Source organism: Pseudomonas sp. lyk4-TYG-107 (genome assembly GCF_030209055.1).
GTDB lineage: Bacteria > Pseudomonadota > Gammaproteobacteria > Pseudomonadales > Pseudomonadaceae > Aquipseudomonas > Aquipseudomonas putida_A.
Genome location: NZ_JARVST010000010.1, coordinates 1 through 56,429, shown reverse-complemented (window position 1 = coordinate 56,429; position 56,429 = coordinate 1). Strand labels below are relative to the sequence as shown.

General features: G+C 60.1%; 56 protein-coding genes and 1 tRNA gene (1 of these 57 running past the window's edge). 26 read left to right on the top strand and 31 right to left on the bottom strand.

Features of this window, described 5'->3' with window-relative positions; genetic code table 11:
- The 4 genes from QRN61_RS10770 to QRN61_RS10755 all read left to right on the top strand — a co-directional run.
- Positions 1–330, top strand: the 3' end of a protein-coding gene (locus QRN61_RS10770; protein WP_166497760.1) for a response regulator. 1,575 nt of this gene lie to the left of the window's left edge; only the last 330 of its 1,905 coding nucleotides appear in the window; the start codon falls outside the window, past its left edge; it ends in the stop codon at positions 328–330.
- Between the two features lie 247 nt (positions 331–577).
- Positions 578–1,093: a 3-hydroxyacyl-[acyl-carrier-protein] dehydratase FabA gene (fabA, locus tag QRN61_RS10765; RefSeq protein ID WP_003227150.1), complete on the top strand. Its 516-nt coding sequence runs from the start codon at positions 578–580 to the stop codon at positions 1,091–1,093.
- 11 nt (positions 1,094–1,104) lie between these two features.
- On the top strand, positions 1,105–2,325 hold the full coding sequence (fabB, locus tag QRN61_RS10760; RefSeq protein WP_007968959.1) for a beta-ketoacyl-ACP synthase I: 1,221 nt from the start codon (positions 1,105–1,107) through the stop codon (positions 2,323–2,325).
- 303 nt (positions 2,326–2,628) lie between these two features.
- Positions 2,629–2,817 (top strand): hypothetical protein, encoded by a 189-nt coding sequence (locus tag QRN61_RS10755; RefSeq protein ID WP_095137166.1) that lies wholly within the window; start codon positions 2,629–2,631, stop codon positions 2,815–2,817.
- Between the two features lie 70 nt (positions 2,818–2,887).
- Here QRN61_RS10755 and QRN61_RS10750 read toward each other — a convergent pair whose 3' ends face one another.
- The 8 genes from QRN61_RS10750 to QRN61_RS10715 all read right to left on the bottom strand — a co-directional run bounded on the left by QRN61_RS10750 (position 2,888) and on the right by QRN61_RS10715 (position 12,489).
- Complete coding sequence (locus tag QRN61_RS10750; RefSeq protein WP_007968960.1) at positions 2,888–3,430, bottom strand: DUF2058 domain-containing protein; 543 nt, start codon at positions 3,428–3,430, stop codon at positions 2,888–2,890.
- Between the two features lie 26 nt (positions 3,431–3,456).
- A complete protein-coding gene (gene mazG / locus QRN61_RS10745; RefSeq protein ID WP_096796789.1) occupies positions 3,457–4,290 on the bottom strand; it encodes a nucleoside triphosphate pyrophosphohydrolase in 834 nt (277 codons plus the stop codon).
- A 127-nt stretch (positions 4,291–4,417) separates the two neighbouring features.
- Positions 4,418–6,661 (bottom strand): GTP diphosphokinase, encoded by a 2,244-nt coding sequence (gene relA / locus QRN61_RS10740; protein WP_027612305.1) that lies wholly within the window; start codon positions 6,659–6,661, stop codon positions 4,418–4,420.
- A 101-nt stretch (positions 6,662–6,762) separates the two neighbouring features.
- On the bottom strand, positions 6,763–8,139 hold the full coding sequence (gene rlmD / locus QRN61_RS10735; RefSeq protein WP_285373753.1) for a 23S rRNA (uracil(1939)-C(5))-methyltransferase RlmD: 1,377 nt from the start codon (positions 8,137–8,139) through the stop codon (positions 6,763–6,765).
- On the bottom strand, positions 8,139–9,041 hold the full coding sequence (cysM, locus tag QRN61_RS10730; protein WP_041067515.1) for a cysteine synthase CysM: 903 nt from the start codon (positions 9,039–9,041) through the stop codon (positions 8,139–8,141). The genes rlmD and cysM overlap by 1 nt, the downstream gene beginning before the upstream one ends.
- Before the next feature lie 109 nt (positions 9,042–9,150).
- Positions 9,151–10,173 carry a PDDEXK nuclease domain-containing protein gene (locus tag QRN61_RS10725; protein ID WP_285373752.1) on the bottom strand — a complete coding sequence of 341 codons (1,023 nt, stop codon included), beginning with the start codon at positions 10,171–10,173 and terminating at the stop codon, positions 9,151–9,153.
- Positions 10,174–10,355: 182 nt separating this feature from the next.
- The gene (locus QRN61_RS10720) at positions 10,356–11,780 is read right to left on the bottom strand and encodes a sensor histidine kinase (RefSeq protein ID WP_183784380.1); all 1,425 of its coding nucleotides are present in this window, start codon (positions 11,778–11,780) and stop codon (positions 10,356–10,358) included.
- Positions 11,767–12,489 (bottom strand): response regulator transcription factor, encoded by a 723-nt coding sequence (locus QRN61_RS10715; protein WP_285373751.1) that lies wholly within the window; start codon positions 12,487–12,489, stop codon positions 11,767–11,769. Before QRN61_RS10715 ends, QRN61_RS10720 begins: the two co-directional genes overlap by 14 nt.
- Positions 12,490–12,706: 217 nt before the next feature.
- On the opposite strand from QRN61_RS10715, the gene QRN61_RS10710 reads away from it, so the two are divergent.
- Positions 12,707–15,460 carry a response regulator gene (locus QRN61_RS10710; protein ID WP_027612300.1) on the top strand — a complete coding sequence of 918 codons (2,754 nt, stop codon included), beginning with the start codon at positions 12,707–12,709 and terminating at the stop codon, positions 15,458–15,460.
- An 83-nt stretch (positions 15,461–15,543) separates the two neighbouring features.
- On the top strand, positions 15,544–16,533 hold the full coding sequence (locus QRN61_RS10705) for a 2-hydroxyacid dehydrogenase (protein ID WP_096796794.1): 990 nt from the start codon (positions 15,544–15,546) through the stop codon (positions 16,531–16,533).
- A gap of 12 nt (positions 16,534–16,545) precedes the next feature.
- Here QRN61_RS10705 and QRN61_RS10700 read toward each other — a convergent pair whose 3' ends face one another.
- The gene (locus QRN61_RS10700) at positions 16,546–16,986 is read right to left on the bottom strand and encodes a hypothetical protein (RefSeq protein WP_095137159.1); all 441 of its coding nucleotides are present in this window, start codon (positions 16,984–16,986) and stop codon (positions 16,546–16,548) included.
- A gap of 133 nt (positions 16,987–17,119) precedes the next feature.
- Here QRN61_RS10700 and QRN61_RS10695 point away from each other — a divergent pair, with 133 nt between their 5' ends.
- Both QRN61_RS10695 and QRN61_RS10690 read left to right on the top strand, forming a co-directional pair.
- Entirely contained in the window at positions 17,120–17,554 is a 435-nt protein-coding gene (locus tag QRN61_RS10695; protein WP_025112952.1) for a hypothetical protein, read from the top strand.
- On the top strand, positions 17,554–17,958 hold the full coding sequence (locus QRN61_RS10690) for an META domain-containing protein (RefSeq protein ID WP_007968709.1): 405 nt from the start codon (positions 17,554–17,556) through the stop codon (positions 17,956–17,958). The genes QRN61_RS10695 and QRN61_RS10690 overlap by 1 nt, the downstream gene beginning before the upstream one ends.
- 177 nt (positions 17,959–18,135) lie before the next feature.
- Here the strand turns inward: QRN61_RS10690 and QRN61_RS10685 are convergent, their stop codons facing one another.
- Positions 18,136–18,603 (bottom strand): TlpA disulfide reductase family protein, encoded by a 468-nt coding sequence (locus tag QRN61_RS10685; protein WP_027612297.1) that lies wholly within the window; start codon positions 18,601–18,603, stop codon positions 18,136–18,138.
- Between the two features lie 114 nt (positions 18,604–18,717).
- On the opposite strand from QRN61_RS10685, the gene arsC reads away from it, so the two are divergent.
- The 3 genes from arsC to QRN61_RS10670 are packed head-to-tail and all read left to right on the top strand — an operon-like array spanning position 18,718 to position 20,092.
- A complete protein-coding gene (gene arsC / locus QRN61_RS10680) occupies positions 18,718–19,071 on the top strand; it encodes an arsenate reductase (glutaredoxin) (RefSeq protein WP_027612296.1) in 354 nt (117 codons plus the stop codon).
- Positions 19,068–19,664: an NAD(P)H:quinone oxidoreductase gene (gene wrbA / locus QRN61_RS10675; protein ID WP_115989123.1), complete on the top strand. Its 597-nt coding sequence runs from the start codon at positions 19,068–19,070 to the stop codon at positions 19,662–19,664. The genes arsC and wrbA overlap by 4 nt, the downstream gene beginning before the upstream one ends.
- Positions 19,665–19,666: 2 nt before the next feature.
- Positions 19,667–20,092 (top strand): DUF2069 domain-containing protein, encoded by a 426-nt coding sequence (locus QRN61_RS10670; protein ID WP_135296356.1) that lies wholly within the window; start codon positions 19,667–19,669, stop codon positions 20,090–20,092.
- 90 nt (positions 20,093–20,182) lie between these two features.
- On the opposite strand, the gene QRN61_RS10665 is transcribed toward QRN61_RS10670, so the two are convergent.
- Both QRN61_RS10665 and ttcA read right to left on the bottom strand, forming a co-directional pair.
- Entirely contained in the window at positions 20,183–20,857 is a 675-nt protein-coding gene (locus QRN61_RS10665) for a DNA-3-methyladenine glycosylase I (RefSeq protein ID WP_285373750.1), read from the bottom strand.
- 167 nt (positions 20,858–21,024) lie between these two features.
- Entirely contained in the window at positions 21,025–21,849 is an 825-nt protein-coding gene (ttcA, locus tag QRN61_RS10660; protein WP_041067551.1) for a tRNA 2-thiocytidine(32) synthetase TtcA, read from the bottom strand.
- A gap of 444 nt (positions 21,850–22,293) precedes the next feature.
- On the opposite strand from ttcA, the gene QRN61_RS10655 reads away from it, so the two are divergent.
- Entirely contained in the window at positions 22,294–22,896 is a 603-nt protein-coding gene (locus QRN61_RS10655) for a Yip1 family protein (RefSeq protein WP_007917515.1), read from the top strand.
- A 148-nt stretch (positions 22,897–23,044) separates the two neighbouring features.
- Positions 23,045–23,539 (top strand): SprT family zinc-dependent metalloprotease, encoded by a 495-nt coding sequence (locus tag QRN61_RS10650; protein WP_003227192.1) that lies wholly within the window; start codon positions 23,045–23,047, stop codon positions 23,537–23,539.
- A gap of 110 nt (positions 23,540–23,649) precedes the next feature.
- Here QRN61_RS10650 and QRN61_RS10645 read toward each other — a convergent pair whose 3' ends face one another.
- Both QRN61_RS10645 and QRN61_RS10640 read right to left on the bottom strand, forming a co-directional pair.
- Entirely contained in the window at positions 23,650–24,831 is a 1,182-nt protein-coding gene (locus QRN61_RS10645; RefSeq protein WP_285373749.1) for a CaiB/BaiF CoA transferase family protein, read from the bottom strand.
- 256 nt (positions 24,832–25,087) lie between these two features.
- On the bottom strand, positions 25,088–26,422 hold the full coding sequence (locus tag QRN61_RS10640) for a dicarboxylate/amino acid:cation symporter (RefSeq protein ID WP_027612291.1): 1,335 nt from the start codon (positions 26,420–26,422) through the stop codon (positions 25,088–25,090).
- 350 nt (positions 26,423–26,772) lie between these two features.
- Here QRN61_RS10640 and QRN61_RS10635 point away from each other — a divergent pair, with 350 nt between their 5' ends.
- Positions 26,773–27,771, top strand: a complete 999-nt coding sequence (locus QRN61_RS10635; RefSeq protein ID WP_285373748.1) for an AraC family transcriptional regulator — start codon at positions 26,773–26,775, stop codon at positions 27,769–27,771.
- A 103-nt stretch (positions 27,772–27,874) separates the two neighbouring features.
- On the opposite strand, the gene QRN61_RS10630 is transcribed toward QRN61_RS10635, so the two are convergent.
- The 3 genes from QRN61_RS10630 to QRN61_RS10620 all read right to left on the bottom strand — a co-directional run bounded on the left by QRN61_RS10630 (position 27,875) and on the right by QRN61_RS10620 (position 30,652).
- Positions 27,875–29,221 (bottom strand): ATP-binding protein, encoded by a 1,347-nt coding sequence (locus QRN61_RS10630; protein ID WP_027612289.1) that lies wholly within the window; start codon positions 29,219–29,221, stop codon positions 27,875–27,877.
- A complete protein-coding gene (locus tag QRN61_RS10625; RefSeq protein WP_027612288.1) occupies positions 29,218–29,895 on the bottom strand; it encodes a response regulator transcription factor in 678 nt (225 codons plus the stop codon). Before QRN61_RS10625 ends, QRN61_RS10630 begins: the two co-directional genes overlap by 4 nt.
- Positions 29,896–30,046: 151 nt before the next feature.
- Complete coding sequence (locus QRN61_RS10620) at positions 30,047–30,652, bottom strand: membrane protein (RefSeq protein ID WP_027612287.1); 606 nt, start codon at positions 30,650–30,652, stop codon at positions 30,047–30,049.
- A 141-nt stretch (positions 30,653–30,793) separates the two neighbouring features.
- Here QRN61_RS10620 and QRN61_RS10615 point away from each other — a divergent pair, with 141 nt between their 5' ends.
- Positions 30,794–31,585: a dienelactone hydrolase family protein gene (locus QRN61_RS10615; protein WP_285373747.1), complete on the top strand. Its 792-nt coding sequence runs from the start codon at positions 30,794–30,796 to the stop codon at positions 31,583–31,585.
- Positions 31,586–31,724: 139 nt separating this feature from the next.
- Positions 31,725–32,450: a 4'-phosphopantetheinyl transferase family protein gene (locus QRN61_RS10610; protein WP_285373746.1), complete on the top strand. Its 726-nt coding sequence runs from the start codon at positions 31,725–31,727 to the stop codon at positions 32,448–32,450.
- A 74-nt stretch (positions 32,451–32,524) separates the two neighbouring features.
- On the opposite strand, the gene QRN61_RS10605 is transcribed toward QRN61_RS10610, so the two are convergent.
- Both QRN61_RS10605 and QRN61_RS10600 read right to left on the bottom strand, forming a co-directional pair.
- Positions 32,525–34,135, bottom strand: a complete 1,611-nt coding sequence (locus tag QRN61_RS10605; protein ID WP_115989117.1) for an ATP-binding protein — start codon at positions 34,133–34,135, stop codon at positions 32,525–32,527.
- On the bottom strand, positions 34,132–34,854 hold the full coding sequence (locus QRN61_RS10600) for a response regulator (protein ID WP_064588756.1): 723 nt from the start codon (positions 34,852–34,854) through the stop codon (positions 34,132–34,134). Before QRN61_RS10600 ends, QRN61_RS10605 begins: the two co-directional genes overlap by 4 nt.
- A gap of 856 nt (positions 34,855–35,710) precedes the next feature.
- Here QRN61_RS10600 and QRN61_RS10595 point away from each other — a divergent pair.
- Both QRN61_RS10595 and QRN61_RS10590 read left to right on the top strand, forming a co-directional pair.
- Positions 35,711–38,605 carry a ribonucleoside-diphosphate reductase subunit alpha gene (locus QRN61_RS10595; RefSeq protein ID WP_096796807.1) on the top strand — a complete coding sequence of 965 codons (2,895 nt, stop codon included), beginning with the start codon at positions 35,711–35,713 and terminating at the stop codon, positions 38,603–38,605.
- Positions 38,606–38,725: 120 nt separating this feature from the next.
- Entirely contained in the window at positions 38,726–38,944 is a 219-nt protein-coding gene (locus tag QRN61_RS10590) for a hypothetical protein (protein WP_096796808.1), read from the top strand.
- Positions 38,945–39,307: 363 nt separating this feature from the next.
- Here the strand turns inward: QRN61_RS10590 and flgE are convergent, their stop codons facing one another.
- From flgE to QRN61_RS10560, 6 genes are all read right to left on the bottom strand, one after another.
- Complete coding sequence (gene flgE, locus QRN61_RS10585; RefSeq protein WP_097085783.1) at positions 39,308–40,639, bottom strand: flagellar hook protein FlgE; 1,332 nt, start codon at positions 40,637–40,639, stop codon at positions 39,308–39,310.
- A 30-nt stretch (positions 40,640–40,669) separates the two neighbouring features.
- Positions 40,670–41,395, bottom strand: coding sequence for a flagellar hook assembly protein FlgD (gene flgD, locus QRN61_RS10580; protein WP_285373745.1), 726 nt, complete (start codon positions 41,393–41,395; stop codon positions 40,670–40,672).
- 15 nt (positions 41,396–41,410) lie between these two features.
- Positions 41,411–41,854 (bottom strand): flagellar basal body rod protein FlgC, encoded by a 444-nt coding sequence (gene flgC / locus QRN61_RS10575; RefSeq protein WP_007963049.1) that lies wholly within the window; start codon positions 41,852–41,854, stop codon positions 41,411–41,413.
- 3 nt (positions 41,855–41,857) lie between these two features.
- Positions 41,858–42,265, bottom strand: coding sequence for a flagellar basal body rod protein FlgB (gene flgB, locus QRN61_RS10570; protein ID WP_007917581.1), 408 nt, complete (start codon positions 42,263–42,265; stop codon positions 41,858–41,860).
- Between the two features lie 367 nt (positions 42,266–42,632).
- A complete protein-coding gene (gene cheR / locus QRN61_RS10565) occupies positions 42,633–43,460 on the bottom strand; it encodes a protein-glutamate O-methyltransferase CheR (RefSeq protein WP_007963053.1) in 828 nt (275 codons plus the stop codon).
- Between the two features lie 46 nt (positions 43,461–43,506).
- Positions 43,507–44,439 carry a chemotaxis protein CheV gene (locus QRN61_RS10560; protein WP_041074300.1) on the bottom strand — a complete coding sequence of 311 codons (933 nt, stop codon included), beginning with the start codon at positions 44,437–44,439 and terminating at the stop codon, positions 43,507–43,509.
- An 82-nt stretch (positions 44,440–44,521) separates the two neighbouring features.
- Between QRN61_RS10560 and flgA the strand changes: the two genes are divergently transcribed.
- From flgA to QRN61_RS10540, 4 genes are all read left to right on the top strand, one after another.
- Positions 44,522–45,283 carry a flagellar basal body P-ring formation chaperone FlgA gene (gene flgA / locus QRN61_RS10555; protein WP_027612276.1) on the top strand — a complete coding sequence of 254 codons (762 nt, stop codon included), beginning with the start codon at positions 44,522–44,524 and terminating at the stop codon, positions 45,281–45,283.
- A 160-nt stretch (positions 45,284–45,443) separates the two neighbouring features.
- Positions 45,444–45,770, top strand: coding sequence for a flagellar biosynthesis anti-sigma factor FlgM (gene flgM, locus QRN61_RS10550; protein WP_007917589.1), 327 nt, complete (start codon positions 45,444–45,446; stop codon positions 45,768–45,770).
- A gap of 48 nt (positions 45,771–45,818) precedes the next feature.
- On the top strand, positions 45,819–46,286 hold the full coding sequence (locus tag QRN61_RS10545; RefSeq protein ID WP_007963060.1) for a flagella synthesis protein FlgN: 468 nt from the start codon (positions 45,819–45,821) through the stop codon (positions 46,284–46,286).
- A 92-nt stretch (positions 46,287–46,378) separates the two neighbouring features.
- Entirely contained in the window at positions 46,379–47,125 is a 747-nt protein-coding gene (locus tag QRN61_RS10540) for a flagellar brake protein (RefSeq protein WP_139054861.1), read from the top strand.
- Between the two features lie 255 nt (positions 47,126–47,380).
- On the opposite strand, the gene QRN61_RS10535 is transcribed toward QRN61_RS10540, so the two are convergent.
- From QRN61_RS10535 to QRN61_RS10520, 4 genes are all read right to left on the bottom strand, one after another.
- Positions 47,381–48,763 (bottom strand): MFS transporter, encoded by a 1,383-nt coding sequence (locus tag QRN61_RS10535; protein WP_285373744.1) that lies wholly within the window; start codon positions 48,761–48,763, stop codon positions 47,381–47,383.
- Between the two features lie 69 nt (positions 48,764–48,832).
- Positions 48,833–50,074, bottom strand: a complete 1,242-nt coding sequence (locus tag QRN61_RS10530; RefSeq protein WP_285373760.1) for a glutamine synthetase family protein — start codon at positions 50,072–50,074, stop codon at positions 48,833–48,835.
- A gap of 200 nt (positions 50,075–50,274) precedes the next feature.
- On the bottom strand, positions 50,275–50,967 hold the full coding sequence (locus tag QRN61_RS10525; RefSeq protein WP_097085806.1) for a sensor histidine kinase: 693 nt from the start codon (positions 50,965–50,967) through the stop codon (positions 50,275–50,277).
- Positions 50,964–52,568, bottom strand: coding sequence for a tetratricopeptide repeat-containing response regulator (locus QRN61_RS10520; protein WP_047295822.1), 1,605 nt, complete (start codon positions 52,566–52,568; stop codon positions 50,964–50,966). The genes QRN61_RS10525 and QRN61_RS10520 overlap by 4 nt, the downstream gene beginning before the upstream one ends.
- 236 nt (positions 52,569–52,804) lie before the next feature.
- On the opposite strand from QRN61_RS10520, the gene QRN61_RS10515 reads away from it, so the two are divergent.
- Positions 52,805–54,148: a lysozyme inhibitor LprI family protein gene (locus tag QRN61_RS10515; protein WP_285373743.1), complete on the top strand. Its 1,344-nt coding sequence runs from the start codon at positions 52,805–52,807 to the stop codon at positions 54,146–54,148.
- Positions 54,149–54,232: 84 nt separating this feature from the next.
- On the opposite strand, the gene QRN61_RS10510 is transcribed toward QRN61_RS10515, so the two are convergent.
- Positions 54,233–54,309: transfer RNA gene (locus tag QRN61_RS10510), tRNA-Arg, on the bottom strand.
- 294 nt (positions 54,310–54,603) lie between these two features.
- On the opposite strand from QRN61_RS10510, the gene QRN61_RS10505 reads away from it, so the two are divergent.
- Positions 54,604–54,834 carry a hypothetical protein gene (locus QRN61_RS10505; RefSeq protein WP_027612268.1) on the top strand — a complete coding sequence of 77 codons (231 nt, stop codon included), beginning with the start codon at positions 54,604–54,606 and terminating at the stop codon, positions 54,832–54,834.
- Positions 54,835–54,854: 20 nt separating this feature from the next.
- Positions 54,855–55,034, top strand: coding sequence for a PA3371 family protein (locus tag QRN61_RS10500; protein WP_027612267.1), 180 nt, complete (start codon positions 54,855–54,857; stop codon positions 55,032–55,034).
- Here the strand turns inward: QRN61_RS10500 and phnN are convergent.
- Positions 55,009–55,578 (bottom strand): phosphonate metabolism protein/1,5-bisphosphokinase (PRPP-forming) PhnN, encoded by a 570-nt coding sequence (gene phnN / locus QRN61_RS10495; RefSeq protein ID WP_285373742.1) that lies wholly within the window; start codon positions 55,576–55,578, stop codon positions 55,009–55,011. The genes QRN61_RS10500 and phnN overlap by 26 nt on opposite strands.
- 388 nt (positions 55,579–55,966) lie before the next feature.
- Between phnN and QRN61_RS10490 the strand changes: the two genes are divergently transcribed.
- Positions 55,967–56,293 (top strand): Arc family DNA-binding protein, encoded by a 327-nt coding sequence (locus QRN61_RS10490; RefSeq protein WP_003178899.1) that lies wholly within the window; start codon positions 55,967–55,969, stop codon positions 56,291–56,293.
- The last annotated feature ends 136 nt before the right edge of the window (positions 56,294–56,429 follow it).

Below are 56,429 nucleotides of genomic sequence, written 5' to 3'. Positions count from 1 at the left end.
GTCAACCAGACGGTCATCGAAGCCATGCTGCGCAGCCTCGGCTTTACTGTCAGCGTCGCCACCGATGGCGCGCAAGCGGTGCGCAGCGCCGAAGGCAATGATTTCGAAGTGATTCTGATGGACTGCCGCCTGCCGATCATCGACGGTTACGAGGCGACTCGGCAGATCCGTCAACTGCCCGGACGCGGCGAGGTACCGATCATCGCGCTGACCGCCAACGCCTTGCAGGGCGACCGCGAAACCTGCCTGTCGGCGGGCATGAACGATTACCTGGCCAAGCCGTTCAAACGCAATGACCTACAACAGATTCTGCAGCGCTGGGTGCAGTAGTGACGGTTTTTCGACCATCTGCGACTGGCGTGAAAAGCGAAAGTGCGGCAGTCTTAGGCACCCGAACAAGCCTCAAAAGAGGCTTGAATAAAAATTTCAGTGCACAAGTGTACATTCATGTCCTTGGTGCTGTGACTTTCACCACAACGCAATAGTCTATGAGTAGGCTGCCGGTACGAGGCATGAACGCGTCGATCGGCCGGGAAGATTTGCCCCACCTGCCGCATGGGATTATTGAGGAGCTCGCATGACCAAACAAAACGCCTTTACTCGGGAAGACCTGCTGCGCTGCAGTCGCGGTGAGCTGTTCGGCCCAGGTAACGCGCAACTGCCCGCCCCGAACATGCTGATGGTGGATCGCATCACCCTGATCAGCGAAGAAGGCGGCAAGTACGGCAAAGGTGAATTGGTCGCCGAGCTGGATATCAACCCTGACCTGTGGTTCTTCGCGTGCCACTTCGAAGGCGATCCGGTAATGCCGGGCTGCCTGGGTCTGGACGCCATGTGGCAACTGGTCGGCTTCTTCCTGGGCTGGCAAGGCCTGCCGGGCCGTGGCCGTGCGCTGGGTTCGGGCGAAGTGAAATTCTTCGGCCAGGTCCTGCCGACCGCCAAGAAAGTCACCTACAACATTCATATCAAACGCGTCCTCAAGGGCAAGCTGAACCTGGCCATCGCCGACGGTTCGGTGACTGTCGACGGTCGCGAAATCTACACCGCCGAAGGCCTTCGCGTCGGCGTGTTCACCTCCACTGACAACTTCTAAGGGTTATTCGCATGCGCCGCGTCGTTATCACTGGTCTGGGCATTGTTTCGTGCCTGGGCAATGACAAAGAGACCGTCTCCGCTAACCTGCGTGCAAGCCGCCCTGGCATCCGGTTCAACCCGGAATATGCTGAAATGGGTCTGCGTAGCCAGGTTTCCGGCTCCATCGACCTCAACCTTGAAGAACTGATCGATCGCAAGATCTATCGTTTCGTCGGCCACGCAGCGGCTTACGCCTACCTGGCCATGAAAGACGCGATCACTGACTCCGGCCTGACCGAAGAGCAAGTGTCCAACCCGCGTACCGGCCTGATCGCCGGCTCCGGCGGCGCGTCGACCCTGAACCAGATGGAAGCGCTGGACATCCTGCGCGAGAAAGGCGTGAAGCGCGTTGGCCCATACCGTGTAACGCGGACCATGAGCAGCACCGTTTCCGCGTGCCTGGCCACGCCGTTCAAGATCAAGGGCCTGAACTACTCCATCGCTTCTGCCTGCGCCACCAGTGCTCACTGCATCGGTACCGCCATGGAACAGATCCAGATGGGCAAGCAGGACATCGTCTTCGCCGGTGGCGGTGAAGAAGAGCACTGGAGCCAGTCGTTCCTGTTCGACGCGATGGGCGCCCTGTCCAGCAAGCGCAACGACACCCCGGAGCAAGCCTCCCGCGCCTACGACGCCGACCGTGACGGTTTCGTCATCGCTGGTGGTGGCGGCATGGTCGTGGTTGAAGAGCTGGAACACGCTCTGGCCCGTGGTGCCAAGATCTACGCCGAAATCGTTGGCTACGGCGCAACGTCCGACGGCTACGACATGGTTGCCCCAAGTGGCGAAGGCGCGATCCGCTGCATGCAGATGGCAATGTCCACCGTCGACACCCCGATCGACTACCTGAACACCCACGGCACCTCGACTCCGGTCGGCGACGTCGCGGAAATGAAAGGTGTGCGTGAAGTGTTCGGCGACAAGGCTCCAGCGATCAGCTCGACCAAGAGCCTGTCCGGTCACTCCCTGGGCGCCGCCGGCGTTCACGAAGCGATCTACTGCATGCTGATGATGGAAGGCAACTTCATCGCCGGCTCCGCCAACATCGACGAACTGGACCCTGAAGTGGCCGATCTGCCGGTGCTGACCAAGACCCGCGAAAACGCCACCATCAACACCGTGATGAGCAACAGCTTCGGCTTCGGCGGCACTAACGCCACGCTGGTGCTGAAGCGTTGGGAAGGCAAATAAGCCCCCGCTGCTGAGCCACACATGAAAACGCCCCGACTGGTTCGGGGCGTTTTTTTTCGTCTGGAGAAAGTCGCCAGGCACTCCGCTCCCACAGGGGATATCAGTGCGCCTGAAAATGAAACTTCTGTCATGAAACCTTGCACCCTGCGACCGAATGTCGCGGATTACGCGGGCTGCAGCACTGTTGCAAAAACCGCAACAACACCTTGCGCAAATCAAGCGTTTACTTAGCAAGCTAACAAATCATATAAAAGAGTCCTGCACACGCCTTGCTGCAGATAACTTGAGATTTGGAGCTAGCAGATGACTGTAAAAGTAACTGAACGCGACGATTCACACATGTCCCACGAAGGCGTAGCCGCCGGTATCCGCATCTGGGATGTGCATCAACAAGACTTGCTGGTCGGCATGTTCCACAACGAGATCGACGCCCACAACTACAAGGCCGAACTTGAACTGCAGGAACAGCAGCGGGATCTGAAATCCGCCTGAAGCAACCACAGCATTGAAAACGACAAACCCCGCCATGAGCGGGGTTTGTCGTTATTACAGCTTTATCGGTTTACCACATCAGGTCATCCGGGATCTGATAGGCCGCGTACGGATCGTCCTCGGCATTGACCTCTTCGGTCTGCACGTTGAGCTGCACGATACGTTGCGGGTCGCGCTCCTGGATCTTCAGGGCCGCTTCACGAGGGATCACTTCGTAGCCGCCGGCATGGTGCACGATCGCCAGCGAGCCGCTGCTGAGCTTGTTGCGCATCAACGTATTGACCGAGATGCGCTTGACCTTCTTGTCGTCGACGAAGTTGTAGTAGTCCTCGGTGGTCAGCTTCGGCAGACGCGAGACTTCGATCAACTGCTTGACCTGCGCGGCACGGGCCTTGGCCTCGGCTTTCTCCTGCTGCTGACGGTTCAACTCCTGATCGCGCTTGACCTTCTCGGCCATGGCTTCCTGAGCGGCGCGCTGCTGCGAATCATCCAGCTCGGCCTGCCCTTTGTGGGCCAGACGCTGTTGCTTCTGCTTGTCTTTGCTGACCTGCTTGGCCTGCTTTTGGTTGACCAGACCTGCTTTGAGCAACTGGTCGCGAAGGGAAAGGCTCATTAATGCTTACTCACTTGGGCAACGGCTCAGCCGCAGCTGGGCAAATTCTTTTCCTGACGTTTGGCTTCACCCCACAGGGCGTCCAACTCTTCGAGGGTGCAATCTTCCATGGGACGACGGGTGTCGCGCAATGCCTGTTCGATAAAACGGAAACGTCTTTCAAACTTGGCGTTGGCGCCACGCAGCGCGGTTTCCGGATCGACCTTCAGGTGCCGGGCCAGATTGACCACGGAAAACAGCAGATCGCCGATCTCGTCGGCCACCGCTTGCGGATCGTTTTCAGACATGGCTTCGAGCACTTCATCGAGCTCTTCGCGCACTTTGTCCAGCACCGGCAACGCATCCGGCCAGTCGAAACCGACCTGCCCGGCACGCTTTTGCAACTTGGCCGAGCGCGACAGTGCCGGCAGCGCGGCAGGTACATCATCGAGCAGTGACAGCTGCTCGGGCGCGGCGGATTTCTCGGCGCGTTCTTCGGCCTTGATCTCTTCCCAGCGCTGCTTGACCTGCTCTTCGCTCAAGCGTGGTACGTCCAGCGGCGCATACAGATCGCCGGTGGGGAACACGTGCGGATGGCGGCGGATCAGCTTGCGAGTGATGCTGTCGATCACCCCGGCGAATTCGAAGCGCCCTTCTTCCTTGGCCAACTGGCTGTAATAAACCACCTGAAACAGCAGATCACCCAGCTCGCCCTGCAAGTGATCGAAGTCGCCCCGCTCGATGGCGTCGGCCACTTCGTAGGCTTCTTCGAGGGTGTGCGGGACGATGGTCGCGTAGGTTTGCTTGATGTCCCACGGGCAACCGTACTGCGGGTCGCGCAGGCGGTTCATCAGGTGGAGCAGGTCTTCAAGGCTGTGCATCATTTTTCTGTCTCACCACAAAACCATTGTGGGAGCGAGCCTGCTCGCGAAAGCGGTGTGTCTGCAACAACCTTGTCGGCTGACACACCCTCTTCGCGAGCAGGCTCGCTCCCACAGAAAAACGACATCACGGGGTACGGTTACGCCGCGTCTCGATGATGTTCGGCAACTGCGAAATCCGCCCCAGCAAGCGCCCCAGCGCATCCAGCCCGGGAATCTCGATGGTCAGCGACATCAACGCAGTGTTGTCTTCCTTGTTCGAGCGGGTGTTGACCGCCAGCACGTTGATCCGCTCGTTGAGCAGCACCTGCGAGACGTCCCGCAGCAGACCGGAACGGTCGTAGGCGCGGATGACGATGTCCACCGGATAGGTGAGCACCGGCACCGGGCCCCAGCTGACCTGGATGATCCGCTCCGGCTCGCGCCCGGCCAGTTGCAGCACCGAGGCGCAGTCCTGCCGGTGAATGCTCACGCCACGACCCTGAGTGATGTAGCCGACGATCGCGTCGCCCGGCAGCGGCTGGCAGCAGCCAGCCATCTGCGTCATCAGATTGCCGACGCCCTGGATCTGGATGTCGCCGCGCTTGCCCGGCTTGTAACCGGTAGCTTTGCGCGGGATCAACTCCAGCTGTTCGTTGCCACGCTCCGGCTCGACCAATTGCTGCGCCAGGTTGACCAGTTGCGCCAGACGCAGGTCGCCGGCACCGAGGGCGGCGAACATGTCTTCGGCGGTTTTCATGTTGGCCTTTTCGGCCAGCTTGTCGAAATCCACCGCCGGCAGACCGAGGCGATTGAGTTCGCGCTCGATCAGGGTTTTACCGGCCGCGACGTTCTGGTCACGGGCCTGCAACTTGAACCAGTGAACGATTTTCGCCCGCGCCCGCGAGGTGGTGACGTAGCCCAGGTTCGGGTTCAGCCAGTCGCGGCTCGGCGTACCGTGCTTGCTGGTGATGATCTCGACCTGTTCACCGGTCTGCAGGCTGTAGTTGAGCGGCACGATCCGCCCGTTGATCTTCGCGCCACGGCAGTTGTGCCCGATTTCGGTGTGCACGCGATAGGCGAAGTCCAGCGGCGTCGCGCCCTTCGGCAAGTCGATGGCATGACCGTCCGGGGTGAAGATGTAGACCCGGTCCGGTTCGATATCGACCCGCAGCTGTTCGGCCAGACCACCGATGTCGCCCAGCTCTTCGTGCCATTCGAGCACCTGCCGCAGCCAGGAGATTTTCTCTTCGTAGTGGTTCGAGCCGGATTTGACGTCGGTGCCCTTGTAGCGCCAGTGCGCGCAGACGCCGAGCTCGGCCTCTTCGTGCATCGAGTGCGTACGAATCTGCACTTCGAGAACCTTGCCTTCCGGGCCGATTACCGCGGTGTGCAGCGAGCGGTAGCCGTTCTCTTTCGGGTTGGCGATGTAGTCGTCGAATTCCTTCGGGATGTGCCGCCACAGGGTGTGGACGATGCCGAGCGCGGTGTAGCAGTCGCGCATTTCCGGCACCAGCACGCGCACGGCGCGCACGTCGTAGATCTGGCTGAATTCCAGACCCTTGCGCTGCATTTTGCGCCAGATCGAATAGATGTGTTTGGCCCGGCCGCTGATATCGGCGTCGACGCCGGTGGCCTGCAATTCGTCCTTGAGCTGGGTCATCACATCGCTGATGAACCGCTCACGGTCCAGCCGTCGCTCGTGGAGCAGCTTGGCGATCTGTTTGTATTGATCGGGTTCCAGGTACCGGAAGGACAAGTCCTCCAGTTCCCACTTGATATGACCGATGCCGAGTCGATGCGCGAGCGGCGCATAGATGTCGAAGACTTCCCGGGCGACGCGGTTGCGCTTCTCGTCGTCAGCGGTTTTCACCGCGCGAATGGCGCAGGTACGTTCGGCCAGTTTGATCAGCGCGACACGAACGTCGTCGACCATCGCCACCAGCATCTTGCGCAGGTTTTCCACCTGGCCTTGGGTGCCCATCACCATCGACTGGCGCGGGCTGAGGCTGGCACTGATCGCCGCCATGCGCTGCACGCCGTCGATCAGTTTGGCCACGACGGGACCGAAGCGCTGGCTGACCGCCGCGAGCTCGATCTGGCCCTCGCGAACACCGCGATAAAGCACCGCCGCGACCAGCGAATCCTGATCGAGTTTGAGATCGGCGAGGATCTCGGCGATCTCCAGTCCCGTGCTGAAACTGCCGGAGCCTTCGGCCCACAGATTCTTCTTGGCATTGGACTGCTGTTCGGCCTCGCGAGCGAACTCGCAGGCTTCTTTCAAGGCTTCGCGATCCAGTGCCATGTCGACACTGACCGCGTGATCGAGCCAAGCCTCGAGATTGATACTGCCGTCAGTGTTGATCGGCTGGTGTGCTCTCACCTGTACCATGCTGCTTTACCTTCCCTACGACGCAGATTCAATGCGTCAAATCGCTGACCCTCAACGCCCGTATGCGCTCGCAGGGCTAAAGCGAGCGCCGCCCGGACAGGTCAGACGGATTCAGACGAGCCATCCTGGCTCGCTTCAAATAACGCCATGGCCTCGACATGTGCCGTCTGAGGAAACATATCGAGAATCCCGGCACGTTTTAACCGGTAGCCCTGCTTGATCAATTCGACCGTATCGCGCGCCAGAGTTGCAGGGTTGCACGATACATACACCAACCGTTTGGCACCCAGGGTCGCGAGCTTGCGCACCACCTCGAAAGCACCGTCACGCGGTGGGTCCAAGAGTACCGCAGAAAAGCCGTTTCCGATCCACTGAGCATCGGTCAAAGGCTGGGATAAATCGGCTTGAAAAAACTTTGTGTTATGCAAATTGTTGCTAGCAGCGTTCGCAGCGGCACGGTCGACCATGGTCTGCACGCCCTCCACCGCCACCACTTCACGCACGCTTTTGGCCAGCGGCAAGGCGAAGTTGCCCAGACCGCAGAACAGGTCGAGTACGCGCTCGTCACCGGTCGGCTTCAGCCAGTCCAGCGCCTGCGCGACCATGGCCTCATTGACCCCGGCGTTGACCTGAATGAAATCCCCCGGGCGCCAGGCCAGATCCAGATCCCACTGCTCCAGGCGATAACCCAGCGACTGCGTGGCATCCACCGGTTGCGGCTCGCCGTCGCCATGCAGCCACAGTTGCGCTTCATGGAACTGGCAGAATTCCTTGAGGATCGTCAGGTCGGCTTCAGACAACGGCGCCATGTGTCGCAACAACACCGCCAGCGAAGAACCACTGAACAACTCGACGTGCCCCAGCGCTTGCGGTTTGCTCAAACGACGGAGCATCTCCGGCAAACGGGTCATGATCGGTTGCAAGGGCTGTACCAGCACCGGGCATTCGTTGATGGCGACGATGTCCTGACTGCCGGCAGCGCGGAAACCGACTTCAAGCTGCTTGGCTTTCATGTCCCAGCGCACGGCGATCCGCGCGCGGCGGCGATAGCCGAATTCCGGGCCAGTCAACGGCGCAGCCCATTCGTCAGGCGCGACCCCGGCAACCTTCGACAGCTGCTCGGCGAGCATGCGCTGTTTCAGGGCAAGCTGTTCGGTGTGGGGCAAATGCTGCACGCTGCACCCGCCGCAGCGGCCGGCATGCTGACAGGCTGCCGGGCGACGCAATTCGCTGGCCTTGAACACGCGCTCGGTGCGCGCTTCGACCACTTTGCCGCGGGCGCCAAGCACCCGCGCCTCGACCTCTTCACCGGCGAGGGCGCCGAGGACGAACCAGGTTTTGCCTTCGAAAAACGCGATGCCGCGACCGTCATTGGCCAGGCGCTCGATGTTCAAGCGCTGTTTTTTGCCGGTCGGAATTTGCGCGGCCTTGCTGCCGCCGGTGGGCTGGAAGCGCAGGCCTCTCTCGTGCTTGGCCATCAGTTGGCCGCGTCGAAAATGCCGGTCGACAGATAACGGTCGCCACGGTCGCAAATGATCGCGACGATCACCGCGTTTTCAACTTCTTTGGACAGGCGCAGCATCGCTGCCACCGCACCGCCCGAGGACACGCCACAGAAGATGCCTTCTTCGCGGGCCAGACGCCGGGTGACGTCCTCGGCTTCGCTTTGCGCCATGTCGACAATACGGTCGACGCGGTCGGCCTGATAGATCTTCGGCAGGTATTCCTGCGGCCAGCGACGGATGCCGGGAATGGCCGAGCCTTCCATCGGTTGCAGCCCGATGATCTGCACGCTGTCGCTCTGCTCTTTCAAGTAGCGCGAGACGCCCATGATGGTGCCGGTGGTGCCCATCGAACTGACGAAATGGGTGATGGTGCCCTGGGTCTGACGCCAGATTTCCGGGCCGGTGGTGGTGTAATGCGCTTCCGGATTATCGCCGTTGGCGAACTGATCGAGCACCTTGCCACGGCCTTCGGCTTCCATCCGCTGGGCGAGATCGCGAGCGCCTTCCATGCCCTCTTCCTGACTGACCAGAATCAGCTCGGCACCGTAAGCGGTCATCGCCGCTTTACGTTCGGCACTGGAGTTGTCCGGCATGATCAGGATCATCTTGTAACCCTTGATCGCGGCGGCCATGGCCAGCGCAATCCCGGTGTTGCCCGAGGTCGCTTCGATCAGCGTGTCACCGGCGTGGATCTGCCCGCGCAGTTCGGCACGGGTGATCATCGACAGCGCCGGACGGTCCTTGACCGAGCCCGCCGGGTTGTTCCCTTCGAGCTTGAGCAATAGGGTGTTGCTGGTGGCACCGGGCAGGCGCTGCAAACGCACCAGCGGAGTGTTGCCGACGCAATCGGCGATGGTTGGGTACTGCAGGGTCATGGCGTATTCGCAATCCAGACGTGCGGGGGCGCCTATCATACCGGCAAACGTTCGCAGGCCATATCACGCAAAGTGCGGTGCTTATGGTTTCTGGGAATAAGCAGATGGCTCAGCCTTCCTCTTCTCCTGCGACATTCATGGCATAGAACTCGTGCAATTTGGCTTGCAGCAATTGTTTGTCTGGCAACTGCACCTGATATTCCGCGATCAGTGCCGCAGACAAACTGCGATTGAGGGCATATTCGACTACCTCGTCCTCCTTGCTGGCGCAAAGCAATACGCCGATGGCCGGATTCTCGTGAGGCTTGCGAACGCCGCGATCCAGCGCTTCAAGATAGAAATTCAGCTTGCCCAGATATTCAGGTTCAAAACGTCCGACCTTGAGCTCGATGGCGACAAGACAGTTGAGCCCACGATGGAAGAACAGCAGATCAAGGGCGAAATCACGACCGCCAACTTGTACCGGATACTTCGAGCCGACGAAGCAGAAATCGCGCCCCAACTCGATCAGAAACTCCTTCAGTCGCCCCAGCAAACCTTGGTGCAGATCGGTCTCGGCGTGTACGCCGGGCAGGTCGAGAAATTCGACCATGTAGGCGTCACGGAAGATCTCGAGTGCGGCGGGATGAGTCTGTTTGAGGACAGCAGAAGCCTTTGCGGGCTGGGTGATGCTGCGTTCGAAGAGCGCAGCCTTGAGTTGGCGTTCGAGTTCGCGCTTTGACCACTTTTCCTGAATCGCCATGCGCAGATAGAACTCGCGTTCCTCCGGGTGTCTGCTTTGACTTAAAATGATCATGTTATGAGTCCAAGGCAATTGTCTCACCAGTGGTGAGACAATTGAGTCGCCCCGGTATGTATCGTAGAACTGGCGCATGCGAAACAGGTTTGGCCGGGTAAACCCGCGCAAACCCGGCTGTGTCTCAGCCAGATGTTTAGCTAACTGACTGATAACCGAATCGCCCCACTCAGCCATCTCCATCTTGCGGCTGATGTACCCCCCCACCTGCCAGTACAACTCGATCAACTGCGTATTTACTGCCTGCACGGCTTGCTGTCTGGCGTTCTGAATCAGCGCCAGTACTTCATTGAAACGGTTATCGGAGGCATTGCCGGGGATGTCGGTTGCAGTCATGACCAGTTCCTTGAGGACGAGCGGAGCCCCGAGAGTAAACGGTCAAGGACGGGTTAAAACGTCGATAAACTCCTTTAGGAAAGGTCGTACAAAAATACGCGAACCCTCCCGCACGGGCTGACAGCGGTGAAGCGAAATTCCCCATCGCGAGCAGGCTCACTCCTACAGGAGATCTGCGTTGTTCACACGTTCGGTGGCGAAACGAGTTCCAGTGTAGGAGCGAGCCTGCTCGCGATAGCATCAGTCGATGCGACATCATCGTCAGCCACCAGGCGCAAATTCAAGCGCAACCCCGCCCCACCATTCTCCGCCCACACCATCCCACCCTGACGCTGCACCGCATTCCTCGCAATGCTCAGCCCCAGCCCAAAACCGCCGTCCCCCGGGCGCGAGCCGTCGAGGCGGGTGAAGGGTGAGAAGATCCGTTGCAGATCGCCCTCGGCCACCCCGCCGCCCTGATCCTCCAGCCACAAATGCCAGTAATCGCCGTCACGCCGTCCATCGAGGCGCACGATGCCGCCCTCGGGCGAATGCCGAATAGCGTTGCGCAGAATGTTCTCCAGCGCCTGCGCCAAAGTATTGAGGTTGCCGCGCACCCAGCACGACGCCGGCACCGCGCACTGCAATTGCAGGCTCGGCCAGCCGCTTTCATAACAGGCATTGTCGGTGAGCATTTCCCACAAGGCCTGAATCTGGATCGCCTCGTCCGGCAGCGGCGCACGCTCGGTGTCGAGCCACGCCAGTTGCAGGGTGTCTTCGACCAGTCGTTGCATGCCGTCGACTTCACGGCTGATGCGCTCGCGCAGTTGCCGTAGATCCTGCTCGCTTTCACTGGCCACCCGCAGCCGGCTCAGCGGCGTGCGCAGTTCATGGGACAGGTCGCGCAGCAATTGCTGTTGCAGGGCGACGGTGGATTGCAGGCGTTCGGACATTGAATCGAAGGCCCGCGCCAGTTCACCGAGTTCGTCCGGGCGCTGGGTAATGCCGCTCGACAGACGCACATTCAATTGGTCGGCACGCCACGCATTGGCCTGCTTGCGTAGATTGTTCAGCGGCACCACCAGCAAGCGATACAGACCGACACACAGCAGCAAGGTGAACAATCCCGGAATCACCCCGTTGGTGATCACCCGCCAGAACACCCGGTATTTCCCCGGCAGGAAGCGCTCGGGCAACTCAATCACCAGACTGCCGGCGGACGGATTCTGCGGAAACGGTACGCGCAGCCATGGCCGGCCTTGTTTGTGGATCGGCCAGTCGAGGCCGCGTAAAAAGGTCAGGTGCTGGATTTCCTGTTCATTCAGCGGATCGCTGCTCAACGACTGCAGATTGCGGTCGATCACCCCGACCCAGGCGGCCTCACGCAGCTCCATGCTCTGCAACCAGTTATCGACCCCGTCGCGCTCACCACGCTGCCACGCCCGCTCGGCTTCGCTGGCATAACGGCTCAGAGTGCCGCGCGCCTCGTCGGAGAGATACTGGTTGCGCTCTTCCATGTAGCGGCCCCAGGACCAGCTCAGCCAGATCATCAACAGACAGAACGCTACCAGCAGACACGCCAGTTTCCAGAACAGCGAATGCCGCCCCGGCAGGTCAGAGATTTTCATCGGTGGCACTCAGCACATAACCCTTGCCCCACACCGTGCGCACTTCCCGTTCGGCGTAACCGATGGCCTTGAGTTTGCGGCGGATCTGGCTGATGTGCATGTCGAGGCTGCGGTCGTGGGCCGCGTAGCCGCGTTGCAGCACATGCTGATAAAGGAAGGCCTTGCTCAGCACTTCTTCGTCGTTGCGATTGAGGGTTTCCAGCAGACGGTATTCGCTGCGGGTCAGGCCGGCAGCATGCTGGTTATAGAAGACTTCGCACTGTTCGTCGTCGAAACGCAGCGCGCCGTGGATCGTAGCCGGGGCAATCGCTGCCGGACGTCGATCCAGCGCCACCCGGCGCAGGATCGCTTCGATCCGCACATGCAGCTCGGCCATGCTGAACGGCTTGGGCAGATAATCATCGGCGCCCAGGCGAAAACCGCTGATGCGATCGGCCTCGGCGCCCAGCGCCGACATCAGCAGCACCGGCGTCGAATGGCTCTGGCGCAACTGCGTCAGCACCTTCAGGCCGTCGAGCCCCGGCAGCAGAATGTCCATCAGCACCACGTCGAACGGCTGGTGACGCGCAATGTTCAGCCCTTCCTGACCGTTCTGGCACCAGGTCACCGCAAAGCCGCTGCGGCCCAGATGCTCGTGAACATAGGCGCCCAGCACCGGGTCGTCCTCAATGGCGAGAATGCGTGGCAGGTCGGTGGAAACAGGAGTCATGAGTATCTGCTAATAATTCTCAGTTGGCCGATTATTCAAGATTGCCCGCCATCGGGCAACCCAAGCTTGACCGGCCGGACAAACGCGCCAGGCCGCGCCGACCAATGGCGACATGATTTTTCCGAAGATTGCCCGCCTGCAAATCGCTACACTGCGCCAATGTCGCGTGCCGGACGCACGTGCGAGTCAACAGTTCAGCGGGATGCAGGAGATGGGTGTGCTCAAGAAACTGGGAATCAAAGGTCGCGTGTTGTTGCTGACCCTGTTGCCCACCAGCCTGATGGCGTTGGTGCTCGGTGGCTATTTCACCTGGATGCAACAGTCCGATTTGCAGACCCAATTGATGCAGCGCGGTGAAATGATCGCCGAACAACTGGCGCCGCTGGTGGCGCCCGCCATGGGCCATGGCAACACCGATCTGCTCGAACGCATCGCCACCCAGTCCCTCGAACAGCCTGACGTGCGCGCCGTCACCTTCCTCGCCCCCGACCGCACACCGCTGGCGCACGCCGGCCCGACCATGCTCAATCAGGCGCCCAGCGGTGACAGTGCACAACTGCAACGGCGCAGCGGCAATGACGCCACCCGTTACCTGATGCCGGTGTTCGGCAAGCATCGCAACCTCGCTGGTGATCTGATCCCCGAAGAATCCGACCGTCTGCTCGGCTGGGTCGAACTGGAGCTGTCGCACAACGGCATGCTGCTGCGCGGTTATCGCAGCCTGTTTGCCAGCCTGCTGCTGATTGCCGCCGGTCTGGCGGGCGCGGCCCTGCTCGCGTTGCGCATGGGCCGCACCATCAACCGCCCGCTGAGCCAGATCAAACAGGCAGTTGCCCAGCTCAAGGACGGTCATCTGGAAACCCGCCTGCCACCGCTCGGCAGTCAGGAACTGGACGAGCTCGCCTCGGGCATCAACCGCATGGCCGGCACCTTGCAGAACGCTCGCGAAGAACTGCAGCACAGCGTCGATCAGGCCACCGAAGACGTGCGGCAGAATCTGGAAACCATCGAGATCCAGAACATCGAACTGGACCTGGCGCGCAAAGAAGCACTGGAGGCGAGCCGGATCAAATCCGAGTTCCTCGCCAACATGAGCCATGAGATCCGCACGCCGCTCAACGGCATTCTCGGTTTCACGCATCTGTTGCAGAAAAGCGAACTGACCCCGCGCCAGCTCGACTATCTGGGCACCATCGAAAAGTCCGCTGACAGCCTGCTGGGGATCATCAACGAGATTCTCGATTTCTCGAAGATCGAGGCCGGCAAACTGGTGCTCGACCATATCCCGTTCAACCTTCGCGACCTGTTGCAGGACACCCTGACCATCCTGGCGCCGGCAGCCCACGCCAAGCAATTGGAGCTGGTGAGTCTGGTTTATCGCGACACGCCGCTGTCGCTGGTCGGCGACCCGCTGCGCCTCAAGCAGATCCTCACCAACCTGGTCAGCAACGCGATCAAGTTCACCCGCGAAGGCACCATCGTCGCCCGCGCCATGCTTGAAGAAGAACACGAAGACAGCGTGCAGTTGCGCATCAGCATTCAGGACACCGGCATCGGCCTGTCGAGTCAGGACGTGCGCGCGTTGTTCCAGGCCTTCAGTCAGGCCGACAACTCGCTGTCGCGCCAACCCGGCGGTACCGGTCTGGGTCTGGTGATCTCCAAGCGTCTGATCGAACAGATGGGTGGCGAAATCGGCGTCGACAGCACCCCGGGCGAAGGCTCGGAATTCTGGATCAGCCTGAGCCTGCCGAAAACCCGCGACGACAGCGAAGACCTGCCGGGCCCGCCACTGCTCGGGCGTCGCGTGGCGGTGCTGGAAAATCACGAACTGGCGCGTCAGGCCCTGCAGCATCAACTGGAAGACTGCGGCCTCGACGTCACGCCGTTCAATACGCTGGAGAGCCTGACCAACGGCGTCACTGGCGCGCACCAGACCGATCAGGCGATCGACCTTGCGGTGCTCGGCATCACCAGCAACGACATGCTCCCGGAGCGCTTGAACCAGCACATCTGGGATCTCGAACACCTCGGTTGCAAAGTGCTGGTGCTGTGCCCGACCACCGAACAGACGCTGTTCCATCTCTCGGTGCCCAACCCGCACAGCCAGCTGCAGGCCAAACCAGCCTGCACGCGCAAACTGCGTCGGGCGTTGGCCGATCTGGCCAATCCACGCCAGCCGCGTAACGAGCCGGGTGAGCCGCTGTCGAGCCGTGCACCGAAAGTGCTGTGCGTCGACGACAACCCGGCCAACCTGTTGCTGGTGCAGACTCTGCTCGAAGACATGGGCGCCAAGGTTCTGGCCGTGGAAAGCGGCTACGCAGCAGTCAAAGCGGTGCAGAGCGAGTCCTTCGATCTGGTGCTGATGGACGTACAGATGCCGGGTATGGACGGACGCCAGACCACCGAAACCATTCGCCAGTGGGAAAGCGAACGGCATAGCACACCGCTGCCGATCGTCGCCCTCACCGCCCACGCCATGGCCAACGAAAAACGCGCCTTGCTGCAAAGCGGCATGGATGACTATCTGACCAAGCCGATCAGCGAGCGGCAACTGGCGCAAGTGGTGCTGAAGTGGACCGGTCTGGCCTTGCGCAATCAAGGAACGGAACGGGCCAGCGACAGCGCGGCGGGTGGCAATGAGTTGCCGGTGCTCGACCACGAAGAAGGCTTGCGTCTGGCCGCCGGCAAGGCCGATCTGGCAGCCGACATGCTGGCCATGTTGCTCGCCTCGCTGGAGGCTGACCGCGAAGCCATTCGTGCCGCCAGTGAAGCCCGGGATCAGAACGCACTGATCGAGCGCGTGCATCGCCTGCACGGTGCGACCCGATATTGTGGCGTGCCGCAGTTACGCGCGGCCTGTCAGCGCAGTGAAACCCTGCTCAAACAGGGCGATCCGAAGGCAGTGGTGGCGCTGGAAGAACTGGAGCGGGCGATCAATCGACTCGCGACGCAAGCCAGGATCAGCGCCTGATCCACGGCAATGCCGGCAGCGGCATCCGCCGTTAAAGTGGTGGCCGTCAACGCTGACTCGCCACCCCGTTCCAGGAGGAATTCATGCGCACGCTCGTTTTCAGCAGCCAGACCTATGACCGCGACAGCTTCCTCGGCGCCGAATGCCCGGCCGGGATAGAACTGCACTTTCAGCCGGCCCGGCTCAGTCTCGACACCGCCGCCCTGGCCGAGCAGCACGAGGTGGTCTGCGCCTTCATCAATGACGACCTCAGTGCGCCGGTGCTGGAGCGCCTCGCCGCCGGTGGCACACGGCTGATCGCCCTGCGCTCGGCGGGCTACAACCATGTTGATCTGCTCGCGGCAAAACGCCTCGGGCTGGCGGTGGTGCGGGTCCCGGCCTACTCGCCGCATGCGGTGGCCGAACACGCGGTGGCGCTGATTCTGGCACTCAACCGACGCCTGCACCGCGCCTACAACCGCACCCGCGAAGGCGATTTCACGCTGCACGGCCTGACCGGTTTCGATCTGGTGGGCAAAACCGTGGGGATTGTCGGCACCGGGCAGATCGGCGCGACGTTCGCGAAAATCATGCACGGTTTCGGTTGCCAATTGCTGGCCTACGACCCGTACCCAAACCCTGAGGTCGTGGCGCTGGGCGCACGTTACCTGAGCCTGCCGGAGCTGCTCGCGCAGTCGCGGATCATCAGCCTGCACTGCCCGCTCAATACCCAAAGCAAACACTTGATCAACCGCGAGTCACTGGCACACCTGCAACCGGGGGCGATGTTGATCAACACCGGACGCGGCGGCCTGGTCGACACGCCGGCGCTGATCGACGCCTTGAAGGACGGCCAACTGGGCTATCTGGGACTGGATGTGTATGAAGAAGAGGCGCAGCTGTTTTTCGAGGATCGCAGCGACTTGCCGTTGCAGGACGACGTATTGGCGCGGCTGCTGACCTTCCCGAACGTGATCATCACCGCGCATCAGGCGTTTCTGACCCATGAAGCGCTGGGCGCGATTGCCGCGACCACCCTGCACAACATCGCGACCTGGGCCGCAGGCGCGCCGCAGAACCAGGTCGAAGGTTGAAGGCTTGCCGGTTTACTTCGGCGACAGCGACGAGGCCAGGATCAGCAACGCCAGCCAGCCAAAACCGAAAAAGCGCTGCTTCATCGAATGACCGTTACGCAGCAGGAACCAGACGAAGACCATCGGTAGCAGGAACACCATGATCTTCAACCAGCCTTCCACCGGCCGCGAACCGTCGGCGTTGGGCTGAAGTTGAGGTGCGGGTTCCGGTTGCCGACGGCGGCGACCGACCGCCGCCGGTGAAACGCGCGGCGCGGGCTCAGGGGCTGCTGGCGGGATAAACGCCTCGGGCACGGATTTGTTGCGCGGCAGGCTGCCAAATGAAATCGTCGCGGCGGCGGCTTGCGCCGGTGTGTGCTCGTGCTGCTGCGCCATCGGAGCACCACAATGAATGCACGCCTTTGCTTCCGAGCTGATGCTCCGCTTGCATTCATAACATTCGATCAGCGCCATGTTCCGTTCCCTCAGAGTGAAGGGCGGCAGTTTGCCATGAGCGCCGGACGATTTGAACCGGATCGAAGGTCGCACGTGTACGCCATCCTGCAATCCAGCCCGTGCTAGCATGTCGCGCAGATTTGGAGGACCCATGGTCGAACACGATTTCCGCTACACCCTGATGAACCCGCAACACACCCTCACCGAATGCCGCGCCCTCGTACCGGGCCGCTATCAGGTCACCGGCAACGGTGGCTCGATCCGCAACGGTGACGTCCTGTTGGTCACCCTCAAAGGCAGCAAGGATTTGTCCATGCGCCTGACCGTCGACACCGTGCGCCACCTGATCAATCCGCCGGGCCAATGGACCGCGATGACCACCGGCCCGGTATTCGGCGAACTGGCGATCCACACCTGGCAGGTCAACTGCGACAGCTGCGCCAAAGAGCTGAACTTCGAGTTCGCGGTGGACGCCAAGCTGGGCAAGACCGCCGAGAAACCGGCCGCCACGGCGCGCATCGCCGAGCTGGGCTGGAAAGCCGTCGGCGACAAGCACCTGTGCCCGAAATGCCAGGAGCCTGCGTGATGAAACGCCTTGCCCTGCCGCTGCTGGTCGGTGCCGCTCTGGTGGGCTGCGCCGCAGAGCCTGTGCAATTGCAGCAGAACCGCAGCTACATTCTGGAGTGGATCGGCGAGCGGCCATTGATGGATTACAGCCATCTGACCGTGACCCTTGGTGACGATGGCCGCGCATATGGCAACGGCGGTTGCAACCACTGGTTCGCGCCGTACACCCTCGACGGCGACAAGCTGAGCTTCGGCCCGATCGGCAAGACCCGCAAACTCTGCGCGCCGGCGCTGATGGAGCAGGAACAACGCTTCCTGCAGGCGCTGCAAGGCGTTGAGCGCTGGGACATCTCGCCGATCGAGCAGATGCGCTTCTGGCCGGCCGAAGGCAAGCCGTTGCGTTGGTGGCTGGAAGAGGGTTAACCCCCTCCTGCTGCTGAGACTACCCTGTGGCGAGGGGATTTATCCCCGATGGGTCGCGGAGCGACCCCCTTCGGAGGTTGAGGATAAACCGGGTTTTCGGGTTTCAGGGCTGCTGCGCAGCCCATCGGGGCGGTGCGACGTTTCGCTAAATCCCCTCACCACAAAACCTCACTTGCCCTACTTGGTAGCCTGCAACGCCTCCAGCTTGGCCATCACCCCCGCCGCCGTCTGCTCGCCCATCAACTGCTCACGCACCTTTCCCTTGTTGTCGATGATGTAAGTCACCGGCAAGGCCTCACTGCGCGGCAGGTCGAACAGGTCCGCCGGATCCTGCGCCAGCACGGTGAATTTGATGCCCAGTTTCTCGCTGGCGCTCTTCAGGTCTTCACCCTGGACGTTGTCGAAGTTGACCCCGAACACACCCACGTTCTTGCTCTTGAGTTCGTCAGCCAAATGATTGAGCTCCGGAATTTCCGTGCGGCACGGGCCGCACCATTCGGCCCAGTAATTGATGACTACCCATTGCTTGTCCAGACGTTCGGACGCGACCTTCTGACCATTCTGGTCAATGCCGTAGTCATTGCCGCAGCCCCCCAGCATCAACGCCCCGATTATCGTCAATGCCGCTGCCAATCGCCGTGTCATGTCATGTTCCCTGGTCAAAAATTGAAGGCGCCTGCGACCCATCGCCTCTGAAGGTTCTGGATTGCGCGCTGCACAGTTAGAATAGCCGCCACTTTACGCCAGAAGCGACCCGCCATGACCGATCTGACGCTTTATCACAATCCGCGCTGCTCGAAATCCCGCGGCGCGCTGGAACTACTTGAGGCCCGTGGCCTGACCCCGAACGTGGTGCGTTACCTCGAAACCCCGCTGAATGCGGTGCAAATCAAGGCACTGCTCGGCAAGCTCAGGATCAGCGCGCGTCAGTTGCTGCGCAGCGGAGAAGATGAATACAAAATGCTTCAGCTGGCTGACGAAAGCCTCAGCGAAGCGCAATTGATCGACGCCATCGCCCAGCATCCAAAACTGATGGAACGACCGATTCTCGAAGTCGGCGACAAGGCTGTGATCGGTCGTCCGCCGGAAAATGTGCTGGAGCTGCTGCCGTGAGCGCGCCGTACATTCTGGTTCTGTATTACAGCCGCAACGGCTCGACCAACGAGATGGCCCGGCAGATCGCCCGCGGTGTCGAACAGGCCGGTCTCGAAGCGCGCCTGCGTACCGTACCGGCGATTTCCAGCGAGTGTGAGGCGGTCGCCCCGGACATCCCGGAAGACGGTGCGCTCTACGCCACCCTCGATGACCTGAAGAACTGCGCCGGCCTCGCCCTTGGCAGCCCGACGCGTTTCGGCAACATGGCCGCACCGCTCAAGTACTTCCTCGACGGCACCAGCAACCTGTGGCTGACCGGCGCGCTGGTTGGCAAACCGGCCGGCGTGTTCACCTCCACCGCCAGCCTGCACGGCGGTCAGGAAACCACCCTGCTGTCGATGATGCTGCCGCTGTTGCACCACGGCATGCTGATCACCGGCCTGCCGTACAGCGAGTCGGCGCTGCTGGAAACCCAGGGCGGCGGTACGCCGTATGGCGCCAGTCATCATGCCGGGGCCGATGGCAAGAAAGGTCTGGATCAACACGAAATGGCGCTGTGTCGCGCACTCGGCGCACGCCTGGCCAAGACCGCGCAAAAACTGGAGGGCTAAGGGTGGCGAAGAAGCCGAAAGTCCTGCCCTCCGTCGAATGGCTCGAACCCCGCGTCAAGGCGATGCGGATCGTCAGCCTGTTGTGCTTCTTCGGCCTCGCCGGGCTGCTCGCCGCTTACTACCTGGTGTTCGCCGACCTGCACGGCGCCCGACCGTGGGTGATCCTGCTGGTCGAGCTGATCCCGTGGCTGATCCTTGCGCCGGGGATGCTGATGGGCAACGCGCGTGCGCACTCGTGGATGTGCTTTGTGGTGAATCTGTATTTCATCAAGGGCGCACTGGCAGCGTATGACCCGAACCGGCAACTGTTTGGCGTGCTGGAGATGGCCGCGAGCCTGGCGCTGTTCTGCTCGGCGCTGCTGTATGTGCGGTGGCGGTATCAGTTGAATCGCAAACTCGCGGGCGAAGGCGAGATCAGCGTCGCCTGATCTGACACCTTCGCGAGCAGGCTCGCTCCCACATTTGAAATGTATTCCCTCTGTGGGAGCGGGCTTGCTCGCGAATGGGGCGACGCGGTCTTAATGGTTGACGGTGTACGCGAGCATCATCGAAATCTGGCTCATCGGCCGCCCGCCACTCTGTTCATGCCACTGATTGAACGCGTTCTGCACAATCGCCAGATCGCGCAGACTGGTCGGCGCCTTGTCGACGATCTTCTGTGCATTCAGCGCGGCGACCACGTCATAGCTCGGCACGAAGGTGTCCTTGCCGACCATGCGCAGGAAGCGCGGCGCCGACAGTCCGCCCAACTGACTCCCGTGTTTTTTCAGGTAGGTCCACAGACCGACGATATCGGTCACTGGCCAGTCGGCAATCAGCGCGCCGAAACTGCCCTTGTCTTTCTCTACATCGAGGATGAACTGCGCATTGCGCGGCACGCTCTTGAGCTTGCCCAAGTGGCGGATGATCCGCGCGTCCTGCATCAGGCGTTCGAGGTGTTCGGCGCTCATCAGCACGACTTTTTCCGGGTCGAACTTGAAGAACACTTCTTCGAAGGCCGGCCACTTGGCGTCCACCAGGCTGTGCTTGAGGCCGGCGCGGAACACGCGCAGGGCCATGGTCGAGAGGTAACGATCGTCGCTGATCTTGCGCAATTGCGCGGCAGTTTTGGGAACGGGCAGATGGGCTTCCAGTTCAGCCGCCGAACCGAAGCGGTTCAGACAGTACTCGTGCAGCCACTTGTAATCGCGCATGCCCTCTCCTATTGAATAAAACGAAAAACCAATGTGGGAGCGGCCCCTGTGGTGAGGGGATTCATCCCCGATGGGCTGCGCAGCAGCCCCAGCTTTTCTGGGGGCGCTTCGCGCCCCATCGGGGATAAATCCCCTCACCACAGGGCTCACTCCCACAATGATTGTGCTTACAGATTGACGACGTTAACGAAGCGCGAAGCCGCCGTTTCGTCGATCTTCAGGCTGGTGAAGTCGAACAGGTTGCGGTCGGCCAGTTGCGACGGCACCACGTTCTGCAGACTGCGGAAGATGCTTTCAGTTCGGCCCGGAGTCTTGCGCTCCCAGTCCTGAAGCATTTCCTTGACCACCTGACGCTGCAGGTTTTCCTGCGAACCGCAGAGGTTGCACGGGATGATCGGGAATTCCTTGAAGTCCGAGTAGGCCTGGATGTCTTTCTCGTTGCAGTAGGCCAGCGGACGGATCACCACGTTGCGCCCGTCGTCGGCGCGCAGCTTGGGCGGCATCGCCTTGAGGGTGCCGTTGAAGAACATGTTGAGGAAGAACGTCTCGACGATGTCATCGCGGTGGTGACCGAGGGCCATTTTGGTCGCGCCGATTTCGTCAGCAAAGGTGTACAGCGTGCCGCGACGCAGGCGCGAGCACAGCGAGCAAGTGGTCTTGCCTTCCGGGATCAGTTCCTTGACCACCGAGTAGGTGTCCTTCTCGACGATGTGGTACTCGACGCCCAGCTCTTTCAGGTAGGCCGGCAGTACGTGCTCGGGGAAACCCGGCTGCTTCTGGTCCATGTTCACTGCGACGATCTCGAACTTGATCGGTGCAACCTTCTGCAGGTGCAGCAGCACGTCGAGCATGGTGTAGCTGTCCTTGCCCCCGGACAGGCAGACCATGACCTTGTCGCCGTCTTCGATCATGTTGAAATCGGCGACCGCTTCGCCGGCCAGGCGGCGCAGGCGCTTTTGCAGTTTGTTCTGGTTGACCGTAAGAGTGCCCATGACGCGAAATCCGTGAGGTGTGACGAAAGGCGGGCATTTTACGCAAAAACCCGGGGAGCGCGAAGGGCCGTGGGTCTGTCCCTTTCAACCGATCCCCTGTGGCGAGGGAGCTTGCTCCCGCTGAGGTGCGAAGCGCCTCCAAACCCGCAGCCGCTATTTTCCTGACACACCAAACTGGAAGGATTGGCGACTGCTGCGCAGCCGAGCGGGAGCAAGCTCCCTCGCCACAGAGGTGATCCGGCCTCAAATGTGCAAGACCCTGCCGCGATTACGCTCCGTGTTTACAGCGCAATTTGCTCTAAGCCCCTAGTCCCTGTGCGGTTAAGTCCTTTCTATACTGCGACATAAGGTCGCACACATCTGAAGACCTGAATTTGCTCGGCCACCTTTGGCCCTTAGGCGCTCCGTTGGGGGGCGATGGCAATAACAAGAGGAGTGACTGGCATGATCCATCACGTAGTGGGACTTTTTACCCACCCCGATCAGGAATGGAAGGAAATCCGTGGCGACCAAGAGGAAAGCATCAGCCACATGTACCTGACGCACACGCTGATCCTGGCGGCGATTCCGGCGGTTTCGGCGTTTATCGGCACCACTCAGGTCGGCTGGGTGATCGGCAATCGCGCACCGGTGATGCTCACCGTCGAAAGTGCGATCTGGATGACCGTGATGTCGTACCTGGCGATGCTCGGCGGGGTCGCGGTGATGGGCGCGTTCGTGCACTGGATGGCCCGCACCTATGACGCCAACCCGAGTCTGGCCCGTTGCGTGGCATTCGCCACCTACACCGCGACACCGTTGTTCGTCGGCGGGCTGGCGGCGCTGTATCCGCACATGTGGCTGGGGATGATCGTCGGCACGGCGGCTATCTGTTACACGGTTTATTTGCTTTACGTGGGGCTGCCGACGTTCATGAACATTCCGTCGGACGAAGGCTTCCTGTTTTCCAGCTCGGTGCTGGCGGTGGGTCTGGTGGTGCTGGTGGCCATCATGGCGTTCACCGTGATTGTCTGGGGCCTCGGCGTGGGGCCGGTGTATACCAACTGACAAGCTTCACCCCAGAGAAAAACAAGATCTGCCAATACAGGCCGCCGCAAGGCGGCCTTCTCGTTTGGCGGATGACCATTCGGCAGGTCAGCGATTCGCAAGTCAGGAACGTTGCGGCATACTCGACGCCTCTGGAGATCCATCAAGCATGCCCGAGCAACTCAATACCCGCGTCGAAGACTGTTACCAACTCGCTGAAGCCTTTTTCAAACGTCATTTCCAACGCCCCGTCGTCAGCCTCAAGCTGCGCGGGCAAAAAGCCGGTGTCGCGCATCTGCACGAGAACCTGCTGCGCTTCAATCCGCAGCTGTACCGGGAAAACACCGAACACTTCCTCAAGCAGACCGTGGCCCACGAAGTCGCGCACCTGATCGCCCATCAACTGTTCGGCGACCGTATCCAGCCGCACGGCGAGGAGTGGCAACTGATCATGCGCGGGGTTTACGAGCTGCCGCCGGATCGCTGCCACACCTACGCAATCAAACGCCGCAGCGTGACCCGCTACATCTACAAATGCCCGTGCGCCGACAGTGATTTTCCGTTTTCGGCGCAGCGTCATAGCCTGGTGCGCCAAGGGCGACGGTATTTATGCCGTAGATGCCGCAACACTTTGGTGTTCAGTGGTGAGATGCGGGTGGAATAGTCGTTTTTTGTATTGTCCCGACTGGCCCCATCGCGAGCAGGCTCACTCCTACAATTGAAAGCGTTCCACCTGTAGGAGTGAGCCTGCTCGCGATGAGGCCCAGCCAGACGCTAGAGAATTACCTTGGCCGCCCGCAATTGAGCAATCCGCTCAGCATCAAAGCCCAACTCCCCCAACACCTGCTCCGTATGCTGCCCCAACCCTGCGCCGACATGCCGCGGCGCCGGCAGCGCTTCGGAGAATTTCAGCGGACAGGCAATCTGCGCCTGGGTTGTACCGTCGCCACGCGGCACCTGGGTCACCAGCTCCCGCGCCTGCAACTGCGGATGTTGCACCGCCTCGCTCAGGTTCAAGACCGGTTCGACGCAGGCATCGACTCCGGCGAACAATTCACACAACTCGGCAAAGTCGTGCTTCTCGAATTCAACTTTCAGCGCATCCTTCAATAACCGCTGCTGCTCGGGCTTGGGTGACAAGCCCTGCGCCGCCAGCTCCGGCCGGCCCAGCGCTTGACACAGTTGCTGCATGAACCCCGGTTCAAGACTGCCCACCGACAACCAGCGCCCGTCGCGAGTGCGGTAGTAGTCGTAAAAGCTGCCGCCATTGAGCATCTGCTCTTCCCAGTGCGGCTCCTCGCCACAGGCCAGATAGCCAGCGCCAGCCATGGCGTTCAGGCTGAAGGCGCAATCAGTCATGCTCACATCCAGATGCGTGCCCTGCCCGGTCTGCTGCCGGGCGATGACCGCCGCCAGCAAGCCGATCACGCCATGCAGTGACCCGCCGGCCACATCCGCCACCTGCATGCCCAGCGGCAACGGCCCGCTGTCGGCGCGGCCGGTGTAACTGGAAAGACCGGCCAGGGCGAGGTAGTTGATGTCATGCCCGGCGCGATCCTTGTACGGCCCGGTCTGGCCATAGCCGGTGATCGACACGTAAATCAGCTTCGGGTTGATCGCTTTCAGCGCCTCATAACCCAGGCCCAGACGCTCCATCACACCGGGGCGGAACTGCTCGAGGACAATGTCGTATTCGCCCAGCAACTGCCTGACCACCTCCAGCGCTTCCGGCTGTTTGAGATCCAGCGCCAGGCTGCGCTTGTTGCGATTGAGGTAAGCGTGGCTGGCTGACACACCTTGATCATGCGGCGGCAGCACCCGCAGCAGATCCATGCGCGTCGGTGATTCAATGCGCAGCACTTCGGCGCCCATGTCCGCCAGCAACAGCGAGGCAAATGGCCCCGGCAGCAGGGTCGAGAAATCCAGAATCTTCAGTGAGGCCAGCGGCGCGGACATGGGCGAACTCCTTGGGCGATGCACTCAGCCTAGGCAGCGCTGCCGCGCACGGCAATCACCGGATGCATCAGCGGCAGTGACCGTAATGCTCAAATCGCAGGCAATAAAAAACCCCTGTAGCGAGGGGATTCATCCCCGATGGACTGCGCAGCAGTCCCCTTCTATCTAAGAAGGGGCCGCTTCGCGACCCATCGGGGATGAATCCCCTCACCACAAGGGCTCTCAGACTCCAGCATTACACTGGAGCCAATTCAGATTACTTGACGTTGCTCGGAGTAGCACCTTCAGCCACACCCAGGTCATCTTCCGGACGGGTATCCGCGATACCGCGACCACCCGACGCCAGCTCGGATTGCAGCACGTCGGTGTCCAGCTCTTTCACCCACTTGGCAACCACGATGGTCGCCACGGCGTTGCCGACCAGGTTGGTCAGGGCGCGGGCTTCGGACATGAAGCGGTCGATACCGAGGATCAGCGCCAGACCGGCCACCGGCAAGTGACCGACTGCCGACAGGGTGGCGGCCAGCACGATGAAGCCCGAACCGGTCACACCGGCGGCGCCTTTGGAGGACAGCAGCAACACCACCAGCAGGGTGATCTGATGGGTGATGTCCATGTGCGTGTCGGTGGCCTGAGCAATGAACACTGCAGCCATGGTCAGGTAGATCGCGGTACCGTCGAGGTTGAACGAATAACCGGTCGGGATCACCAGACCCACGACGGATTTCTTCGCGCCCAGACGCTCCATCTTGATCAGCATGCGTGGCAGTACCGATTCCGAAGACGAGGTACCGAGTACGATCAGCAGTTCTTCACGGATGTAGCGGATCATCTTCAGCACGCTGAAGCCGTGCATGCGGGCGATGGCACCCAGCACGATCAGGATGAAGGCCAGGCAGGTGATGTAGAAGCAGGCCATCAGTTGACCCAACTGCACCAGCGAACCGACACCGTAGGCACCGATGGTGAACGCCATCGCACCGAAGGCACCGATTGGCGCGAGCTTCATGATCATGTTGATGATGTTGAACATCACGTGGGCGAAGCGATCGATGAAGTCGAGGATCGGACGGCCATAGTCACCCAGGCGATGCAGGGCGAAACCGAAGATCACCGAGAACATCAGCACTTGCAGGATGTCACCGGTAGCGAACGCGCCGACGATGGTGGTCGGGATCACGTTGAGCAGGAAGCCGACTACGCTCTGGTCTGCACCTTGCTGCACGTAGGTCGCGACTTTCGAGGCGTCCAGGGTGCTGACGTCGATGTGCATGCCGTTGCCCGGCTGCACGATGTTGACCACGATCAGGCCCACCAGCAGGGCGATGGTAGAAACGATTTCGAAGTACAGGAGTGCATAACCGCCGGTCTTGCCGACCGACTTCATGCTTTGCATGCCAGCGATGCCGCTGACCACGGTGCAGAAGATGATCGGGGCGATGATCATTTTGATCAGCTTGATGAATCCGTCACCCAGTGGCTTTACCGCCACACCGAACTGCGGGTAGTAGTGACCAAGGGCAATACCGATGATGATCGCGACGATCACCTGGAAATACAGGGATTTGTACAGTGGCTGACGAGTCGTCATTGCAAGTGTCCTCAAGCGTCCCGCGGGCAACATCCATCTGTTGGGCGCAGAACCTGAATTGCGAACCCTCCTGCACTGGAGGGATTTGTTGTTGGAGCGGCGCTATTCCAGCGGAATAGACGCACACTTCTGTCGCTCTTATCGCAAACGCCGTGCCACTTTGGTGCAATTCGCTGCAAGCCTTTTGATATCAGGGGATGCAGGCTAATTTTTGTCACTGCCCGGTGACGCCAGTGTGGCGGATTTCCGCCAAGTCAGCGGATCTCGTCCTACAATTTGGCGGAAATCCGCCTTGTTGCCCTGCGCATGCCCCGGCTACCATCCGGCGCTTGAGGAAGGATCTGCCGCTTATGCGCGAACGTACCATCGCCAGTCATTTCGCCCGTGCCGCCCTCGGTGGCGCACGCCGTTCGGGGTTCGACTATGCGCCGCTGCTGCAGCAACTGGGGATCAGCCCCGAGTTGCTCGATGAACCTCGGGCGCGCATCGCCCCGGAGCAATTCACCCAGTTGATCCAGAGTCTGTGGCTGGCGCTGGATGACGAATACCTGGGTTTCGGCAATGCGCCAAGCAAGCCCGGCAGCTTCGCGATGATGTGCCACGCGCTGATCCACTGCCGCAATCTGGAGAAGGCACTGCAACGCGGTTTATTGTTTTATAGCCTATTCCCCGAGGCTCCGCGTCTGAGCCTGAGCCGCGAAGACGAATGGGTGCGCCTGAGCCTTGATGACTCGCAGTTATGGGACCCGGATCACTTTCTCAGCGAGAGCCTGCTGGTGATCTGGCATCGCCTCGGCAGTTGGCTGATCGGCCAGCGGATTCGTCTGGAGCAGGCCACCTTCAGTTATCCGAAACCGGCGCACGGTGCCGAGTACGACCTGCTGTTCCCTTGCCCGCTGGTGTTTTGCGCCCAGCAAAGCAGCCTGTTGTTCCACAGTCGCTATCTGTCGATGCCGCTGTTGCAGGACGAACGCACCCTCAAGCACTTTCTCGAACGCTCACCCGCCGACCTGCTATCGCGCCCGGACGACGGCGACAGCCTCAGCAGTCGCCTGCGCCGCTTGCTCAGCCGCGACAGTGCGCACTGGCCGGACCTCGAAGCGGTGGCCGCGCAGCTGCACATCAGCCCGCAAACCCTGCGTCGGCATCTGCGTGAGGAAGGCAGCAGTTTTCAGGAATTGAAGGATCAGTTGCGCCGCGACATCGCGATCTATCATCTGGGACGGGCGGATCTGTCGTTGCAACAGATTGCCGAGCAGTTGGGGTTTTCCGAACCGTCGGCGTTTCACCGGGCGTTCAAGAAATGGACCGGGCTGACGCCGGGGGCGTATCGGGCGCAGGAGCAGTAAGACCTGCGGTGAACTGACTGGCGCCTTCGCGAGCAGGCTCGCTCCCACATTGAACCCTCTGTGGGAGCGAGCCTGCTCGCGAAGAGGCCGGCAAGGCCTGCGACTAAACCGCAGGAAACTGAATCCTGAACGCCGCCCCGCCCATCGGCGAATCCCCGAGCATCAGCTTGGCGTTGTAGCTCTCGATGATGTCCTTGACCACCGCCAGGCCGATGCCCTGCCCCGGGTGCTGACGATCCAGACGCTCACCACGCTCGAGAATCCGCGCGCGCTGATTCGGCGGCACACCGGGGCCGTCGTCTTCGATGCACAACTCGATGCCGGCGAGGGTCTCGCGCACGCTGATGCGCACTTCGCCCAGGCACAGGCGATAGGCGTTCTCCAGCAGGTTGCCCATCATCTCCAACAGCGCGCCCTGCTCGATCGGCACGTAGCAGTGCTCCGGCAGATCGAAGGCCACCCGCACGTGTTTGTCGCGGTAGACCTTGTCGAGGGTGTCGCACAGGCTTTTGAGCACCGGTTGCAGACGCACCTGGTGGCGCACCAGGCCGCTTTTGCGCAGGCTGGCCCGTTGCAGTTGATAGCTGATCTGCTGACTCATGCGTTCGATCTGGGTTTGCAACACCCAGGCCTGATCGCGATCTTCCGGGCGTTGGGCCATGTCTTCACTGACCCCTTGCAGCACCGCCAACGGGGTTTTCAGGCTGTGCGCCAGGTCATCGAGGGAGTCGCGGTAGCGGCTGCGTTGCTGGCGTTCGCTGTGCAGCAGACGGTTGAGCGAGCCGGTCAGGCGCAGCAGTTCGCGCGGGTGCTGTTCGGTGAGACTTTCGCGGGTGCCGCTTTCGATCTCGTCGAGTTCCTGACTGAGCCGACGCAACGCCTTGAGGCCCCAGGTCAGGCCGATCCACAACAGCGCCAGCAGCACCAGCAATGCGGCGCCGAAGCCCAGGTAGAGATTTTCACGCAGGCCTTCGAGGGTATTTTCGTATTCGCGCACCGGTTGCAGAGCGACGATGCTGAACGCGGCACTTTTACCGCCGAGCAGTTTGACTTCGACGTCGTAGACGAAGAACTCCTGGCCATTGCTCTCGCGGATCCGCGCGAACTCGTTGCCCATGCCGTCGTAACGCGGCTTGTAGTTGATCTGCTCTTCCTGCGTGCCTTTCGAGCGCCAGACCAGTTTGCCTTCGCGGTCGTAGATGTAGCCGAGCAGGCGGTTGTCGGTGAGGTTGAAGCGCTCATCCGGCAGCTGCGCCGGCATCACCAGATGGCCGCTGTCGACGCGTGCCGCCGAGATCAGCGTGGTGACGTCCGAGGCCAGGCGCTGCTCGATCGAGTCCTGCAACGCCAGGCTGAACGCGCCCTGCATGGCCGGCAGCAAGCCGAGCATGAACAACACCGCCAACGTGGTGGCGGCGAGCATCAAGCGAACGCGAAGAGAACGAATCAAGTGCAGCGCTCATTGAACAAGTAGCCAAGACCGCGCACGGTGTCGATCGGCTTGAACCCGCCCGGTCCTTCGAGCTTGCGGCGCAGACGGCCGACCAGCACTTCGATCACGTTCGGATCACGCTCGTCGTCATCCGGATAGAGCTGCTCCATCAGGCGATCCTTGGGCACCACTTGCTGGTGGTGGCGCATCAGGTATTCGAGGATGCGGTATTCGTAGGCGGTCAGTGCCAGCGGTTCTTCATCCAGCGACGCCTGCTTGCGATTGAGGTCCAGCAACAGCGGCCCGGCGACGATGGTCGACTGCGTGAAGCCGCTGGAGCGGCGCAGCAAGGCATTCAGGCGCGCGTCGAGTTCCTCGAACTGGAACGGCTTGACCACGTAGTCGTCGGCACCGGCGGCGAGGCCTTCGACCTTGTCCTGCCAATTGCCGCGCGCGGTGAGGATCAGGATCGGAAACGTCTTGCCGCTCGAGCGCAACTGCCGGATCAGGTCCAGACCGCCCATGCCCGGCAGCCCGAGGTCAATCACCGCCAGATCGAAGTTGAACTGCCCGGTCTGGTACAGCGCCTCTTCGGCATTGGCCACGGACTCGACCACGTGACCGCTCTCCGTCAGGCGGGTTTGCAGGTGATGGCGCAACAGCGCTTCATCTTCGACGACCAACAGTTTCATAACGCTCTCCCGGGTAAATCAAAAACTCCAACAACGCATGTGTGGGAGCGGGCTTGCTCGCGAAGACGATGTATCAGCCAACATTGTTGTCGACTGATAGACCGCTTTCGCGAGCAAGCTCGCTCCCACAGGGTCTAGAACGAACCGCGCTTTAGAAAGCGTAGTTCGCCGACAGGTAAGTCTGGGCGCTGCTGGTCAAGTCCAGCGAGCCTTGCTTGCTGCCACCGCTTTCTTTCATTTCGGTGCTGGCGTTGCTCATCAGGTAACGGTAACCGAGTTCCACCGAAACGTTCTGCGCCACTTGTTGCAGCACACCGAACTGGCCACCGACGGCGTAACCGATGTCGCTGTCACGGCTATAGCCCGGCGAGTCCTGAGTCAGCTTGGTCAAACCGGCCGTTGCACCACCGAACAGTTTGGTGCTGCCGCCCACTGGATAGAACAGATCGTAGCTGCCCAGCAGGTTTTCCTGGCGCAGTTTAATGCCATTGTGCGAACCGGACACGTTGTCGTAGGTCGCGTAGTAACGACCTTGCGAGTTTTGCTGACCGAGGCGCACGCCGTAGGTGTTGTTGCCGTCGATTGCGCCGCTGGCGTCAGGGTGGCCAAGGTTGTCGTTCAGCGCGTGGGATTTTTTAACCTTGTCACTGGTCTGGCCAAAGGTCAGGCCGGCGAAGTTGCTGGTGTCATCGGCATGTGCCGCAAGGCTGGAGCCCAACAAGGTAAAAGCCAGCAGCAGTTTGTTTAGACGATTCATCGCGTTTCCTCTTTCACAGTGCTGTTTGGGTATGGCGCAAGGTTACTGACCCGCCCCTGTACCTGCCCTGAACACTCTCTGAACCTGCGCTGAATCAAATCGACTAGGCTGTCCTGACCACTTTCGATAAGGAGACCGACCATGCGCCTGTTCCTCGCCCTCACCTTGCTCGCGGCCAGCAGCCTGGCCAACGCCGCGATCAAGACTCAGGAGATTCCCTACCAGAGTGCCGACGGCACCAAGCTGATCGGCTACTACGCCTATGACGACGCGATCAAGGGCAAACGCCCGGGAGTCGTCGTGGTGCATGAATGGTGGGGCCTTAACGATTACGCCAAACGTCGCGCCCGCGACCTCGCCGAACTGGGCTACAGCGCGCTGGCGATCGACATGTATGGCGAAGGCAAGAACACCGAACATCCCAAGGATGCGATGGCGTTCATGCAGGCCGCGACCCAGGATGCTGCGGCCTCCAGCAAACGTTTCGAGGCCGGGTTGAACCTGCTGAAAAAGCAGCCGCAGACCGACGTCAATAAAATCGCCGCCATCGGTTACTGCTTCGGCGGTGGCGTGGTGCTCAACGCCGCGCGTCAGGGCGAGCCGCTGGCGGGCGTGGTGAGTTTCCACGGTGCGCTGGCGACCACCACCCCGGCGACGCCCGGCAGTGTGAAGGCGAAGATTCTGGTCGAGCACGGTGCGCTGGATAGCATGGTCACCCCGGACAACGTCACCGCGTTCAAATCTGAAATGGACAAGGCCGGCGCCGACTATAAGTTCGTCAGCCTCGACGGCGCCAAACATGGCTTCACCAATCCGGATGCCGATCGCTTGAGCCATGGTGAACACGGTGGCCCGGATATCGGTTACAACAAGGCGGCCGATGAAAAATCCTGGGCGGACATGAAGGCGTTCTTCCAGAAAATCTTTGGCTGATCAGATAGATTGCAGCGCGGCCTTCGCGAGCAGGCTCGCTCCCACATGGGAATGCGTTCCAAATGTGGGAGCGAGCCTGCTCGCGAAAGCCGCACCGCCGATCTCGACCTTGCCCCTGCGAATCGGCAAAATGCCCGCCATGAATTCCAGCCCGCCCCTCCCCGCCTGCTGCACCCCACTCGACGCCCACTGGCCGTTGCCTAACGTGTTGCCCGACACCGTCTTGCTCAGCACCTGTTTCGACCCGAAACAACTGCTCGGTGACGACTTCCAGCGCAGCGCCATCGAGCCGCCGCCGAGCATTCAGCGTTCTGTTGCCAAGCGCCAGGCGGAGTTTCTCGCCGGGCGGGTTTGTGCCCGGGCCGCGCTGCAGCAACTGGAAGGCTCAAGCGTGATTCCGGCGATTGGCGAAGACCGCGCACCGGTGTGGCCGGCGCACATCTGCGGCTCGATCACCCACAGCACCGGGCGTGCGGCGGCGATTGTCGCTAACAAGCAGCACTGGCGCGGCTTGGGCATGGATCTGGAAAACCTGCTCGAGACCGAGCGCGCCGAACGCCTGGCCGGGGAGATTCTGACGCCGCCGGAGCTGCAGCGCATGGCCGCCGGTGCGCGGGAACAACTGGCGCTGTGCGTGACCCTGACGTTTTCGGTGAAAGAGAGCCTGTTCAAGGCGCTGTACCCGATTGTGCAGAAGCGTTTCTACTTCGAGCACGCCGAGGTGCTGGAGTGGACGGAGCAGGGTCAGGTCCGGTTGCGTTTGCTGACTGACTTGTCTGGCGAATGGCGTCATGGCACCGAGCTGGAGGCGCAATTTGGTGTGCAGGATGGGCAGTTGTTGAGTCTGGTCAGCATTCCGGCCTGAGGATTTTTCGGCGCCGGTGAGAGCCCCATCGCTGGCAAGCCAGCGATTGGGGGCCGGCAAAACCACCACAAAACTCAACGGCGCTCCTGATTCCTCGGCCAACTCAGACTGAAGCAAGCCCCACCCAGACTTTTGCTCTTGTTGATCAGCGCCCGACCGTCATGCCAGTGGATGATCCGCCGCACAATCGACAGCCCCAGCCCGTGCCCACCAGAGGCCCGGGTGCGGCTGTCATCCAGACGCAGGAACGGCGTGAAGATCCGTTCCCACGCCGACTCCGGCACACCCGGCCCGTCATCCTCGACATCGACCCGGCAGCGCAACTGCCCGACCTGATAACTCACCGTGACGTTAGAGCGTGCATGGCGCATCGCGTTGCTCACCAGATTCTGCAACGCCCGATGCAGGAAGCGCGGCTCGGCTTCGACCCAGGCGCCATCGTTGTCCGCCGCTGACAGGCACAACCCGCGCTGCACCGTGACCTCGGCACGCAACGGCGCCAGTTCTGCGATCACCTGATTGACCAGCGCATCGAGGTCAATGCGCTGAAAGGTCAGTGCCGGTGAACCCTGCTCCAGCCGCGCGTAAGTGAGCATTTCGTCCACCAGCTTATCGAGATCCTCGATGTCGTGATCCATGCCCTCGCGGTACTTCTCCAGCGCCTGCGGGGTGGTGGCCGAGCCGATCATCTCCAGCCCGAAACGCAGGCGCGCCACTGGCGTGCGTAGTTCGTGGGACACCGCGCGCACCAGCTCGCGCTGGATCGCCAGCAACTGCTGCAAGTGCTCGGCCATGCCGTTGAACGCTGCTGCCAGTCGCCCGACCGAGTCAGCTCCGCGGGCCGGCACACGGGTTTCCAGGCTGCCCTTGGCGATGCGCGTGGCCGCGGCTTCAAGTCCGCGCAGACGTCGTTCGAGCTGGCGCACCAGCAGATAAACGATCAGACCGATCAGGCTCAGGCCCAAGGCAGCGATCAACACCAGCCATTGCGGCGGATATGGATTCATCTGATACAGCGGGCCGATCTCCAGCACCCACGGCGTACCGACCATGCCGGCAAACACCCGGATCGAATCCCCGCCCTTGCCCAGCGCCATCACCGTGTCGCCTTCGGACACGCGACGGCTCTGGTCTTCATCCATATCAGCCTCGTTGACCGTGACCAGTCGCAGATCGAAACCGAAGCCCTTCTCTTCTTTTAACTGCGCCAGCCGCTTGGGCTGTTCGCTCACCGGGAAGCGCACTAGCTCATCGGCCAGCAGATAAATAGTCGCGCGCGCCAGTTGCTCGCTGATCTGCTGCACGTCGCCGGTGAGCACCAATTGTTCTTTATCACTGACCAGTCGATAGACCCGCGCCGCATGCGGGCCAGTCTGCTCCACCAAGGCCTGACCGCGCTGCACCCGAGTGCGCTGAGACAAGTCCAGACCGGTCTCGGAAAACTTCTTCAGCGCCAGCGGAATCCCCAGCAGACGCTCCCAGACCAACAACGCCCGATGGCGCTCGGTTTCGTTCATCGGTTGCAGGTTGTCGGCCATCAGCGAGAACGTGCCGTGGGCCAGGCGCTCGCGGTATTGCTCGCTGCGCACCTGATTGAGCAGGTGCAGTGCCAGCACACCGAGCACCGCCACCAGAATCAGCGCCGCGCACATGCCGCCATAGATGCGCAGGAAGATCGAGTTCACAGCGCCAGATCCACACACGCTTCAGGGACGAACAGATAGCCTTTGCTGCGGATGGTCTTGATCAGCCGCGGATGGTCGGGGTCATCACCGATTTTCGGGCGGATGCGCGAGATGCGCACATCGATCGAGCGATCCTGGCCGTCATAGCCGATGCCGCGCAGCGCAGTGAAGATTTCTTCGCGAGAGAGGATCCGCCCGGCATTCGACACCAGCAGCCAGAGCAGGTCGAATTCGGCACTGGTCAGTTCGATGCCGCTGTCGCTGAGCCAGGCTTCACGCAAGGCGTTGTCCACCACCAGCGGACCAAATTGCAGGCGACGGCTTTTTTCCGCGATCGGCTCGGCTGTGTCGCTGCGTCGCAGCAAAGCCTGAATGCGAGCGAGCAACAGCCGTGGGCGCACCGGTTTGCATACGTAATCATCAGCGCCGAGGTCGAGGCCTTGAATCTGGTCAGCGTCGTCAGTGCGCGCGGTGAGCATCAGGATCGGGCCGTCGTAACGGTCGCGCACCTTGCGGCAAATGCTCAGGCCGTCTTCGCCGGGCAGCATCAGGTCGAGGATCACCAGGTCCGGCTGCTCCTTGATGATCCGCGCCGCCGCCAGCGCGCCGTTGCCTTCGATCTCCACGCGCAATCCATTGGCTTGCAGGTATTCGCGGGTGAGTTCGGCCAGACGTTGGTCATCCTCGACTATCAATACCTGCCAGGCTTCTTGCTCCACCGGTGACCTCTGCTTGCTGTTTTTATTAATAAAGGAAGAACCGTGCGACGCAGCACAATCCATGTGGGAGCGAGCCTGCTCGCGAATGCGTCGGTAGGTTCAGCATCAATGTTGGCTGATCCAACGCTTTCGCGAGCAGGCTCGCTCCCACAGTTGTAGATCCTCCCGTCTTTTTGTCATCTTTCGGGAGGATAAGAATGGGTAAACACCGCCCGATTGTATAAACGGCGTACAACCAGAACACAAGTCGGCAAATGCGTTCGGACAAGGCGGTTTTTTGTGATAGGGTTCGCGCCCTTAAAAATCCGCTGAAGCGTTTTTCCCAAGTGAAAAGCAGTGACAAACGGTCTAGCTCAGCAGGTTCGCGGCCTACACGGGAATTCCTGGTTTCTTACACAATTTACGCACAGGTTTATCCACAGCTAGTACGTTGCAAGCCCTCTCGAAACGCATTATCTTGTAGCACGGCGCGAGGAGAGACCCTACATATAGGGTTTTACGCTCAGACGACCAACCACATTTCGGACCTGAAACTCAAGCGCTTTATTGCCAGTTTCCGGTTGAACCAAGCAAGTTTTTCAAAGCCCAAACCGCACTTGCGGATGGCGCCGTTTTTCAGGTCGGAAACGACCGGAACGGTACGGGTGTTGCAGTCATTACTGTCATCCGGGAAGGAATCCGGCTCGAGCCCTGGCTCGCAGCCAAAAACTTCGGCAAGGATGCGGCGTCATTAGCCTTTTTCCTACTGGTCCGAAGTTGTTATGCCCGACGCCCGTCGGTTGTAGTGCTTCGGACCAGAACGGTGAGCACCATGATGGTGCCCAAACAAACATAGAGAATGTGGAGATCACCCCCCATGCAAACCGACACAACTCGCGAGAACCCGCAGGGCACCTTGCCGCAGGCCGCCGATTCGAATTCGGATCTGGCCGCCACCGCGCCTGGTCAACTGCGCGTGATCAAGCGTAATGGCACTGTCGTTCCTTACACCGATGACAAGATCACCGTCGCTATCACCAAAGCGTTTCTCGCAGTTGAGGGCGGCACCGCTGCCGCTTCGTCGCGAATCCACGACACCGTTGCCCGCCTGACCGAACAGGTCACCGCGACCTTCAAGCGTCGCATGCCGTCGGGCGGCACCATCCACATCGAAGAAATCCAGGACCAGGTCGAACTGGCCCTGATGCGTGCCGGCGAGCAGAAAGTCGCTCGCGACTACGTGATCTATCGTGACGGCCGTTCGAAAGAACGCGCTGCCCACGCTCCGGTAGAAGCTGCGGTCGACGCGCACCCGTCGATCCGTATCACCCGCGCCGACGGCAGCCTCGCGCCGCTGGACATGGGCCGCTTGAACACCATCGTCACCGAAGCCTGCGAAGGCCTGGCTGAAGTCGATGGCGATCTGATCCAGCGCGAAACCCTGAAAAACCTGTACGACGGCGTGGCCCTTAACGACGTCAACACCGCGCTGGTGATGACCGCGCGTACCCTAGTTGAACGTGAGCCGAACTACTCGTTCGTCACCGCTCGCCTGCTGATGGACACCCTGCGTGCCGAAGGTCTGGGCTTCCTCGAAGTGGCCGAAAGCGCCACTCACCACGAGATGGCCGACCTGTACGCCAAGGCGCTGCCGGCTTACATCGCCAAAGGTATCGAGTTCGAACTGCTGAACCCTGTGCTGGCCACCTTCGACCTGGAAAAACTGGGCAAGGCGATCAACCACGAGCGCGATCAGCAATTCACCTACCTGGGCCTGCAGACCCTGTACGACCGTTACTTCATCCACAAGGATGGCGTGCGTTTCGAACTGCCGCAGATCTTCTTCATGCGTGTGGCCATGGGCCTGGCGATCGAAGAGAAGCAGAAAGAAGACCGTGCGATCGAGTTCTACAACCTGCTGTCCTCGTTCGACTACATGGCTTCGACCCCGACTCTGTTCAACGCCGGCACCCTGCGTCCACAGCTGTCGAGCTGCTACCTGACCACCGTTCCGGACGACCTGTCGGGCATCTACCACGCGATCCACGACAACGCCATGTTGTCCAAATTCGCTGGCGGCCTGGGCAACGACTGGACCCCTGTGCGCGCCCTGGGTTCGTACATCAAAGGCACCAACGGCAAGTCGCAAGGCGTGGTTCCGTTCCTGAAAGTGGTGAACGACACCGCTGTAGCCGTTAACCAGGGTGGCAAGCGCAAAGGCGCTGTGTGTGCCTACCTGGAAACCTGGCACATGGACATCGAAGAGTTCATCGAACTGCGCAAGAACACCGGTGATGATCGTCGTCGTACCCACGACATGAACACCGCCAACTGGATCCCTGACCTGTTCATGAAGCGTGTCTTCGATGACGGCAAGTGGACCCTGTTCTCGCCTTCCGAAGTGCCGGACCTGCACGACCTGACCGGCAAAGCCTTCGAAGAGCGCTACGAGTACTACGAAGCCCTGACCGAGTACCCGGGCAAGGTCAAGCTGTTCAAGACCATCCAGGCCAAAGACCTGTGGCGCAAAATGCTCTCCATGCTGTTCGAAACCGGCCACCCATGGCTGACTTTCAAAGACCCGTGCAACCTGCGTAGCCCGCAGCAGCACGTCGGCGTGGTTCACAGCTCGAACCTGTGCACCGAGATCACCTTGAACACCAACAAGGACGAGATCGCCGTTTGCAACCTGGGCTCGATCAACCTGCCGAACCACATCGTCGACGGCAAGCTGGACACCGCCAAGCTGCAACGCACCGTGAACACCGCCGTGCGCATGCTCGACAACGTGATCGACATCAACTACTACTCGGTGCCGCAAGCGAAGAACTCCAACTTCCGCCACCGTCCGGTCGGTCTGGGCATCATGGGCTTCCAGGACGCGCTGTACCTGCAGCACATCCCTTACGGTTCCGACGCTGCCGTCGAGTTCGCCGACAAGTCGATGGAAGCGGTCAGCTACTACGCGATCCAGGCGTCCTGCGACCTGGCAGACGAGCGCGGCGCGTACGAGACCTTCAACGGTTCGCTGTGGTCCAAAGGCATCCTGCCCCTGGATTCGCAACAGATCCTGATCGAACAACGCGGTCAGAAGTACATCGACGTTGACCTGAACGAAACCCTGGACTGGGCACCGGTTCGCGCCCGTGTACAGAAAGGCATTCGTAACTCCAACATCATGGCCATCGCACCGACCGCGACCATCGCCAACATCACCGGCGTATCGCAGTCGATCGAACCGACCTACCAGAACCTGTATGTGAAATCGAACCTGTCGGGCGAATTCACCGTGATCAACCCGTACCTGGTTCGCGACCTCAAGGCTCGCGGTCTGTGGGACTCGGTCATGATCAACGACCTGAAGTACTACGACGGTTCGGTTCAGCAGATCGAGCGCATCCCGCAAGAACTCAAAGAGCTCTACGCGACCGCGTTCGAAGTGGATACCAAGTGGATCGTTGACGCCGCCAGCCGTCGTCAGAAGTGGATCGACCAGGCCCAGTCGCTGAACCTGTACATCGCCGGCGCCTCGGGCAAGAAACTCGACGTGACCTACCGCATGGCCTGGTACCGTGGCCTGAAAACCACTTACTACCTCCGTGCCCTGGCCGCGACCAGCACCGAGAAGTCGACCATCAACACCGGCAAGCTGAACGCTGTTTCCAGCGGCGGCAACCACGGCGACGATTCGGTTCTGGCAGCTCCGGCCGGCCCAGCGCCAGTGCCAAAGGCTTGCGCGATCGACGAGCCGGATTGCGAAGCTTGCCAATAAGCTGAGCCGGGCCAGGCGTCGCGAGACGCCTGATGCTTCCAGGCAAAAGAAAACCCCCGACAGACTTCTGGTTTGTCGGGGGTTTTCTTTTGTCTGCCATTTATTTGTAGGAGCTGTCGAGTGCAACGAGGCTGCGATCTTTTGATCTTGCCTGCTGGCACCAAAGATCAAAAGATCGCAGCCTTCGGCAGCTCCTACAGTGCTTACGTGAATCTGACGGAGATTAGTTGGCTCGCGGGCCGCCATCGCCAGCAGGCTGGATTCCACAGAAGAGCAAAAGCCAAGCGCATGCTTTTCACCACTCAACAGGATGAGCGCAAGCTCGGCTGCAGCTCTTGATCTTGCCGTACCGGCCCCGTCGGCAGGCTGAGTGGAGGGGTTTATCCGGGGGTGGGAGCGCAGCGACCGTTTGGCGAAGCCAAACACATCGAGAGGAGGTGCAGCGAAGCAAACCGTAGGCGATGTCCCCGGATGAGTCCCGCAGCGAAGGAACCCGAGCCACGGCGAGGGCCGAACGCTGGGGCCAAGCCTTTTGGGTTACCTTTTCGCTGGGCCGGCACTCCGGCGCTTGGAAAAGGTGACTCGCCGTAAGGGCGAAACCCTAAGTAGCCGTTACCGCAGCAACGGATAAGCCCACAAAACAATAGCCCACAAAAAAGCCCCTCAAAAAGAGGGGCTCCCTTGCACAACCAGAAACCGCAATCAGGTCATCTGAATGATGGTCTGCATGATGGTGCTCTGGGTCGAAATGGTCTTGGCGTTCGCCTGATAGTTGCTCTGGCCCTTGATCAGGTCCACCAGCTCGTTGGTCAGGTTAACGTTGGACTCTTCCAGCGAGTTGGACGCGATCGAACCCAGCGTACCGGTTTCCGGCGCATCGTAACCCGGGATACCCGAGGCAAAAGTCTCTTTCCAGCTGGTACCGCCGACCGCCTGCAGGCCTTGTTCGTTGGTGAAGCTGGCCAGCGCAACCTGGCCGATGGCCTTGCTCTGGTTGTTGCTGAAGTTGGCGAACAACGTGCCTGTGCCGTCGATGGTCAGGTTGGTGATCTGACCAGTGGCGTAACCATCCTGAGTCGGGATCGAACGGGCGGTGTCAGCGTTGAACTGAGTGGTCTTGGCCATGGATATGGTCACGCCATTGGTGTTGGCAGACGCGCCGTTTGGCGTGAAGGTGCCGTTGGTCACGGTACCCGGTACCCAGCCGGTCAGCTTCAGGTCGCTGCTGATGATCGGCTTGGTCGGATCTGCCGGGTTAGGCGTGCTGACCTGAGTGAGATTGCCCGAACTGTCGAACGTCAGTGTCGAAGCAGTCGGGGCGGTCTTGGTTGGATCGCTGCCGGTTGCATCTGGATTGCGCCCGTCCACCAGGGTGTAGACTTTCCAGGTGTTTTGGCCGGTTTTCACCATGTACTGATCCATGACGTGCGAGTTGCCCTGAGAGTCATAGATAGGCGTGCTGAAGGACTTGGTGTAGGTTTCGAGTTTTGCCGGGTCGAACTTGCCTGCCGCCGCTGTGTCGTCGATCACGGGTGCCGACGAGTTCAGGTTGATGCTCGAAGTCACCAACGAAGTCGACTTCGGCGCCAGGTTCGAGGTGTCGATCTTCAGGTCGGTCAACACGCCGTTGATGATCTTGCCGTTGGCGTCCACACCGTAACCCTGCAGACGCGAGGTGTAGTCGGTGTTGGTGATGAAACCGGCATTGTCGACCTTGAACGTACCGGCACGGGTGTAGGTGATCGAGCCATTGTTGCTCATGGTGAAGAAGCCGGAACCGTTGATGCCCATGTCCAGCACGTTACCGGTGTTGTTGATGTCACCCTGGGTGAACTGCTGGGACACGTTGGCCAGGCGCACGCCGTTGCCGATGACCTTGCTGCCGCTACCCAGGCGAGTGGCCGAATAGACGTCTTCGAATTCTGCACGGGACGATTTGAAACCGGCGGTCGCGACGTTGGCGATGTTGTTGCCGGTCACGTCCAGTTGTTTGTTGGCTGCATAGAGACCGCTAAGGCCGATATTGAAAGACATATTCCACTCCTTTGTGCCGGTTAGTCGGCTCTATATACCAATGGTTTGTACTTTGGACAGGGCGACGGTGCCCTTGCCGGACAGGTTGAGCATCAGCTCGCCACCGGTCTGGCTGATGGTCACGCTGTTGACCGTGGCTGGCAGGTAGGTCGCCATATCGGTCGCGGTGCCATTGATCGAGGCGTTGGCTTTGACGGTATAGGTACCGGTCTTCACCAGATTGCCGTCCTTGTCCTTGCCGTCCCAGGTGAAGCTTGCGCTGCCTGCGGCGCGACTGCCCAGATCGATGGTGCGAACCACCGTGCCGCTGCTGTCGGTAATGCTGACGGTGCCACCGGCAATCGACGACGGCACGGTGACCGAACCGGTCATGCCTTTGCTTGGGTCGTCCAATTGCACGGTGTTGGTCTGCACGATCACGTTACGGCCAACCAGCGACGACGCCTGCAGGGCTTGCGAGGAGTTGTAGTTGCCGGCCAGCGAGCTGACGGTGCTGTTGAGGGTGGTAATGCCCTCAAGGCTGCTGAACTGCGCCAACTGCGCCACGAAGGCACTGTTGTCCTGCGGATCGAGCGGGTTCTGGTTTTTCAGCTGGGTGACCAGCAGTTGCAGGAACGCATCCTTGCCCAGCGCCTGGCCGCCGGTGGCGCTGTTGGTGGCCGAAGCAATGCCACCGGTGGTCGAACTGGTCTTTTTCGACGAGTTCGCCAGGATGTCATTCATGCTCAGGCTGCTGGTGGTATCGGTAACGCTCATGGCAGTCGCCCCTTATTACTGACCGAGGGTCAGTACCTTCTGCATCATGGTTTTGGCGGTGTTCATCATTTCGGCGTTGGTCTGGAACGAACGGCTCGCGGAAATCATGTCAGCCATTTCTTCCACCACGTTGACGTTCGGGTAGTAGACGTAGCCTTTGGCGTCAGCGGCCGGATGGTTCGGCTCGTAACGCGCTTCGAGGTTGCTCTGGTCTTCGACCACGCCAAGTACTTGCACGCCCTGCCCTGCGGCGTCCTGGCTCTGGAACAGCGAGTTGCTGCCAGTGTTCTGGCCGCCCTGGAACATGGTGGCGAACACCGGGTGACGGGCACGGTAGGTCTGGTCGATGCTCGACGAAACGGTTTCGGCGTTGGCGATGTTCGAAGCCACGGTGTTCAGACGCGTGGTTTGTGCGCTCATGCCGCTGCCGGCAATGTTGAAAACGCTGGACAGGGACATGGATTACTCTCCGCGCAGGGCTGACACCAGCCCTTTGAATTTGCTGTTGAGCAGGGTGAAGCTGGCCTGGAAGCCGACCGCGTTTTCCGCGTAGTTCGACTGTTCAAGCTGAGCGTCCACGGTGTTCTGGTCGATCGAAGGCTGCATCGGCGTGCGATACATCAGCGACTCGTCGCCATTGCCCAGGCCTTCAGCTTCGATGTGACGGCTGTTGGTCATGTTCAGGGCGATGGTGCCGTTGGCGTTCTTCTGGGTCTGTGCTTCAAGCACTTTGGAGAAGTCCAGATCCCGAGCCTTGTAGTTCGGGGTATCGGCGTTGGCGATGTTGTTGGCCAGGACTTCGGCACGCTGGGCGCGGAAGCCCAGTGCCTTTTCGTGAATGCCGAGCGCTTTATCGAAGCTGATGCTCATGTCGGGAACCTTCGGGTGACCGGTTTTTCGTACCTGAGCTTTAGCAAGCGCCGTGCCAAACAGAACAACCCCCCGTAAACCGGGGCTTTGCGAGGAGTCGGCAAAGCGGCAATGCCAGAAAAGCGGCAACCGGTTTCCGCTGGCTGCCGCTTTTCTGCCGCTTGTAACTGGCAACGACTATCCAATGTGGGAGCGGGCTTGCTCGCGAAGGCGTCGTGTCAGTCGACATTTGCTTTGACTGGCATACCGCATTCGCGAGCAAGCCCGCTCCCACATTGGATTGTTGTAGGCTCAGGGAAATCATCAGGCATAAAAAAACGGGAGCCCCCTAAGGACTCCCGTTTTTTTTATGCCTGCCGCTTTTGAATCACTTCGCCTGGTAAATGATCCCCGGGCTGCACTGGACCATCTGGTAATGATCCGGCAAACCGTTCAGCGCTTCGGACGCGCCAAGGAACAGGTACCCGCCCGGCTTCAATGTGCTGTGAATGCGCAACAGGATGTCTTTCTTCACCTCGGCGGAGAAGTAGATCAGCACGTTGCGGCAGAACACGATGTCGAACTTGCCCAGACTCGCGTAGCTGTCGAGCAGGTTGAACGAACGGAATTCCACCCGGTTCTTGATCGGCGCCTTGATCACCCAGCGCCCCGGCCCTTTCGGGTCGAAGTAGCGCTGCAGACGATCGGCGGACAAACCGCGACCGATCGCCAGGCTGTCGTACTCGCCGGTCTTGCAGTTGGTCAGCATGCTGCCGGATAAGTCCGTGGCAACGATCTGCACGCCCATCTTCAACTGACCGAGGTTGCTGCGCTCGAACTCGTCGATCGACATCGACAGCGAATACGGTTCCTGACCCGACGAGCACGCCGCCGACCAGATCCGCAGACGCTGGTTGGGACTGGCCTTGATTGCCTCGGGCAGCACCTTGTTCTTCAAGACTTCAAACGGATAGGTGTCCCGAAACCACAGGGTTTCGTTGGTCGTCATGGCATCGACCACCTGCTCACGCAAACCGCTGCGCGGCTGGGTCTGGATGCGCTGTACCAGCTCACCCAGGGACTTGATGCCTTGCTGCTCCATCAGTTTGTTGAGACGGCTCGAGACCAGGTACTGCTTGTTTTCACCGAGCAAAATGCCACAGGCTTTTTCCAGGAAGACCCGGAATTGTTCGAAATCCAAATTACCCGTAGACAATGATGCCGCCTCTTAAATCGTGTTGACCGCCAGGGACAAAAGGTCCCTAGCTGATATCTGCTGCTTTGATCCGGTCGACTACCCGGGATGCCAGGTCATCAGGACGGAATTTGGCCAGGAAGTCATCGGCACCGACTTTCTTGACCATCGCCTGATTGAATACCCCCGACAACGAAGTATGCAGGATGATATGAAGCTTTTGCATGCGCGGGTCGCTGCGGATCTCCGCCGTCAGGGTGTACCCGTCCATCTCCGGCATCTCGATGTCGGAAATCATCATCAGGAACTCTTCTTCCGGCTTCTTGCCCTCATCGACCAGCTTGCGCAGGTAATCCAGTGCCTGCTTGCCGTCGTTCAGCGCCACCACTTCGACCCCGACCGTCTGCAGGCAACGCGTGACCTGCTTGCGCGCCACCGACGAGTCATCGACCGTCAGCACCCGCAGCGACAACGCCTTGCTCTGGGTTTCGACATCGACCACACCGACCGAAATCGCCTCGGGCGTCGGCGCCACTTCCGCCAGCACCTTCTCGACATCGATGATTTCGACTAACTGATTGTCGACCCGAGTCACAGCCGTCAGGTAGTGATCGCGCCCGGTGCCCTTGGGCGGCGGATGGATCTCCTCCCAGTTCATGTTGACGATGCGCTCCACCGAGCGAACCAGGAAACCCTGGGTCTTGGTGTTGTACTCCGTGATGATCACGAACGGACTGTTCTTGTCTTTCAACGCCCCGGAACCGGTCGCCATTGCCAGATCAAGGATCGGAATGGTCGCCCCCCGGATATTCGCCACCCCGCACACGACAGGACTGGACTTGGGCATCAACGTCAGCGACGGGCATTGCAGCACTTCCCGCACCTTGAACACGTTGATGCCGTAGAGCTGCTGACCGTCAAGACGGAACAACAACAGCTCCAGGCGATTCTGCCCTACCAGTTGCGTGCGCTGGTTCACCGAATCCATTACACCAGCCATGCCCAGACTCCTACACCAACGCCAAGTGTTGTTGCGACGCACATTCATTGCTAAACGGCACGGCGCTTGCTTTTTAACTCGTATGAACGCTCAAACGACATTTTTCCGACGCCTGACCTCCCGCACCCGCAAAGCGCTGTGCGCGGTGTCTGCCGTCTGCTTCTTCTTCGCTGGCAGCCCTGCCGGTGCTGATACGGTTACCTTGCCTGACATGCTTATCGGCGTCACCCAGGGCTTTCTTGAGTTCACCGTAGAAGACTATCTGGCTACCAGTCAAACGGAAGGCCGCTACGAAATCGAGGTCAACCAGCTCGACCCGCGTATGCGCATGCCTATGTGCGACAAGGAATTGACAGCGTCGCTGGAGAGTCCGGCACGTCCGCTGGGCCGGGTTACGGTCAAGGTCCGGTGCGAGGGAAGCTCGCCGTGGACGGTGTTCGTGCCCGCTCAAGTCCGCCTGTTTCGCGAGATTGTCACCACCACTCGCCCGCTGAAACGCGCCGGAATTATCGAGCCGCAGGACGTGACCTTGCGTGAACGCGACATCAGCCAGATCAATCAGGGTTTCCTGACGTCGGTGGATGAAGCCATCGGGCAGAAATTGACCCGACCAACGGTCGCCGATCAGGTGATTACCCTGGTGCATCTGGAACAGGCTGAAGTGGTGCGCAAGGGTGATCAGGTGGTCATCATCGCCCGCAGCGGTACGCTCGCTGTGCGCATGCCCGGCGAAGCCCTGGCCAATGGCGGTTTGAAAGAACAGATCCGGGTGAAAAACCTCAATTCCAACCGGGTGATCAAGGCGCAGGTCATCGCGCCGGGCCAGGTGGAAGTGGCCATGTAAAACGCTCAGGCAGAAAACTGGCGCCGGCCTCGATGCTTCCCTAAACTGTGCCGCAGCAGAACACGCTTCGGCACATGCAGCTCATTGCAAAGTGAGCCTAAAGTTTTCCAGGGAATGGCCGAGAACATGGCAAGCGTCCAAATTCCCAGAGGTTTTTAACATGGTCATCGATTTCAGCCGTTTGAACAGCTCCTCGTCACTTACGGGCAGTACACGTACCAGCAACGCCAAGGAAACCGCCGAATCCGGCACCTCCGCGCCGCTGAATACCCAGGCCGAAACGGCCAGTACCGCAAAAAGCGGGGAATCGGTACACCTCAGCAATGAGGCTCAACAGTTGCAGAAGGTCACTGACAAGCTGCGCGATCAGCCTGCCGTCGACAAAGCCCGGGTGGCCGAGTTGAAAGCAGCGATTGCCGATGGCAGCTATAAAGTCGACAGCAACCGTGTAGCCAGCAAACTGCTCAACTTCGAAGCCCAGCGCTAGGCTTTTGCCGGCGCCAGGCTTTTGGACGCTTAAAACCCAAGGCCAGCCATGCACGACACTAATTTATTGCAACTGATCACCGACGACTTTGCTCCAGCTCAACAATTGCTGGAGTTGCTGCAAACCGAGTCCCTCGCTTTGCACGGTCGTGACATGCCTTTGCTCGAAGACATTCTGGCGCGCAAACAGGCATTGATCATTTTGCTTGAACAGCATGGCCGCAAGCGCAGCGAAATCCTCGCCAGCCTCAACCTGCCGCTCGACCGTCAGGGTCTGGAGCAACTGGCCAGCCACTCGAGCATTGGCGACCAGTTGCTGGCCCAGAGCGACGTGCTGACCGACCTGATTGCCCAGTGCCAGGCGGCCAACGTCAAGAACGGCCAGTCGATCCAGATTCAGCAGGCCGCCACGGCCAATCAGCTGAAAATCCTCACCGGGGGCGAGCCGCCAGCGTTGTATGACGCCTCGGGCACTTTCGCCAAACCCACCAAGCCGCGTACGCTCAGCCAGGCGTGAGCCATTCGATGTGCCTGCACTATCAACCCGCGAAACATGCTGGCAAAATGCTGGCTAGTCGTAGTCAAATTTTGTCTGGAGATTGAGAAAACGTGCCAAACGCCCTAAGCGCGGATGATAGTCCGCAGCCACCAAAGGTGCTGACCACGCCCCTGGAAATCTCCAGCAACCTGCGCCAGCTGCAAGAAAGCCACGATCCGCTGATCATCACGTTCCACGAGCGCAGCCAGCGCTTTCAGAGCTACCTGATCAAGGTCGACCGCGAAACCGCAACGATTGCCCTGGACGAAATGATCCCGCGCGATGGCGAGCGCTTTCTGCAGGCGGGCGAACCGTTCAAGGTCGAAGGCTTCCACGAGGGCGTGCGCATCGCCTGGGAATGCACCGGTACGCTGAACATTGAAGAGTCCGAGGGCGATCGCTTCTACACCGGCGACCTGCCAACCGAAGTGGTTTACCACCAGCGTCGCAACGCCTTTCGCGCAGCCCTGAAGCTGACCGATCTGGTCAGCGTCGAACTCGGCGGCGAAAAGCTCAAGGCGCCGATCAACGGCAAACTGCTGGATATTTCCGCCACCGGCTGCAAGCTGCGCTTCGAAGGCGACATTACTGATCGCCTGCAACTGGGCCAGGTCTACGACCGCATGATCGCCACCCCGCTGTTCGGCAATCAGCCCATCTCGGTCGAACTGCGTTATCTGCACTTCGAAGAAAAGCTCAACATCACCTTCGCCGGCCTGCGTTTCCACAACATCAGCGGCCAGGCAGCGCGCAACGTCGAGCGCTTCGTTTATCAGCTGCAACGTGAAGCACGCCGGTTCGATAAAGACGATCTGTGATTCGCGTGCACAATGAAAAAGGGCAGTCCTTGGCGGGACTGCCCTTTTTTATTTCTACTGTCCCGTCCTGGGCTGGAGATACCTGTGGCGAGGGGATTTATCCCCGATGGGTTGCGCAGCAGCCCCAGACCGGACGCCTCGATTCCACTGCCACTCCGCACTGAATGGCTTTAGGGCCGCTTCGCAGCCCATCGGGGATAAATCCCCTCACCACAATAAAGCGTCACTCTTTGAATATCGTTGCAATCACCCGACTCAGGGCCTGGCCCCACTGATGTCCGGTGTCGGTTTATCGCCCTCATCAGCCGGGTCAGTTTCCACCGCCGCTTCAGGCTGCACTTCGGGTTCTGGCTCAGGCTCAGGTTCCGGCGTAACCGTGGTCTGCATCTGCTCCTGTACCACCTGCTCATCCACTCGCGGATCGAGCGCTGCAACCAGCGGCGAACTCGACATGCTGTCCGGCATCGCCACGTGATGCAGCGGAGCGTCGTCGACCTGATGCAGATTGGTCACGGCTTTCGGGCGGATGCGCCACACCAGCACCAGCGCGAAGAAACTGAAAAACGCGTACAGACTCTGGCTGCCAAACAGCTTCATCAGCACACCGGCCAGTAACGGCCCGATACTGGCGCCGACACCGTAAGTCACCAGCAGCATCGCCGTCAGCGACACCCGGCGATCGCCCTCGACGTGGTCGTTGGAGAACGCCACTGCCAACGGATACAGGCAGAACTGCACCAGCGAACACATGAACCCGACGACAAACAGAACTTCCAGCGGCACCTGCGGCAGGATCGCCAACGGCAACGCCGCCACCGCGAGGAACCCGGCGAAGCAGCGGATCAGCAGCGCCCGGTCATAACGGTCGGACAACCAGCCCAACGGCCACTGCACCAGCAGCCCGGCAAAAATGCAGCTACCCATGAACAGACCGACCTGCTCGGTCGACAGCCCCTGCTGCGACGCATACAGCGGCGCCAGACCGTAGAACGAGCCGATGATCAGACCAGCACCGAGCACCGTGCTCAACGATTGCGGCACGCGCTTGATAAAGAAGCGCGGTTCCATCGGTGCCGGATGCAGCGGCGCCGGGTGAATCCGGCGGGTCAGCGCCACCGGCACCAGACACAGGGCAAAACACAGCGCGACCAGCATCAGCAGCTCCAGGCCGAGGCCCGGATGCATGACCAGAATCAACTGACCGAGCACCAGCCCCAGATACGAAGCGATCATGTAGCCGCTGAACACCAGCCCACGCTGGTTGGCGTCGGCCTGCTCGTTGAGCCAGCTCTCGATCACCATGTATTGGCACATCATGCCCAGACCGACGATGGTCCGCAGCACCAGCCACGCCGGCAGCCAGTCGACCAGGCCATGCCCGAGCACCGCCGCGCCGACGATCCCGGCACACGCCGAATACGCTCGAATGTGGCCGACCCGGGCAATCAAGCGGTGACCGATCTTGCCGCCCAGTACCAGGCCGAAATAGTTGGCCGCCATCAGCGCACCGACCCACAGTCCGTCGACATGGTCAGCAGCCAGGCGCAATGCCAGATAAGTAGATAGAAGGCCCGAGCCGATCAACATCATCAGCGAGGCGAAATACAGCGCTCGAAAGGATTTCCAGATTTGGCGCATCGGCGTTCCGAGCGGCTCCTTGCAGTGAGTATCGGACTATCAAGACGATAGCCCGACGGCGACAGTTAGTCAGGCCTGGGCTGCTAGAACACGCCGTTCCCAGGGAGTGATTTCATCAAAGAAGCTGGTCAACTCCATGGTCTTCGAAGCGATGTAGCCTTCGATGAACTCCTGTCCGAACAGTTCCCTGGCCAATTGGCTACGTTTCAGACGCTCGAGCGCGGCATGCAAGGTACACGGCAGCGAAAGATTCTCCGGCACTTCGAATTCGCCCTGAATCGCCGCAGTCGGTTCCAGCTCATGCTCGATGCCATGCAAGCCGGCGGCCAGACTCGCGGCAATCGCCAGATACGGGTTGGCATCGGCGCCAGGCAAACGGTTTTCCACGCGTCGAGCCACCGGCGAACTGGCCGGAATCCGAAGCCCTGCGGCGCGGTTGTCGTGCGACCAGCAGGCATTGTTCGGCGACGCATACGGGTGACACAGACGCTGATAGGAGTTCACGTTCGGCGCAAACAGCGCGGTGAAATCGGACATGCCCGCCTGCTGCCCACCGATGAAATGGCGGAACAGCGCCGTCGGCTGGCCGCTCTCGTCGCTGAACACATTCTTGCCGGTGGCGATCTCGACCAGGCTCTGGTGAATGTGCATCGAACTGCCCGGCGTGTGCGCCAGCGGCTTGGCCATGCACACCACGCTCAGACCATGCTTGAGCGCGACTTCCTTGAGCAGGTGTTTGAACAGGAAGGTCTGATCGGCGAGCAACAGCGGATCACCGTGCAGCAAGTTGATCTCGAACTGGCTGACGCCCATTTCATGCATGAAGGTATCGCGCGGCAGACCGAGGGCAGCCATGCATTTATAGACTTCGCTGAAGAATGGCCGCAGGCCATTGTTGGAGCTGACACTGAACGCCGACTGCCCATCCTCGCGACGCCCGTCGAGGCCGACTGGCGGACGGAACGGCTGAGTCGGATCGGTGTTCGGCGCGAAGACGAAGAATTCCAGCTCGGTCGCCACTACCGGCGCCAGACCGCGTGCGGCGTAACGGGCGATGACTTTCTTGAGTTGGCCACGGGTCGACAGGTTGGAGCTTTCGCCGCTCAGTTCGTCGGCATCGCAGATGGCCAGGGCACGTGGCTCGTCGCTCCATGGCAGGGGATGGATCATGCTCGGCTCGGCCACCAGCGCCAGGTCGCCGTCATCGCTGCCGTAAAACCGCGCCGGCGGATAACCGCCCATGATGCATTGCAGCAGCACTCCCCGCGCCATCTGCAAACGCCGCCCTTCGAGGAAACCCTCGGCGGTCATCACCTTGCCGCGCGGCACGCCGTTCAAATCCGGCGTGACACATTCAATCTCATCAATGCCGGTCAGTCGCTGCGCGAGTGAACGCTGGCCATCGGTTGTCATGACGCAATCCTTGTTATTGTGCGAGCCGCAAGCGGCGACCCGTACAAAATAGGCTCCGGCTGTTCGGAATATCAAGCAGCGTCAAACAAAAACCCGGGTCACGGCAGATAAAGGCTGAACACCCCGCCACCCAACGGCCCGCCATTGCGAATTTCGGTGTGCCCGACCACGCCATTGCGCTGATGCAAAGCAGCAATGCGATTGGCGAAATACAGGCCCAGGCCGGTGCTGCCGCTGCCGTGATTGATGCCCTGCACGTAATCGGCTTGACGCTCGAGCATCTCGGCCGGGTAACCGTCGCCGTCATCGTTGATGCTCAACACCAGTTGCCCGGCCTCGTCGCTGACGGTAATCAGCAGCGACTCGCGGGCATAACGAATCGCGTTGTTGATGCAGTTGCCCAATACCGACGCCACCAATTCGCGATCGAAGAAACCCAGCGGGCTCAGCGGATCAACTTCGTAGGTAGCAATGATCCCGCGACTGGCGAACACCTCTTGATGCGCGGCCAGTTGCGCCTCAATGAAATCATCCAGCTCGTGATACGCCGGTTGCAGCGGCAACTGGTTGACGCCGAGCTTGTACAGTCCAAGCAGTTGCACCAGCATGCCGTTGAGGTGGGCGAACTCGAAGTCGATCACACCCTGCTCCGCCCCACCGCGTTGCGCTTCGGGCAAGCGCGCCAGCCATTGGCTGTGGGCTTGCATCAGCATCGCCAGCGAGTTCTTCATGTCGTGAACGGTGGAGGCGATCACCGTGGAAAAATCCAGCGCCTGCTCGTCTTGGTTCATTCGCCAAACGCCTTGCTTTTCAGCTTCTGATAACGCGCATAACGCGCGTCGGTGTCGGGCATCAGGCCGACCATTTTCAGGCAGGCCCGACATTCTTCCAGCTCCGCCGACGGCACACTGGTGTCGGTGCCGTGCAGCAGCGACTGGGCCATGTTCAGCGCGATACTGATGTTCTTCGGTTGCATCTTCAGCGCCTTGCGGAACACCTCGCGGGCCTCCACCAGGTTGCCGGTCTTGTACACGCGCACGCCCTGACGGTTGAGGTCGGCGGCAGCGTTGCTCGAACTGAGGATAGTCGGGTCGTCGGTGAGCTTGGCGATGTCTTTCATCACCGCCGGATCGTCACCGTAGATCTCCGCACAGCTCTTGAGCATCGAAGTGCCTGCCTCGGCCTGACCGAGCATCTGCAATTGCTTGGCGACCAGCAGCGCCGCTTCAGGGCTCATGAACTGTTCCATGCCGTCGAGGCGCATCAGCGCTTGTTCGGTGAGCTTGTCGGCGGTCTCGGCATCGTTGAGCAGCAGACTGGTGGCCTTCATCAGCCGCGCACGAATCTGCAGGCCGGGGTCAGACGGGTTCTCTTTGGCGACGGCGCTGAGCGTGGTGTTGATCTCCAGCCGCGTGCGCGTGTCGAGCCCGCGCTCACTGCCCTTGCTGATCAAGGCATGGGCCAGGCCGAGGTTGCTTTCCGGGTCCTTGAACCGCGACTGCGCGCCCTGCGCCACCGCCTGACGATAGGCCCGGGACGCGGTGTCGAAATCCTCGTTGGCCATCGCCAGTTTGCCGAGCAACGCCTGCCGGCGCACCGCCAGCGGCGACAAACGAATCGCCTCTTCCAGCACCCGCTGCGCGCCTTTGGTATCGCCCTCGGCGACCAGCACATCGGCCATGCCGTCGTACAGCGCCGGCATCATCGGGAACACTTTCAGCGCCTTTTCGTAAACATCTTTGGCCTGCGCCACTTGCCCACGCTTGAACAGCAACTTGCCCAGCCCGGCAAACGCCCACGGCAATGGCCGGTCAGCGATGATGCTGTCATAGAGGCGTTCGAGCGCTTCGTTCTGGTTCATGTCGCGCAGCGCATCGGCGCGATAACGCAGGCACAGCGGCGAATAACGGATGTCCTGCTTGCACAGCGCAATACAGGCATTGAGCACCTCGACCGGTTTACCGCGATCAAGGGCTTGCAGAATCGGTTTGAGCAACGTCTTGCGCTGCTCCAGACGCTCCAGGCGCTGCGCCAGACCGGAGCGGTTGAACGGCTTGGTCAGGTAAGCATCCGGCTCATGCTCCAGCGCACTGAGCACCATCGCCTGACTGGTCTCGGCCGTCACCATGACAAACACCGCTTCATGGCTGATGAGCTTTTCCGACATCAGGTCTTCCAGCACCTGCTGGCCGTTCTTCTTGCCGTCGCCGAGGTGGAAATCCTGCAGGATGAAATCATAGGACTTCTGCGCACACATCTTCAGCGCCTGCTCACCGGTATCGGCGGTATCCACATCCTTGACCCCCAGTTCGCGCAGCATCGAGCGTACGGAACTGCGGAAATCCGAGAAATCATCGACGATCAGAAAACTCTTTTGGTGATACGACAGCATCGAGGATTTCCAGGCAATTGAAGTGAGGGCAATTTCAGGCGCGCAGATGATAGCTGCCGGCCAAATGCTATCAAGCGATTTCACGCGACTTTTAAGTCACCGAGTGGGTTATCGGCCACAAGTGACGTTCTCTGAAGCGGACACTTCAAGATTCCTCGCGCAGCGATTAACCTGCGCACCGACTCACCTTTTCCCCCTACAAGGTTTATCTCGTGTACATCAAAGGACGTTGCATCATGTCCGCCTGTGCGCTGCTGTTTTTCCAGCAGGCGATGGCGGGCGGAATGGATTGTGCGAAAGCGGCGAGTGCCGTGGAGAAGGCTGTCTGTGCGGATAAAGGGTTGTATGCGCTGGATGCGCAGATGGGTGCGGCTTATCGGGAGCTGATGAAGATCTCCGGTGATGAGCAATCTGAACTTAAGCGCACACAACGGTTGTGGCTCAAGACACGTAATCAGTGCGAAGCGGATATTGCTTGCCTTGAACAAAGTTATCGTGGCCGGTTGAAGTTATTACAGGCGCAGCAGATGGATGCCGTTGCGCACAGACCGACCGACATCGACAAACAGGTTCTGGAAGATCTGCAACGCAGCATTCAGGCGGCCAGCGAGGGCGGCAATCGCGAGGTGGCGGTTGAACGAGTGCTGGCTTCACTGGCTTTCAACTCTGAAGAGGCATCGTTTTCAGGCGACTCCGACAAAGAAAACCCCAGCGAGCAAACGCACTTTCCAGCTTCGATTCCCAAAGACGTTACACCGGATGAATGGAAGGCATTGACCGCCACCGAAATCGATGCGGCAGCAGAAACCGGTCAAACCTCCTACTCGTTGCTGGACATGGACGGCGACGGGCAACGAGACCTGATCGTCCAGACTTACGCCGGTGGCACCGGCATGTTCACCTACGTGGAAACCTGGCGCCGAGACGGTGACCATTTTGTCAAAAGGTCTCCTGAGCCTGAAAGCGCGCTGTTCTATACCAATGATCGCGGAGCCAACCAATCGGCGTACTGGATCAAGGCTCGGGGCAATATTTACCTCGCCTACCGCAACGGTGCCTACGGCGTTGATCACATCTACTTGCTCAATCCGTTGAAGATCAACCGTGAAGTGCCTACCGTGACGGTGCGATATGGCTACTACTTAAACGTGCCCACCACCCAACACAAGGATGACGGCGCCAGCACCTTTGAGTTGGAACCTGATCTGCGGCTTACGCTCAATCAGGCAATCACCAAGGCTAACGAAGCACGCCCCCGTAAACCGGACACTCAGCGCACGCCTCTTTGCCCGATTCCTGCAACAGGCGCAGGCGAGAGCGATTACTACAGCTACGGCCCGGTGCATTACTCGGTGGAAGATGTTTTCGACCTGCCGGTGATTATCGGTAACGAATGCTACATCGGAAAACTGGTTGACTGGTTTGGCAGCTACGACGAAAAACATGGCTTGTTTGCACAACTGGCACTGCGAAAACCGGACATTGATGCAGATGGGCGCAGTTTCGAGGTCAACGGGCGACGGCATGTGATCGAAGTCAGCACCTCAATTGGCAAGGCCGACGGCGGAGCACTGAACTGAGCCACCTATCACGAGCATGAAAAAGCCCCGCCAGATCATCCTGTGCGGGGCTTTTTATTCGAACCGTTGTAAGGCTCTGAATGATGGTGTCCCAGGGCAGGTTCGAACTGCCAACCTTCCCCTTAGGAGGGGGATGCTCTATCCAATTGAGCTACTGAGACACTGAGTTGTCGCGGCCGGACACGGCGCGACGGACGGCGTGCATGTTAACGGCCAGCCCCTGATTTGTCATGTCGTCCGTGGGCTTTTTAAGTGTAGGCAGGCGCCTTGCAATGCTGCGGGAACATTTACCGTGCAATTTGCACTACCACAAAAAGCCATCATTGCAGAATGCAACCCTCACCCTGTGAAAAACCCTTCCAAATCCTTGTTTTTAAAGGACTTCACAGCGGTTAGACTGTTGGCACGACGGCTGCTTTGTCTGTTCTCATAACAGCACAAACGGAGTCCGCCCCATGAACAGCACTCTTCTGCTCGCAAACGCTATCGCACTGGCGGTTTTGGTTGGCTTTCATTTTGTTCCAGAGAGTGCTGAACCGGTAGCTCAGCGTATGCCGCATTATTTGCAGGTGCAGAAAGCGCCGCAGTTGGCGGTGCTGAGCGATCAGAGCGACTACGCGGCGCAGGCAGTCAATGAGCCTGAGCAAGCAATGCCGACGCGCGACACCGAACGTCTGGTTTTTTGAAATATCTTCAGGAGTACAGCATGTCCAGATCAGCCGCAGGATTTCTGATCCTCGCCTTATTGAGTGGCGTTGTGCATTTTTCGCTGTTCGAGGAAACCTCAGTCACCCTGCCCCTGATTGGCTGCGGCGTGTTTGCGGTGTTGTTTGTGCTGGCCCTGGTGGCCGGGCGCAGGATCAAGTTTGATCCGGTGCTGCGTTAAGACGGATCAAGCCCAGCAGTTGCTTGACGGCGTCCGCCAGGTCGCCCGAGTTGTCGATCAGATGCACGGGCAAGTCAGTTGCCCTTCTGTCCTTGAACAGCGAATTGCGCGCCAGCCTCGCATCGATCTGCTCAGGCGTCTCCCGCCCTCGTCTGAGCAGGCGTTCACGCAAGACCTCATCCTTGACCGTCAGCAGTACCGGCAGCAGCGTCGGATAGCGCTCAAGCGCCTGACGCAGGTTGGCGCGTGAGCCGTTCACCAGCACAGATCGTCCAGCGCGCAACCATTCGTCGATTTCTGCCGGGATACCATAAGCCAGCCCATTGGCCTGCCAGGACAGCGAGAAATCCCCGGCTTGCTGGCGTCGCTCGAACTCTTCGGGCGTCACGCTGATGGCATCCTCACCCACCGATTCCGCTGATCGGGTAATCACTCTGCGGATGATTTCGCATTTCAACTCACGCAAAGGCTCACGCGCGGCCTCGATCAGGCTGTCCTTGCCTGAACCGGAGGGTCCCATCAGATAAATAAGCCTGCCATCCATCCTGAAAACGCCCTCCAACGGGTGTTTGCCCTAGTAAATCGGCAAATTGCCACTATCCTGTACAGGTAAGGAACAAGGATTGAAAGCCGCATAGCATGCACGTTCTGACGTCTTCGGACATCAACTGATGTGCACCCGGAAGCGGTCATTGATGCGGACCAAGGCAAAGTTTTCCAACCAGTCCGCATTTCTGATAATTGGTGCTGGCATTACGCCTTTACCCAGCTCAATATTTGTCACAGAATTGACGCCAATGATCTGGCAATTTTGAGGCATGATGCGGGCCTCTTAACAATTCAGGTTGAACCATTTGGCGCGGATGCTTGTCCTACCACACATCCTGCGGCCAATCCCGAGAACCGCTCCCCTGAACTAACCGGTTAAATATATGCGCCCATTGAAACAGGCAATTTATTCCAGCCGTACGGCTGACAAGTTCGTCGTACGTCTGCCAGACGGGATGCGTGAACGCATTGCCGAGGTGGCTCGCAATCATCATCGCAGCATGAACTCCGAAATCATTGCGCGCCTTGAGCAGAGTCTTATTCAGGAAGGTGCACTGGGCGAAGAGTTGAGCATGCGCCTGGACAGCCCGGAGCTTTCGCTGCATGAGCGTGAGCTGCTGCAACGCTTCCGTCAGCTGTCGCACCGTCAACAGAACGCACTGGTGTCGCTGATCGCTCACGACGCCGAGATGGCCGCAGACGCGTCCTGAGTTGTGCCGAACATCTCAAGCCAGCTTAAGTGCTGGCTTTTTTTTGTTTGAAATCTGACCCTCACTACAAATAAAGACACATGTCGCGTCCTGAATAAGGTTTACACCTTCTGACCAATCTTCAGGAGGATTCAAT

Coding starts and splice junctions, on each gene's coding strand:
- phnN (WP_285373742.1), bottom strand. CDS start 55,578: ATGGATGGCAGGCTTATTTATCTGATGGGACCCTCCGGTTCAGGCAAG.
- flgB (WP_007917581.1), bottom strand. CDS start 42,265: ATGAGCATCAGCTTCGATAAAGCGCTCGGCATTCACGAAAAGGCACTG.
- QRN61_RS10715 (WP_285373751.1), bottom strand. CDS start 12,489: ATGACTCCTGTTTCCACCGACCTGCCACGCATTCTCGCCATTGAGGAC.
- QRN61_RS10665 (WP_285373750.1), bottom strand. CDS start 20,857: ATGCGCGATTACAAGTGGCTGCACGAGTACTGTCTGAACCGCTTCGGT.
- mazG (WP_096796789.1), bottom strand. CDS start 4,290: ATGCACAGCCTTGAAGACCTGCTCCACCTGATGAACCGCCTGCGCGAC.
- QRN61_RS10595 (WP_096796807.1), top strand. CDS start 35,711: ATGCAAACCGACACAACTCGCGAGAACCCGCAGGGCACCTTGCCGCAG.
- QRN61_RS10755 (WP_095137166.1), top strand. CDS start 2,629: ATGACTGTAAAAGTAACTGAACGCGACGATTCACACATGTCCCACGAA.
- ttcA (WP_041067551.1), bottom strand. CDS start 21,849: ATGGGCACTCTTACGGTCAACCAGAACAAACTGCAAAAGCGCCTGCGC.
- QRN61_RS10625 (WP_027612288.1), bottom strand. CDS start 29,895: ATGAAACTGTTGGTCGTCGAAGATGAAGCGCTGTTGCGCCATCACCTG.
- QRN61_RS10650 (WP_003227192.1), top strand. CDS start 23,045: ATGCCCGAGCAACTCAATACCCGCGTCGAAGACTGTTACCAACTCGCT.
- QRN61_RS10615 (WP_285373747.1), top strand. CDS start 30,794: ATGCGCCTGTTCCTCGCCCTCACCTTGCTCGCGGCCAGCAGCCTGGCC.
- QRN61_RS10560 (WP_041074300.1), bottom strand. CDS start 44,439: ATGGCTGGTGTAATGGATTCGGTGAACCAGCGCACGCAACTGGTAGGG.
- flgC (WP_007963049.1), bottom strand. CDS start 41,854: ATGTCCCTGTCCAGCGTTTTCAACATTGCCGGCAGCGGCATGAGCGCA.
- QRN61_RS10725 (WP_285373752.1), bottom strand. CDS start 10,173: ATGACTGCAACCGACATCCCCGGCAATGCCTCCGATAACCGTTTCAAT.
- QRN61_RS10545 (WP_007963060.1), top strand. CDS start 45,819: ATGCACGACACTAATTTATTGCAACTGATCACCGACGACTTTGCTCCA.
- QRN61_RS10655 (WP_007917515.1), top strand. CDS start 22,294: ATGATCCATCACGTAGTGGGACTTTTTACCCACCCCGATCAGGAATGG.
- QRN61_RS10535 (WP_285373744.1), bottom strand. CDS start 48,763: ATGCGCCAAATCTGGAAATCCTTTCGAGCGCTGTATTTCGCCTCGCTG.
- flgD (WP_285373745.1), bottom strand. CDS start 41,395: ATGAGCGTTACCGATACCACCAGCAGCCTGAGCATGAATGACATCCTG.
- cysM (WP_041067515.1), bottom strand. CDS start 9,041: ATGACCCTGCAGTACCCAACCATCGCCGATTGCGTCGGCAACACTCCG.
- QRN61_RS10520 (WP_047295822.1), bottom strand. CDS start 52,568: ATGCTGTCGTATCACCAAAAGAGTTTTCTGATCGTCGATGATTTCTCG.
- QRN61_RS10635 (WP_285373748.1), top strand. CDS start 26,773: ATGCGCGAACGTACCATCGCCAGTCATTTCGCCCGTGCCGCCCTCGGT.
- QRN61_RS10695 (WP_025112952.1), top strand. CDS start 17,120: ATGGTCGAACACGATTTCCGCTACACCCTGATGAACCCGCAACACACC.
- QRN61_RS10750 (WP_007968960.1), bottom strand. CDS start 3,430: ATGAGCCTTTCCCTTCGCGACCAGTTGCTCAAAGCAGGTCTGGTCAAC.
- QRN61_RS10500 (WP_027612267.1), top strand. CDS start 54,855: ATGTCCAGATCAGCCGCAGGATTTCTGATCCTCGCCTTATTGAGTGGC.
- QRN61_RS10685 (WP_027612297.1), bottom strand. CDS start 18,603: ATGACACGGCGATTGGCAGCGGCATTGACGATAATCGGGGCGTTGATG.
- fabB (WP_007968959.1), top strand. CDS start 1,105: ATGCGCCGCGTCGTTATCACTGGTCTGGGCATTGTTTCGTGCCTGGGC.
- arsC (WP_027612296.1), top strand. CDS start 18,718: ATGACCGATCTGACGCTTTATCACAATCCGCGCTGCTCGAAATCCCGC.
- QRN61_RS10530 (WP_285373760.1), bottom strand. CDS start 50,074: ATGACCGCCGAGGGTTTCCTCGAAGGGCGGCGTTTGCAGATGGCGCGG.
- QRN61_RS10515 (WP_285373743.1), top strand. CDS start 52,805: ATGTCCGCCTGTGCGCTGCTGTTTTTCCAGCAGGCGATGGCGGGCGGA.
- QRN61_RS10525 (WP_097085806.1), bottom strand. CDS start 50,967: ATGAACCAAGACGAGCAGGCGCTGGATTTTTCCACGGTGATCGCCTCC.
- QRN61_RS10700 (WP_095137159.1), bottom strand. CDS start 16,986: ATGGCGCTGATCGAATGTTATGAATGCAAGCGGAGCATCAGCTCGGAA.
- QRN61_RS10610 (WP_285373746.1), top strand. CDS start 31,725: ATGAATTCCAGCCCGCCCCTCCCCGCCTGCTGCACCCCACTCGACGCC.
- rlmD (WP_285373753.1), bottom strand. CDS start 8,139: ATGGCCAAGCACGAGAGAGGCCTGCGCTTCCAGCCCACCGGCGGCAGC.
- fabA (WP_003227150.1), top strand. CDS start 578: ATGACCAAACAAAACGCCTTTACTCGGGAAGACCTGCTGCGCTGCAGT.
- QRN61_RS10620 (WP_027612287.1), bottom strand. CDS start 30,652: ATGAATCGTCTAAACAAACTGCTGCTGGCTTTTACCTTGTTGGGCTCC.
- QRN61_RS10645 (WP_285373749.1), bottom strand. CDS start 24,831: ATGTCCGCGCCGCTGGCCTCACTGAAGATTCTGGATTTCTCGACCCTG.
- QRN61_RS10640 (WP_027612291.1), bottom strand. CDS start 26,422: ATGACGACTCGTCAGCCACTGTACAAATCCCTGTATTTCCAGGTGATC.
- flgE (WP_097085783.1), bottom strand. CDS start 40,639: ATGTCTTTCAATATCGGCCTTAGCGGTCTCTATGCAGCCAACAAACAA.
- flgA (WP_027612276.1), top strand. CDS start 44,522: ATGAACGCTCAAACGACATTTTTCCGACGCCTGACCTCCCGCACCCGC.
- QRN61_RS10720 (WP_183784380.1), bottom strand. CDS start 11,780: ATGAAAATCTCTGACCTGCCGGGGCGGCATTCGCTGTTCTGGAAACTG.
- QRN61_RS10505 (WP_027612268.1), top strand. CDS start 54,604: ATGAACAGCACTCTTCTGCTCGCAAACGCTATCGCACTGGCGGTTTTG.
- QRN61_RS10490 (WP_003178899.1), top strand. CDS start 55,967: ATGCGCCCATTGAAACAGGCAATTTATTCCAGCCGTACGGCTGACAAG.
- relA (WP_027612305.1), bottom strand. CDS start 6,661: ATGGTACAGGTGAGAGCACACCAGCCGATCAACACTGACGGCAGTATC.
- QRN61_RS10705 (WP_096796794.1), top strand. CDS start 15,544: ATGCGCACGCTCGTTTTCAGCAGCCAGACCTATGACCGCGACAGCTTC.
- flgM (WP_007917589.1), top strand. CDS start 45,444: ATGGTCATCGATTTCAGCCGTTTGAACAGCTCCTCGTCACTTACGGGC.
- QRN61_RS10690 (WP_007968709.1), top strand. CDS start 17,554: ATGAAACGCCTTGCCCTGCCGCTGCTGGTCGGTGCCGCTCTGGTGGGC.